The following is a 57671-nucleotide window of genomic DNA, read 5'->3' as shown; positions in this document are numbered from 1 at the left end:
CGGGGCTGGATATCCAGCAGGTGAAAGGCGGCTGGCGTGATTTGACCCTGAGCGGCGTGAAGTATGAGATGCCGGGCGTAACGGTCAATGCCGGTGAGTTTCATCTGGCTCTGCGCCTGGGCTGCCTGAAACAGAGCGCGCTCTGCGTTAACGATCTCTCTCTGAAGGACGTTAGCGTGGTGGTGGACAGCAAAAAGATGCCCCCTCCGGCGAATCCGCCAGTAGAAGAAGAGAGCAGCGCGGGGGATATCAGCACGCCGTACCCGCTCACACTCAGCAGGCTGGCCCTGCATAACATCAACCTTAAAATCGACGACACCGCCATTTCGCTGGCAGATTTCACCAGCGGGCTGCACTGGCAGGGCCGTGCAATGACGCTGACTCCGACCCATATTCAGGGACTGTTGATTGCGCTGCCGAAAGCTGTGAACGTCGCCAATGAACAGGTTGTACAACCGAAAGTTCAGCAACCTGCCGTCAATGAAGCGCCGCTGGGTGAAACGCTGAAAGCGATGTTTGATAAACCTTTGCTGCCTGACCTGCCCGCGTTTACGTTGCCGCTGGATGTGGACGTGCAGGAAGTGCTCGGTGAGCAGCTGCGCATCACGGGCGATACCGATATTGCGGTAGAGCGACTGCTACTGAAAGCGAAAACCGAAAATAACCAGCTACAGCTGCTGGCGCTGGATGTCGACTCGCCGCAGGGCCAGCTGAATGCCCAGGGCCAGGCGACATTGAGCGGTAACTGGCCGGTCAACTTCACCCTCTACAGCCAGCTTAACGTCGATCCGATCAAAGGTGAGAAGATCAAAATGACGCTGGGTGGGGGCCTGCGCGATACGCTGACTCTGGGGCTGAATCTCTCCGGGCCGGTTCGCGCGCAACTGGATGCCGATACACAACTTGCCGAAGCGGGTTTACCGCTCAATATGACGCTGCACAGTCCGCAACTGCGCTGGCCGCTGGATGGACAGGCGCAGTATCAGGCCGATAATTTCAACTTCAGCTTTAAAGGCAAAGCCACCGACTACGTGATGTCCCTGAAAGCGGCACTCCAGGGGCAGGGCATTCCACCTGCCACACTGACGCTGAATGGCAAAGGGAACATCGAGCAGTTCTCGCTGGACAAGCTGCGACTGGCTGCCTTGCAGGGGAATACCGACCTGACAGCACTGGTGGACTGGAGTAAAGCCATCAGCTGGCGCAGTGAGCTGACGCTATCCGGGATTAATACGGCAAAACAGTATCCGGACTGGCCCGCGAAGCTGGACGGTAAAATCACCACGCGGGGCAGCCTGTACGGCGGTAGCTGGCAGATGCGTGTGCCGGAGCTGAAGCTCAAGGGTAACGTACGTAATAACGCGGTCAGTGCTGACGGAACACTGTACGGCAACAGTTACAGCCAGTGGGATATTCCCGGTATTAAGCTGGTGCTGGGACGTAACAACGTCAATCTGAAAGGGTCGCTGGGCGATAAACTGAACCTGGATGCCGACATTGATGCGCAGCATTTGGATAATGCCCTGCCGGGCCTTGGCGGGGTTGCCAAAGGGACAATCCGTGCCCGGGGAGACCTGACAACGCCACAGCTGCTGGCCGACCTGACCGCCACCGGGCTGCGCTGGCAGGCGATGCGCATTGGCCGTATCAAACTGGAAGGGGACGTCAGTTCAGGTGAACAGATTCAGGGCAAACTGAAACTGCGTGTTGAACAACTGAAGCAGGACGCGCTGGCGGTGAATCTGCTGACGCTGGATGCCAGCGGCACGGAAAAACAGCATCAGCTTAAGCTGAACGTGCAGGGCGAACCGGTTTCCGGCCAGTTAGCGCTCAGCGGTAGCTTCGACCGAGCTGAACAACGCTGGAAGGGGAACCTGAATAACACCCGCTTTGACACCCCGGTGGGGGAATGGCGCTTAACGCGCGCCATCGCGCTGGATTACCTCAATGCGAAACAGACCGTCAGTATCGGCGCACACTGCTGGCAGAATCCTAATGCCGAGTTGTGCGTACCCACGACGATTGAAGCCGGGCCATCAGGCCATGCGCGCGTAGTGCTCAATCGTTTTAATCTGGCGATGATCAAGCCCTTTATGCCTGAAGCTACGCAGCTTACCGGGCTGTTCAGCGGCGATGCCGATGTCGCCTGGACTGCAGATGGCGCGCTGCCAACGGGACGCGTATCCCTGAAAGGGAATGGCGTGAAAGTGGAGCAGGATGTACAGGGCAATACGCTACCCGTCGCCTTCAGTACGCTGAACCTGAATGCGGCACTGAAAAATGGTCGTGCTCAGCTCGACTGGCTGATCCGCATTGCGAATAATGGTCAACTGGATGGCAATGTACAAATTGCCGATCCCGAGGGGCGGCGCACGTTGTCTGGTAACGTCAATATCACCAGCCTGTCGCTGGCGATGCTGAACCCGGCACTGATGAAAGGGGAGAAAATCACCGGGGTGCTGAACAGTAACCTGCGCCTGGGCGGTAATCTGCAAAAACCGCAGGTCTTTGGCCAGCTGGGACTGCGAGGCGTTGACGTGGAAGGCAGCTTTATGCCGGTTGACCTCACCACCGCTAACCTGACAATGGCCTTCAATGGCATGAGTTCGACGCTCCAGGGCGTGATTCAGACTTCCCAGGGGCAAATCGCTCTTAACGGTGATGCCGACTGGAATCAACTTGATGCCTGGCGTGCACGCATTGCGGCGAAGGGCGATAAAGTGCGGGTGACGGTGCCGCCGATGGTGCGGATGGACGTGTCACCGGACCTGGTGTTTGAAGCCACGCCGGACCTGTTCAATCTGGATGGTCGCGTGGATATTCCCTGGGCACGCATCACCGTGCAGGAAGTGCCAGAAAGTGCCGTGGGCGTCTCCTCCGATGAAGTGCTGCTGGATAAAGATCTGAAACCTGTTGCGCCGAAAACCAGCGGCATTCCGATCAACAGTAATCTTATCATCCACGTTGGCAACGATGTGCGCCTGAGCGCCTTTGGTTTGAAAGCGAAACTGAACGGCGATCTGAAACTGGCGCAGGATAAACGGGGTCTGGGACTGAATGGTCAGATCAATATCCCATCGGGCCGCTTCCATGCATACGGTCAGGATCTGATCGTCCGTAAAGGTGAGCTGCAATTCTCCGGCCCACCGGACCAGCCGTATGTGAATATTGAAGCGATTCGTAACCCGGAAGCCACCGAAGATGATGTGACGGCCGGGGTGCGTGTGACCGGGCTGGCGGACGAGCCTAAGGTGGAAATCTTCTCTGACCCGGCGAAATCACAGCAGGAAGCACTCTCTTATCTGCTGCGTGGCCAGGGATTAGGGGCGACCGGCAGCGACAGTGATGCATTAACTTCAGCCCTGGTAGGATTGGGGGTTGCACAAAGTGGTCAGGTTGTGGGTAAAATTGGCGAGACTTTTGGTGTCAGTAACCTGGCGCTGGATACTGCAGGGGTTGGCGACAGCCAGCAAGTGCAGGTCAGCGGCTATGTGCTGCCGGGTCTACAGGTAAAATACGGTGTTGGCATATTTGATTCACTGGCGACGTTAACGCTGCGTTACCGCCTGATGCCCAAACTCTATTTGGAAGCCGTGTCTGGTATTGATCAGGCACTGGATGTGCTCTATCAGTTTGAGTTCTAGCAATGCGAATAATTGTCTATGGTAGCCTGCGGCGTAAGCAAGGTAACAGTCACTGGATGACGAACGGGCAGTGGCTGGGCGATCATCAGATCGACGGCTATGCACTTTACAATCTTGGTCATTACCCGGGAGTCGTGGCGGGTGAAGGGCAGGTCTATTGTGAGGTTTACCGGATTGATGCATCAACACTGGGCGAACTGGATGCGCTCAGAACCAAAGGCGGTGAATACAAGCGCGAGCTGTTAAAAACCCCTTACGGTAGTGCCTGGCTGTACGTTTATCAGCGTGCCGTCACGGGCAAAAAGCGTATCACCAGCGGTGACTGGCTGCTGCGAGATGCAGAGTAGTTGCCGATTTTTCGATGGTTCACACTATACAAGCCGCCTTCTTTGAAGGCGGCTTTGTTTTTTTGAACCATAATGTTGTTAAATCCTCACTGTTAACCTTTATCTTATGTCATGCTTACATTATTCTATTACGCGTTCACTTATTATAAATAATAAGTGTGTATTTTCTAAGTAATATCTTATTAAATTCTCATTGAAATTATTCTCTTTTGCAGGGGTTAGGCGTCTTTGTGGTTTTAATTCCTGAATTTAGGTGCTCATATGGAGTAATATTTTGTTTGGCCTTTTTTCGTAGTTATATTATTGTCATTTCTGATTTTTTGTTTATTATCCACCCCCTGGTTGTTGTTTTATTTATTCCTTTAATCGTTATCATATTGCGTTATTATGAGAACTAATTGACGTATTTAAGTGATGGTAATGATTTAATGTGCCATTTTTAATGTCTTTCCATTGTCATTTATCGGAAAAGGAACATCCAACGAATGAGCGTGGCGAAAAGAGAGTTTTTGCCATTGTTTGTAAAGAAGGTCATGTCTGCCCATATCGGGCTGAGTAATGACCGAAACCCATAGTATATAAAGGATTATCTAATATGAAAAAGATGACCACTCTTGCTGTATTGATTGTTGGTGCCATTGCTTCAGGGCAGGCGCTGGCGGGTGGAAGTGCAACGCTTGACGTTAAAGCGACCATCGTGCCTGGTGCTTGTAATGTCGTACTTCCTTCCGCTTCACTGGACTGGGATAATATTGACCCGGCCTCGCTGCACCATGAGCTGTTCACTGAGTTACCGGCGAAGCAGCTGACGCTAAATGTAAATTGCCCGGCAAAAATGATGTTCGCCGTCAAAGCCATTGATAATGCAACGAAGGGTGTTAGACCTATAGGTCCCGATCCATCACTGAGCGACAGCTATTTTGACTTCACGTCGGTCTCTGAGAAAAATGCGCCTGTCGGTGGCTATAGCATTAAAGCACTGACCGCGGGCAGTACCTCTGATCAAACCAAAGCAACGGCATTAGTCACCTTCAAAAATGGCAAGTGGAATGAAAAGCCTGCCAATGCAGATTACGCATACTTCCCTTCTTCCGCTCTCGGTAATGATGCTGCGCTGGATATTAGCACCAGTGATAGCAAGACTAAATATCTTCGTGATAGCGCCATGAATAAATCATTTGCATTAGAAATTCGTCCATGGATTGCCCCGGTCTCTGAACCTGCGTGGGGAAATGACGTTGACCTGAAAGGCAGCGCCACGTTTGAAGTTGTTTATATTTAACTGAAGTTGCCACCGGCAGTACTGTTCACTGTTACAAGCCAGAGTCAGTCATGCCGGTGGCTTTTTATAGAATTCATGGATGAATGCTATGTTGATCAAACTTTTTCGGCTATGCCTGTCAATATTTTCATTAGTGGTTATCTTTCCTTCCTGCGCGGTGATGCAGCCTAAAACGTCATTGGTGTTAATTCAGGAGGGGGCGGGTGGCGGCAGTATTAACGTCACCAATACCGATGATAAGGACGCATTGTTGTACGTTAAGGTCATTGATCTGCCTGATGATAAATTTCCCCAGTTGATTGTGACGCAACCTGTAATGCGCGTGGCGGCAGGCCAGACTCAGCGAGTCCGTTTTGTCTTAACCAGCGATCGTCCGCTCACCACCGAACATATAAAGCGTGTGACATTTGAAGGTATTCCTCTCACCACCGGGGAGAGTAATAGTGTCAACATCAGCGTACGGCAGAATCTGCCCGTGATTATTCATCCTGACGGGTTGGCGAAAAATAACGCGCCCTGGAAAAATTTACAGTGGCGGGTCAAACAGGAAAAGCTAACGATACATAATCCAGGTGCCTGGGTGGTCAGATTAGCGCCCAGCTTCCTCCTGATGCCTGTCAATACAAAAGTGGCGCTGGACAAGAGCTACATCCTACCGGGGGAAACCCTCTCCGTGGCGTTTTCTGATAAACAAGCGCTGGCAAAAGCCACCAACGTCCGCATTGATACCGTTTCACAGTATGGGTATGAGGTTGGCAATGTCGAGCTTCCCATCAGCCACGGGGATTAACCTGTGTCGTGTTCTTACCGCTTTACCTCAAACAAATTATGCCACTGCGCGCTGCTCACGGCGGGTGCCCTGACACCGACTTACCTTTGCGCGCAGGAAAAAAATGAACATCCTCAGCAGCAGCAAAAAGTTCAGCGCTCCTCCGACTCTCCCGCCGTTCCGGTTCTCCATGAATCTGTTACTGAAAGGATCCTCAAAGCCAGGGGCATTGACCCGGCTTTACTGACCCTTCTCGACAACTCATCACGATTTCCCGCCGGGCCCGCGCTGGTGGATATCAGCGTTAACGGTGAGTTTCGTGGCGCCTTCGATGTCGTGTTTAACCCGAAGGGGGGATTGTGCTTTACCCCTGAGTTGCTTAATCAGCTGGGGTTAAAGCTGCCCAACAGTGACCCTTTGCCTGATACGGACTGTTTTGACTGGGTACAGCAGGATCCTGCTATCAACATTCGTTTTGATACCCAAAATCTTTCCGCCAGCATTGTGGTGCCGGAAGCTGTGTTGCAGCCGCAGTACAAAGAGATTACGGGTGAGTCCGGGGGAATGGGAGCACTGCTGAACTATAACTATTTCAGCTCGGTGAACCGGAATGCCGGCACACTGAATCGCTATAGCTTTCTGACGCTGGAAGATGGTTTCAATATCTCTAACTGGATGGTACGCAGCTGGCAGCAGTTTAGTCAGCAGGATGGAAAGCTCAGTTCTGATATGAACTCACTGTATGCAGAACGGACCTTTGAACGCTGGCAGAAGCGCTTCCAGATCGGGCAAATTGGTGTCAGTAATACGCTGTTCGAGCTGGGTGATATTAATGGCATCCAGATCATCCCGGATGAGGGATTCCAGCAGGAGGGTGAAACTCAGGGAGTTGTTGAAGGTATTGCTAACACACCTCAGGCGCGGGTAGAAGTGCGCCAGTACGGTATGCTGATCTACAACACACTGGTGCCTGCCGGGCCATTTCGCTTAGATCGCATTCCGCTAAAAAACCTTAATAGCGACCTGGACATTACCGTGCTGGAAACCAACGGTCAGCGACAGCAGTTTACCGTCCCTGCTAACCGAATGAGGGGGGTAAACCCTCGTGGTATGCAGGGCTTTTCTCTCGCCACGGGCACGCTTCGCTCTATTGGCGGGGGCGGGTCGGGGGCGCCACGCTTACTCACTATGAATCAGAACTGGCGACCGCTGGGGCGCTTACTGGCACAGACTGGCCTGCTGATGTCGGACAAATATCAATCCGTCGCGTTGTCGGTGGGGCAACAGGTGGCACAGGGGTTGCAGCTTGCTGCGCAAATGACGGCGGCCAATGACCGCTATCACGGAGCACGGAGTGCGCGGCTGTCGCTGTCGGCAGATTACCTGATTACTGAAGCCTTTTCGATCGGTGGTAGCGTCAGTAAAAGCACGCCCTCGTACGCCTCACTCAATCAGGCCAGTATGCCGACCCAGGATTATTACGATAAAGATAATACGCAGTACACGCTTTCAGCCAGCTGGGCGACGCCGAGGTTCGGCACTTTTTCCGTTAGTCACGCGGAAAGCACCAGCTTTGGCAAAGCCATGTCGACGACGCGTTACAATATGATGAGCTGGGGCACCAACATTAAAAAGATGCTACTGACGGTGAGTTTTTCCCACAGCACGGGCATATATCAAAGCAATAAACAGTTGTCGGTTAACGCCAGCCTTCCTTTAGGCAAGCAATACGTCAACAGCTATTACCGTAGCTCAAGAAAGCGTAGCCAGTTAGGCAGCGAGATCAGCGGTCCTGTTAACCGTGACGTGGGTTACAACCTGTCAACAGAGCGGGATTTGAAACAGCATAACCAGTCAGTGCAAGGGGGGCTCAGTGCCAACCTGCATTACACCAATCTTTCTGCATCGGCAGGGCACAGCGGCAATCATTCCAGCAACTACTCCGTAAGCGGTAGCGGTGGCATCGCCATGGTGGGTAAAAATATCCTGTTCTCCCCCCTCCCTGTCGGACAGACCTTTGGCATGATCGCTATGAATGAAAGGCTGGCAAACGTGGCGATCAGCACGCCCGGGGGCACCACCTGGACGGACTGGCGGGGTCTGGCGCTGGTGCCTCAGCTTCCGGCGTGGCGGCCCGGAAACCTTGATCTGAATACGGAAACATTGCCGAAAAAATCGGATGTTAATAACGGGCACCACACCGTCACACTTGCGCGGGGAAGCGTGAAGCGCATTAACTACACAGTGTTGACCAGTCGGCGTGTACTGCTGGATCTTACCCTGAGCGATGGTACCCCGTTGCCGCGTGGCAGTAAGGTGATGGACCACCAGGGTGAGATGTTGACTATAGCCATCGACAATGGGCTGGTCTACCTGAATAACTCACCCGAGAAAGCCACACTGCTGATTGATGTGGCAGGGCGCGATAAGCGCTGCAGCTTCACCTATCAGCTGGACGATCAGCCAGAGGATGGCGGTCCCTATCAGAAAATGAGCGGTGTCTGCATTTAGCTTGTGACCTGTGTCTTAAAAAGGAATTGTGCAATGGAACTGAAAAGAATGCTTTCCGGTATCACCCTGCTAACGGGGATGGTGCTCAGTACTGCGGTTCCCGCCAGCACCCAGGCCACGTTGCAGATACGAGGTACTATTCAGCCCGCCTCCTGTGATATTCATTTTGATGGCGGGGGCATACTCGACTGGCAGCAGATTAGCGCTGCCAGCCTCTCATCCTCCAAATCCACCCCACTGGCGACGAAGAATATTAAGCTGAATATCAGCTGCGAAACGCCCACGCTGTTTGCCGTGAGGGCCAGAGATATCGCTGAAAAAGCCGGGGAAGCGAAGATTGACGGAAAAGCGGCGGAGACCAGTTTCAGCCTCGGAGCTACCGAAGCGGGAAAAAATATCGGTGCATACCGCATCCATACCCCGGCGGACAGGTCCATGGTGGACGGGCATCCTATGCAGAAACTCACCCTCTCGGCCGATGAAGGGAAAAGCTGGGCAGAGGCGAAGGGAAGCGTGCTGTGGAAGTATCAGGGAGAGGAGCTTGTGTCTTTCACCTCCGATATGTTGCGGGTGCCGATCCCGGCAAAAAATGTGGTCTTTGATATCAATGTCACCCCCTGGGTCGTCGCCCTTGATACCCTTGGAACATCGGATGAAGTGACGATTGCCGGCAGTGCAACCTTCGATATTGTATATCTCTGATGGCTTTCATCATCCGTAGTTGCAAATCCTGGTCTGTGGGTCAATACATACTGTGTAGCCTGCTGGCGCTGTCCATCGCACATCCGGCGGGGGCGGTGATGAAGCCTGAAACCTCTATGATCATGATTAATGAAGAGGCAGAAGGCGGAAGCCTGAACGTTACCAATACCGCAGACTACGAGGCACTGCTGTATGTGAAGGTCTACAGCCTGCCGGACGATCCCCAGCCTCAGCTGCTGGTGACCCAGCCGGTGACCAGGCTGGCAGCGGGGCAGACCCAGCGGCTACGCTTCTTACTGCACAGCCGGGGGCCGCTCAAGACCGAGCATATGAAGCGGGTGATTCTGGAAGGGATCCCACTACAAGCACTGAGCGGCAAGAATACGGTGGGCTTGAGCCTCAGGCAGGACCTCCCGATCATTATTCATCCTGCCGGTCTGCCAATGAAGTCAGATCCCTGGGAAGCATTGAAATTTTCGGAAACGAGTGGTGTGTTAACCATCGCTAACCCCAGTCGTTATGTGGTGCGGCTGTCGCAGACCGTCGTGCTGTTGCCCTCGATGAACAATATCATGCTGAGTAAAAGCTATATTCTTCCCGGCGAAACGCTGACCGTTAAGGGCCAGGATGCTGCTGCTCTGAAAAACAGCAAGCAGATCCAAATCCAGAGCCTGTCAAAATATGGCTATGTCGCGGGTTTGTTTATACAACCGCTGGAGCATCAAGGTTAATTTCTCTGCTGCATCGCCAGCTTTCAACGGGAAACACATGAAGGAACGGAAAATGGACTGTAGGAAACGTTCGCGCCCGCACCGCCGTCAAGGGATGCGTCTGATGGCGGTCAGTCTACTGCTATGTTCAGGGTGGGTTCAGGCTGAATGTCGCATCAGCACGGGCACGGGGATGCTGGATTATGGCCGGATAAATACCCAGGTCACACGAGGCCCTGATGGGAAATATCACCTGACATCGCGTGCAGCCGTATTCAGGGTGGAGTGCGATGAACCCCGGAAAATTCGACTGGCTTTCACTGACATTAGCGGCAGTCAGCGGCAGTTCGCCTTTGGTCGCGACGGTGAACTTGAGGCAGATATTTCTGCGCTGATGCTGGACGATCGTGCGACGGCTTACCGCGATCTCTCTTCACTCGCAGGGCAAAAGAGTGACGTTAGCCGACAAACAGGCACGCTGCTGCCAGGAAGTGAGATCGAGATTGTCGACGCGGGGCGCCATTTAAACTTTATTGTGACGTTGCATCCTGTGTTCACGGACCAGCTCTTTGCTCTCCAGGATGATTATCGGCCGGGGAACGACATTACGGTATCGATTATCGAATAGCGGAGAAGCGGGATAAAAAAACACCGCCGTGGCGGTGTTTTTTCGGCGTCAGTGGAAGAGAATCTTCACTGGCGCGAGCTGTGCCGGAAGATTATTTCTTCGCAGCGCGCTCGAAGGAGGAAACGATTTCCGCTTTAGCGGCTTCTACGCCTTCCCAGCCGTCAACCTTAACCCATTTGCCTTTTTCCAGCGCTTTATACTGCTCGAAGAAGTGGGTGATCTGGCCGCGCAGCAGTTCTGGCAGGTCGTTCACATCCTGGATGTGCTCGTACTCTTTGCTCAGTTTGCTGTGTGGAACCGCAACAACTTTGGCATCTTCGCCAGATTCGTCGGTCATTTTCAGCACGCCAACCGGACGGCAGCGGATCACAGAGCCAGGCTGTAACGGGTAGGGTGTTGGCACCAGGACGTCAACCGGGTCACCATCCAGAGACAGGGTGTGGTTGATGTAACCGTAGTTGCACGGATAGAACATCGCTGTCGCCATGAAACGGTCAACGAACAGTGCGCCAGTCTCTTTGTCGACTTCGTATTTGATTGGAGAGGCATTTGCCGGGATCTCGATTACGACATAGATATCATCTGGCAGGTCTTTACCCGCTGGTACCAGGTTCAAGCTCATTATGAATTCCTTCAATCATCTTAGGTTGAGTGCCGGGTATTATAGCCAGGTCATCTTCAAAGTACCTTCCTTTTTCCGCCTTTCAGATTGCTCCGTGCCGGGGCATCAATGACAGTGAAATGCTGCGCTATGCGATGCCCGGCTCACGATGATGGCTAATCCTCCACGTCGGGCTGGGGTATGGAATATTCACTCGGTGCAAAGGGGTGTGGCTCACCGTTGACCATGTTGAATTCAGAGACAATATAACGGCGTCTCATCTTCTTAGTGGGTGAGCGTAAAGCGATATCAACCCGCCTGGCGCCTGAGTTCGGGAACTTGTAATACGTTTCAGGAATGCAGAGCTGATCATTAGCAATTTTTAAAGCGGGGAATTCTCTGTTGAAGCCAGACATCTCCGGTGCACGACTCTCTCTGATAACCAGATAATGAGCATAATAGTCGCTGGCATTTTTAATCTGGAAACACACTCCGGCATTTGTCAGGGACACCTGTCCGAGCTCATTGGGGGGGCTGTAATGGCCCATCCACCCGCAGCCGGTAAGAAGCGAGGCAATCAGGGCGGGAAACAGCACTTTTTTTATTGTCATCACAGGCTCCACGGAAAGGCTCGCAGCGTATATTTATACTGTTTTAGTAACTCATCATCGGATAAATCATCACTGTTAGTACAACCCCTGTTTGTTTTCCAGTAAGCACGGCCATTGAACTGCGTAAGTAGATAATAATCTCCAATAATCTGTGCCTGCTGCTCCATACCGTAAGTGCTAAGTGGCCAGCTGTCTAAAGCATATTCATACTTTGCCATCCAACTGACCAGGCCCCGTAATTTGACCTTCATGCCGTGCTGGTACTGCCATACGTGTGACAGTTCATGGATAAAAGTATGCTGCCTTCTTATATCGGCTTTAGAAAAATCAGGGCTGTATTCATCTCGAAAGTACATTTCTCCATTGGGTGACATAGAGACCCGCTTGAGTTGCAGACCAAAAGGCAAGTAACTGCCTTTATGGATCCACACTTTCGGGTAGATGATCGTGTCGCGAAAAATTTCCTTCGCCATATTAATCTCGCCCAATGTCATCAGGCGCAGACTGCCGCCCTTAGTATCATTATCAAACATACAAATCCCTTGGTGTGTTTGTGGTTATTTCCCGTGCAGCATAGCAAATGTCTGTTTTGCTAAAAATTCTACAATCTGTGATTTTCTTAGTGCGATGACATGACACTTGCCTGGAGTCTCTTTTCGCCACTGAACAAGATGAGGGCTGTCAGGGGATTAATTTGGTTTATTCATCATTGTTAAATCATTTCTCTGGTTTTACATGGATCTAATCCATCATCGTCTGTATTTTCCTTCAGGGTCATTTCCCTTCTGACGTTTGTCCACAATAAAAGCGTTGAAGCGCCCTTAATTCACGCTTACGGGTTCCCTGTGCTGGATCAATTTAATCTTTATTATGGTTAAAGCTGGGTAATGTTATTGCCGATAACATGGTCGATTTAGGGACCAGGAATGACCAGGCTTAACACTATCGGGAAATGATCATGCTTAAGAGAATCTCAATACGTACGGGTTTATTGGCGCTGCTTGCCATGATGACGCTGCTGCTTTTAGTGGTGAGTGTCATGGGCATTATCGCGATTCAAAAGGGCAATCGCTCACTGGATGTGATCAACCGCATTCAGGGCATTGAGTTGAACGCACTGTATATGAGTAACGGCAACCTATTGCGCACCCGCGCCACCGCGGCGCTGGCCATACGTAAAATGGAAATCGGCCTGCCGGACGAAGCGGAAAAAATAGCCACACGTTCCGCCAGTTACGTGGTTTTATCGCAGCAGGAGCTGAAACGATTCATTGATGCCGGAACCGTCACTGAACACGGCAGAATTCTGGCGGAAGCCGTAGTGGCAACCCATGAAGATTACCTGGTTAATGGCATCACGCCAATGATGGCGGCGCTGCAAAAACAGAGCGTGGATGATTACTACAGCGTTCTGGAAGGAAACCTCTCCGACCTTGCAGGCAAATTCTCTGGCGCAGTATCGGCTTTTGGTGCTTATGCCGACGACGTCAGCGCAACACAGATGGCGCAGGCCGCGCGTAACCAAACCATGATGACCGTTCTGATTCTGGTGAGCGGCGCGCTGACACTGCTGCTGGTGGCGCTGGCATGGATGATTTTGCGCATACTGCTCCTGAAGCCGCTGGATCAGGCTATCAGGCATCTTGAGCATGTGGCGGGTGGCGATCTGACGCAGCCCGTGCCGGAAAGCGGTGACAACGAGTTGGGCCGATTAAATGCCGCACTGGGAACGATGCAGCAGTCGCTACAGCATTCGGTTGGTCTGGTGCGCGATGCCAGTCTGCAAATCGATATCGGCAGCCGCGAACTCGCCTCGGGCAACCTCAATCTCTCCCAGCGAACTGAAGAGTCTGCGGCATCGCTGGAACAGACGGCGGCGAGCATGGAGCAGTTAACCGCCACGGTGAAGCAGAATGCAGATAACGCCCAACAGGCACATCTGCTGGCGCGTGCTGTTTCTGATACCGCCGATCGCGGGGCAGAAGTAGTGTGTTACGTGATGGAGAAAATGGGGGAAATCTCTAACAGCTCGCAGCGTATTGGCGACATTCTCGGTGTGATTGATGGCATCGCCTTCCAGACGAATATCCTGGCGCTGAACGCTTCTGTTGAAGCGGCACGCGCGGGTGAGCAGGGACGCGGTTTTGCCGTTGTCGCCACCGAGGTACGTAACCTGGCCCAGCGCAGTGCAACGGCGGCGAAGGAAATCCGTACGCTGATTAGTGAGTCGCAGATTCGCGTCAACGAAGGTTCTGATATGGCGACCAAAGCGGGTGAAACCATGGATGAAATCTCGACGGAAGTGATGCGAGTCACCACGTTGATGAAAGAGATCTCCAGCGCTTCGCAGGAACAGAGTCGCGGTATTGAACAGGTGAACCAGGCGGTGACGCAGATGGATGAAGTCGCGCAGCAGAATGCCGCGCTGGTGGAAGAAGCGGCCGCCGCAACGCAGTCGCTGGAAGAGCAGTCCCAGCAGCTGGTGCAAACCATGGCGGTATTTAAGGTCACTCAGGCGGCATAAATCGTTGGGGGCGGCCGCTTTTCTGGTCGTTTCCCCAAAAGAAAGGGCGGACCCGAAAAAAAAGGTCCGCCCCTACGCTTTGGTCAGTCGAAATCGTTAAATTTTACCGATTAGTTATCCGGGAACTCGCGCAGGAAACGTTCGGTATCATCGACCATATGGTCATTGCCGACGAAGAACGGCGAACGTTCATGCAGGCTTTCTGGCACCAGGTCCAGAATACGGTTTTTGCCGTCAGAGGCTTTACCGCCAGCCTGTTCCGCCAGAAACGCCATTGGATTGCACTCATACAGCAGGCGCAGCTTGCCTTTCGGGTGGCTGGCGGTGCTTGGGTAGAGGTAGATACCGCCTTTCAGCAGGTTACGGTGGAAATCTGCCACCAGCGAGCCGATGTAGCGTGAGGTATAAGGACGTTGGGTCGCGACATCCTCTTCCTGACAGAATTTCAGGTATTTCTTCACACCCTGCGGGAAGCGGATGTAGTTACCTTCGTTGATGGAATAGGTGTAGCCCTTTTCCGGGAAGGTCATACGTTCCGCGCTCAGGCAGAACACGCCCAGTGACGGGTCGTAAGTAAAGGCATGTACGCCACAGCCGGTGGTATAAACCAGCATGGTGGAGGAGCCATAAACGACGTAACCCGCGGCAACCTGCTGGCTGCCAGGCTGCAGGAAGTCTTCTTCGGTCACCGGCGTACCCGGAGGGGTGAGACGGCGGTAAATTGAGAAAATGGTGCCGACAGAAACGTTGACATCAATATTTGAGGAGCCGTCGAGAGGATCCATCAGTACCACGTACTTGCCGTTTTCCGCGCCTTCGAAGATCACGAACTCATCTTCTTCTTCTGACGCGATACCTGCAACAATGCCACGGGCCTTCAGTGCGGCTTTGAGTTTTTCATTGGCAAACAGATCGAGCTTCATCTGTTCTTCGCCCTGAATATTTTCAGCGCCGCTGGCACCCAGAATATCGACCAGGCCTGCTTTGTTAATATCGCGGTGGATAATCTTAGCGCCCAGTTTGATCGCGGAGATCAAAGCGGTCAGTTCACCTGTTGCGTGCGGAAAGTCGTGTTGCTTCTCGACGATAAATTCGCCTAACGTTTTCATAACACAATCCCTGAATCTGCGGTTGAGTAGCAGCTTGATTCACAAACTGCCAACGTATGCGTACGCAGTTTAGCCGATTGAACGCTAAAGAACATAGGGCAAATCCGTTTCTTCCGCACGATGGGGGCGTTACACTAAGGCCGAACATTTTACGAAACGGACCTTTTATGCGTATTCATATCCTCGGTATCTGCGGCACCTTTATGGGTGGACTGGCGATGCTGGCCCGCGCGCTCGGCCATGAAGTGACCGGCTCTGATGCTAACGTTTACCCGCCAATGAGCACGTTGTTGGAGAAGCAGGGTATTGATTTAATTCAGGGTTATGATGCTTCTCAGCTCGATCCTGCACCGGACCTGGTGATCATCGGTAACGCGATGACCCGCGGTAATCCCTGTGTGGAAGCGGTGCTGGAGCGCAATATTCCTTATCTCTCTGGCCCACAGTGGCTGCATGACTTCGTCCTGCGCGACCGCTGGGTGATTGCGGTCGCCGGAACCCACGGAAAAACCACCACAGCGGGCATGGCAGCGTGGATTTTACAGGCCTGCGGCTATGAACCCGGTTTTGTCATCGGTGGGGTGCCTGGAAATTTTGATGTTTCCGCGAATTTAGGAAAAAGCCCATTCTTTGTGATTGAGGCGGATGAGTACGACTGCGCGTTCTTCGATAAGCGCTCGAAGTTTGTTCATTACTGCCCGCGTACCCTGATTCTGAACAACCTCGAGTTCGATCATGCCGATATTTTTGACGATCTGCGTGCTATTCAGAAACAGTTTCATCATCTGGTCCGCATCGTGCCAGGCCAGGGAAAAATTATCCTGCCAGAGCATGATGCTAACCTGAAACAGGTGATCGCGATGGGCTGCTGGAGTGAACAGGAAACCGTGGGCGACACCGGCCACTGGCAGGCGAAGAAACTCTCTACGGATGCCTCACACTGGGAAGTGCTGCTGGACGGCGAGCGCGTGGCAGAAGTGAACTGGTCGCTGGTGGGGGAGCACAACATGCATAACGGCATGATGGCCATTGCCGCTGCACGTCATGTTGGCGTGAAGCCCGAAGATGCGGGGCGTGCGCTGAATGACTTTATCAATGCCCGCCGTCGTCTGGAGCTGCGTGGAGAGAGTAACGGCATTAAGGTCTACGATGACTTTGCCCATCACCCAACGGCTATCCTCGCTACGCTGGCGGCGCTGCGCGGCAAAGTCGGCGGCACTGCGCGCATTCTGGCGGTGCTGGAACCCCGTTCGAATACCATGAAAATGGGCATCAGCAAGGACGATTTAGCCCCGGCGCTGGGGCGTGCTGATGAAGTGTTCCTTTATCAGCCGCACCACATTCCGTGGCAGGTTGCCGAAGTGGCCGAGGCCTGCATTCAGCCGGCGCAGTGGAGTGCGGATCTCGATACACTGATAGAAATGATTGCCAAAAAGGCCCAGCCGGGCGATACCATCCTGGTCATGAGTAATGGCGGTTTTGGTGGGATTCATCAGAAATTGTTAGATCGATTGGCGTAATATGCATTGGGCGAGGCATGCCTCGCCCTACGCGCCTGTGGTGGGCATGCCTATGCCTTTGCGTAGGGGTCGGGCACGCCCGACCTGATACTCACAGCAATACGTTACGACGCTTCGGCCAGCTCACGCAGATACTGGAAGATCTGGCGATAAGCTTTCGGCGGTTTGTTGGTCGCTTTCTCTTTCTGCGCGTTACGGATCATCGCACGCAGCTGCTGGCGGTCGGCATGAGGATAGAGGTTCAGCACCTCTGGCACCGCATCATCACCTTGCTCCACCAGACGGTCACGCAGCACTTCCAGTTTATGGAACAGTGCGACCTGCTGGTTGTGGCGGTTCTTCAGCTTATCCAGTGCCGTACGGATCGGCTCTTCATCACGTGAACGCAGCATTTTACCGATCAGCTGCATCTGGCGGCGGCGGCCTTCTTTCTTAATCTTCTGTGCCAGTTCAATGGCGGCACGCAGATCTTCATCCAGTGGGATTTTGTCCAGGGAGTTTTTCCCCAGTTCCACCAGTTCAGCGCCAAGGCGTTTTAGCTCCTCGGCATCACGTTTAATCTCACTTTTACTGACCCAGATAATCTCATCATCTTCTTCTTCTTCGTTATCTGGTACATCATCGAGCCAGTCGTCGGGCTGCTTGGTCATTGGTACGGCTCCTGAAAAAGAGGCTAATGCTATCAGGTTACGAGGCTACTGCGAAATTGTTCTCTGAGTCTGTTAGACTCAAATGAAGCCTTATCACCCTGGTGTGGTTATGCCAGCGCGGTAAGCCACCGAAAAATCGCACTATTAATTATATGGCAGGTCGATGAAATTACTCTCCCAAGTTGCAGAACAGCGTAAAACCCTGGAACAGGCGATAGCGACAGCACTCGAACTGGCAAAGGCCAGCAGCGACGGAGCAGAAGTCGCGGTAACCAAAACCACCGGCATCAGCGTGAGTACGCGCTATGGCGAAGTGGAAAATGTTGAATTCAACAGCGATGGTGCCCTGGGCATCACTGTTTATCATCAGAATCGTAAAGGCAGCGCCTCTTCAACTGACCTCAGCCCGGACGCGATAAAGCGCACCGTGCAGGCCGCGCTGGACATTGCCCGCTACACCTCTCCCGATCCTTACGCGGGTGTGGCCGACCGTGAGCTACTGGCGTTTGATGCGCCGGATCTCGATCTGTTTCACCCTGCTGAGATCGATGCCGATCGCGCTATCGAACTGGCGGCTCGCGCCGAGCAGGCCTCACTGAAAGCGGATAAGCGTATTACCAACACCGAAGGCGGCAGCTTTAACAGCCACGTCGGGATTAAAGTGTTCGGTAACAGCCACGGGATGCTGCAAGGCTATTGCTCCAGCCGCCATTCGCTTTCCAGCTGTGTGATCGCGGAAGAAAACGGGGATATGGAGCGCGATTACGCTTACACCATTGGTCGTGCCATTGAAGACCTGAAGTCACCGGAAGCCGTGGGCGAAGAGTGTGCCCGTCGCACCCTGTCACGTCTTTCTCCACGCAAGCTGTCGACAATGAAAGCGCCGGTGATGTTTGCTGCCGAAGTCGCAACAGGCTTATTCGGTCATCTGGTAGGCGCGATCAGCGGTGGCAGTGTTTATCGTAAATCGACGTTCCTGCTTGATTCCCTGGGTGAGCAAATCCTGCCGGAGTGGCTGACCATTGAAGAACATCCGCATCTGCTGAAAGGCCTGGCCTCTACGCCGTTTGATAGCGAAGGTATCCGTACCCAGCGCCGCGACATTATCAAAGAGGGTGTGTTGCAGAACTGGCTGCTGACCAGCTACTCCGCCCGCAAACTGGGGCTGCAAAGCACCGGACATGCTGGTGGTATTCATAACTGGCGCATCGCCGGACAGGGCCACAGCTTCGACGCAATGCTAAAACAGCTCGGCACCGGGCTGTTGGTGACCGAGCTGATGGGGCAGGGCGTGAGTGGTATCACGGGGGATTACTCTCGCGGAGCATCGGGTTTCTGGGTGGAAAATGGCGTGATCCAGTATCCGGTCAGTGAAATTACCATTGCCGGTAACCTGAAAGACATGTGGCGCAATATGGTCAGCATCGGTAGCGACATTGAAACGCGTAGCAATATCCAGTGTGGATCCGTTCTGTTACCAGAAATGAAGATCGCAGGGCAGTAATTTACAGATTTACGCGTATGCTGAAAAGGCGGCTGTGAAAACAGCCGCCTTTTTTAATGCCTGAATGATACCCATTTATAAAAAATAGGATCTGAGATGCGTAAGTTATTGATTGCAATGTTGAGTACGACCCTGATGTTAAGTGCCTCGGTGATGGCACAGGACCTGGAAGGCGATATGGATATCCTGAAAGGCGCTTATCGCACGGTACAAAAAACCGATGATAAGGCGGAAATGATCAGAGCATTAACCGATATGCGTGCTGCCGCTGAGAATGCGAAAACTCAGACGCCGGATAAGTTAAAAGGCCAGGCGGCCGACAGTGCTGGAATGAAAGATTATCGTGCAGAACTGGACACACTGATTGGCCAGATTGATACCAGTCTGAAACTGGCAAACGGCGGTGATCTGGCAGGCGCAAAGGAAGAAGCGAAGACTTTCTCCGCTACCCGAGATGCCGGTCATAAGAAGTTTCGTTGATCACACAACCCTGATCAAAAACGTTTAGCTTGAACCTGAGAGGCGATGAATAAACCCATCGCCTTTTTTCGTAAAATAGCTGAGTGAAAACACTGTAGATAATGAGAATATCTCGCGATTTTTTCTTGTTCAGAATCTTTCTCTGACTTCCCTTGTCAGGCAGATAAACGCGAGAGTTTTCACCATGAAAAGTGATCTATAATATTTTCGATTATTAATACCCTGATAATTGAGTTGTGAAAAACTGGTAAACCCGCAAATCCCGGGAACATAAAAATTTATGTGGCAGGGAGGCGCGGGTGTTATCTTTTTTATTCTCCGCCTGGTATTTCTTCATAAATTTTACTTCTATTTCTGTGATTATTGATATGTTTTCCCCCGTATATATCCCTTTGCCTGCGTTTATTAAGCAGGTAACGCTGTTTTTTTGTGATTCACATCTCAATTTAACGGTGTTCGTGCACGTTTCAACGTTTTTGCGACATCAATCCGGCGTCATCTGTTTATTTCCGTTTCAATGTGGAAAAAGTCGTTCTACACAGAAAGGTAACGTAGAGGTAATTTATTCCCATCGTTAATTAAGAGGGGACGAACGTGAGTAATGGAATAGCGCCAGTGAACGCGGTAACAGAACAGGATAATGAAATTCAGTCGCTGGCTGCGCGGGTGATGACACAAATTACCGAACTTTTTGCCGCCCGAAATATTCAACCTAATCCTGTTCAGCAGCAGATGCTCACCTCCCATGTGCGTGCGATGGCACTGCGTTCTCTCACCGGAGAAGCGCTGCCAGAAGTGGAAGAAGAACTGTTTGAGGATATCTCGCCAGAGTCAATGACGCTGGCACAGCAGGTTGTTGATTTGTTCGGTAACCTGCCGAAAGAAGAGGCCTGGCTACTCTCCGTTCATTTCGAAGTAGCCAAAGAAAACGAATAAACCTGGGGTCGGACATGCCGACCCCTACGACAATCCGTAGGGGCGGGGCATGCCCCGCCCGTTGCAACCAATAAGGAATACAACATGTCTCAAATTATCGTCGTGATTGGCGACCGTTTAGGTAAAGGCCAGAAAGTCGCTGCCGGAATCGAAAAAGCCGGCGGCAAAGCGATTGTAGTACCGGGTGTGGCGGCAGACATGAAGTTGGGTGATGTCATGAAGGCGGAAAACGCCACTTTCGGCATCTCCTTCTGTGGCAGCGGCGGCGCGGGTGCCATCACTGCTCAGAATAAATATGGCTACAAAGCTAAGCATGGAATGCGCTCCATTGATGAAGGTGTGACCGCCATCAACGAAGGTGCCACGGTACTCGGCTTCGGCTTTATGGATAAAGAAGAGTTGGGTGAGCGTCTGGTGCTGGCGTGGCAGAAGAAGCACGGCTGATGAAAGAGCAATTCACCACCACGGTGAGCGTTAGCGGTAAGGGCGACAGCAAAGGAAAAGCCTTTGCCGATGCCCTTAGCCGGGTACAAAACACGGTACTGAAATCCACCAGCAAAATTCTTCTGCGTATTGAGCCGGTGGATGTGAAGGTGCTGCAGGCCAGTGTTCGCACCAAAACGGAAAAGTTTCTGTTCTTCTTTCTGGCGCGTGAACGGCGGCTCTACAGCGTCGATCTGGAGATCACCGTCAACGTGGTGGTGGTGGATACAGACAACGTGGATTTCATCGTTTCCCACTAAAAAAACATCAGGGCGCATACACCTCCACGCATTCAGATGCGGTAGTCCGTCTACCGCCTGAGGCGAAGGGGTTATAACAAAAGGAAAGACCGATGTTCCTCATTATCTTATTTAAGTCATTGATTATCGGCGGACTTGTCGGTGTTGGTGTGGGCGCAGGCGCAGCACGCATGTTTCATGCCCCGACCACACAGGGCATGGGCGCTTTTCGTACATTGGGCGAACTGAACTCCTGTGAGGGCGATCCTGCCTCCCACTTCTCTTTCGGCCTCGGCTTCTTCTTTAATGCCTGGGCATCGTCTGTGGCGGCGGGTTCTTTTACTCAGGACGTTGACCACCGCATTATCCCTAACTGGGGGGCCGCGGCACTGATGGTCAAGAACCGCAACGTGGCAGACACCCTGCACAACCCGAAGAAAATGGCGATCGCCTGCGGCATCATCGGCATGATCGTGGTGGCGTTCCTGAACTCAACGGCGTCAGCAGTACCGGCAGCCTTGCAGGTGACGGCAGTGAAGGTGCTGGTACCTGCGGCTAACCTGCTGGTCAATACAGTCATGCCCGTGATCTTCTGGCTGGCGGCCATTGATGCCGGTAAAAAGTCCGGTTTCTGGGCCACCATTTTTGGTGGACTGGCGCAGCTAATCATGGGGAATGCGGTACCGGGCCTGGTACTGGGCATCCTGATTGGCAAAGGGGTTGAAGAAGCGGGCTGGAACCGTGTGACCAAGGTGATGATGATGGCCATCGTCCTGCTGTTCGTGCTAAGCGGGTTCTTCCGCGGCTTTGATATGAAGCTGCTGGAGTCCTTCCATCTGGGTGTGCCTGGCTGGCTGGATATGATCCACAACTCCCTGAGCGGTAAATAAGAGGACGATGGTAATGGAAAATACAAAAAGTGGTTTCTGGTATGCCGACTGGTCGTTTCCGATCTTTGTCGGGCTGCTCTCTTCTGGTGTGTTCGCCGGTACGCATATGTATTACGTCTACGGGCTGGGTGCTTTCAACGAAGTGGCCTTCGTCTCCATGCTGCGTGCGGGAATGGAAACTGGCGTTTACGGTGCGGTAGCGGCCTTCGGTGCCAGCTTCCTGTTTGCACGCATTATTGAAGGATCGCTGGTGGGGATCCTCGATATTGGTGGCGCGATCCAGACCGGGATCGGCCTGGGCGTGCCTGCGCTGCTGCTGGGGGCCGGGTTTATCTTCCCGGTAGCAAACTTTGCCGCCTCGCTGGTAACCGGCCTGGCGCTGGGCCTGGCAGTGGGATACCTGATTATTCTCGCGCGTAAATTTACCATCAACAACAGCGACTCGACCTACGGCGCTGACGTGATGATGGGCGCGGGCAACACCTCTGGCCGCTTCCTCGGTCCGTTAATTATCTTGTCTGCGATGGCGGCATCGATTCCCATTGGGCTGGGTGCGCTGGTGGGATCGTTGCTGTTCTACCTGTGGAACAAGCCGATTACCGGTGGCGCAATCCTGGGGGCGATGGCGCTGGGAGCGATCTTCCCGGTCGCGCTGTAACTAACCCGCGTGGCGGCGGGATGTCGCCACGCTGAGGAGTCTGCATGTTTGATCTGATTATTCGGCGGGGCCGTCTCAGCGATGGCACCCTCAGTGATGTCGCCATTCACGACGGCAAAATTGCAGCCGTTGGCCTGGTCGCAGGTCCGGCGAAACATGAGTGGGATCTTGCCGGGCGTTACTGGCTGAGTGCGGGCTGGATTGACTCGCACGTTCACTGCTACCCAAAATCGCCGATTTACCATGATGAAGCCGATCGCATTGGTGTGGACACGGGCGTCACGACGGTGGTGGATGCGGGCAGTACCGGCGCAGATGATATCGATGATTTCTATCAACTCACCCGTAGCGCCAGCACCCGTGTTTATGCGCTGCTCAACATCGCCCGTAGTGGCATTCTGACGCAGAATGAACTGGCGGATATGGCGCGTATTGACGGGCCTGCGGTACGCGCAGCGGTACAGCGTCTGCCGGGTTTTATCCTGGGTTTGAAAGCCCGTATCAGCAGCAGTGTGGTGGAACAAAATGGTATCAAGCCGCTGGAACGTGCCAAAGCGATGCAGCAGGAGAACGGCCAACTGCCGCTCATGGTCCATATCGGTAACAACCCGCCGAACCTCGATGATATCGCCGATTTGTTGACCTCCGGCGACATGATTACCCACTGCTATAACGGCAAACCGAATCGTATTCTTACGGCGGAAGGGCAGCTTCGCGCGTCGATTACCCGTGCGTTGCAGCGCGGTGTGCGGCTGGATGTTGGGCATGGCTCTGCCAGCTTCAGTTTTGAGGTGGCACAGGTCGCCATCGGCCAGGGCATTTTACCGCACACCATCAGCTCGGATATCTACTGCCGCAACCGCCTTAACGGTCCGGTGTATTCCCTCGCGCATGTGATGTCCAAATTCTTAAACATCGGTATGACGCTGACACAGGTGATTGATTGTGTCACCTGCCATGCCGCCGATGGGCTGCGGCTCAATGGAAAAGGACGGCTGGTGCCGGGACTGGATGCCGATCTGACCATTTTTGACGTGAAACAGGAAACCTGCCTGTTCAGTGATTCTGACGGACAAACCCTGTCTGGCGAAACACACCTGGTGCCGCTGGCTGCTGTGGTGAGCGGGCAGGCATTCGTGACTAACGAAGGGAAAAAACGTGATGATTTCAGTGTATGAAAAATATGGCTTAAAGCAGGTGATTAACGCCTCTGGCCGCATGACCATTCTCGGTGTGTCGACCCCGAGCGCGGATGTGGTGGAGACGGTAAATTATGGTCTGAAGCACTACTTCGAAATGAAAGATCTGGTCAACAAAACCGGTGCTTACATTGCCGGCCTGTTGGGTTGTGAAGCGGCAGTTGTGGTCTCCTGCGCGTCAGCGGGTATTGCGCAATCTGTGGCGGCGGTGATCGTGAAAGATAACGACTGGCTGTTGGAAAACCTCCATGCCGCGCCGCTGACCGTGCCGCATGACATCGTGCTGCCAAAGGGCCATAACGTGAACTTCGGCGCGCCCGTGGGCACGATGGTCACACTGGGAGGTGGCCGCCTTGTGGAAGCAGGCTACGCCAACGAATGTTCGCCTGAACAGCTCTCGGCGGCCATCACGCCGCAAACAGCCGCCATTCTCTACATCAAATCGCACCACAGCGTGCAGAAAAGCCATCTCAGCGTCGAACAGGCGGCGGTAGTGGCCCGGAAACACGGCGTTCCACTGATCGTGGATGCTGCTGCCGAAGAAGACTTGCAGGCATATTACGCACTGGGGGCAGACCTGGTGATCTACAGCGGCGCCAAAGCGATTGAAGGGCCTACCAGCGGGCTGGTAACAGGAAAAACGCAGTACGTCGAATGGGTAAAACGTCAGTCGCAGGGCATTGGTCGCGCGATGAAAGTCGGCAAAGAGGGCATCCTTGGACTGACTCAGGCGATTGAAAATTTCCAGCGTCTGGAGAAAGTAACAGGGGCGCAGATGGTAGAAAAAATGACGCCATTTATCGACAACCTGAATCAGCTGTCCGGAATTCAGGCTCGCGTGGTGTGGGATGCGGCCGGGCGTGATATTGCCCGTGCTGAGATTCATTTTGACGAAGCGACTATCGGGCGTACTACGGGCGAAGTGGTCCAGGCACTTAAAACCGGCGATATCGCCATCTATTTCCGTGGCTACAAAGCTAACGAAGGGATTGTCGAAGTAGACGTGCGCAGCGTGTCTGCGGATCAGCTGCACACCATTTTTGTCTGTATTCAGACGCTGTTAATCAGGGAGAAACGCGCATGACGCTGACACCAAAATTTTACCGTGATCGGGTATGCCTGAATGTACTGGCCGGATCAAAACAGAACGCCCGTGATATCTGGGTGGCGGCCGAAGGCCACGTGCTGGTAGGCGTGCTGTCGAAAAACTATCTTGATGTCGCGACTGCCGTGGCGGACATGCGTGAGTATGCCGCGCTGATCGATAACGCGCTGTCCGTCGGTCTGGGGGCGGGCGACCCGAATCAGTCGCTGATGGTGAGTGCCATCTCCGCTGAAGTGCAGCCGCAGCATGTTAATCAAGTCTTTACCGGCGTCGGTACCAGCCGCGCGCTGCTGGGACAGGCACAGACCGTGGTGAATGGCCTGGTGTCGCCAACCGGCCAACCGGGAAAGGTGAAGATCTCTACCGGACCACTAAGTTCACAGAGGGCAGACGGGATTGTTCCGGTCGCCTCCGCGATTGCTATGCTGAAGGATATGGGCGGAAGCTCAGTGAAGTATTTCCCGATGGGCGGGCTGAAAGCTATCGACGAGTTTAAAGCGGTGGCAGAAGCCTGTGCAGAGCAGGATTTCTGGCTGGAACCCACGGGCGGTATTGATCTGGACAACTATGAGACGATTTTGCGCGTCGCGCTGGATGCCGGTGTCAGCAAAATTATTCCGCATATCTACAGCTCCATTATTGATAGCCCCACCGGGCTGACCCGTCCGGAAGATGTGGCAACACTGCTGGCATTAACCAAAAAGTTAGTGGATTAATCTCGTCCTTACACCCTGACCTGTGCCGGGGTGTACTATTTTTTCTTCGAAAAATAAGTTAGTTTTCCTTTTGTTGAACAGCTTAAAAGTGGTGCCCCCGTGAGATTCCCTAACCAACGACTGGCTCAGTTGTTTGATTTGCTGCAAAACGAAACGCTGCCGCAGGATGAGCTGGCGCGACGTTTCGCTGTCTCGACACGCACGGTGCGTACCGATATCAATGTTCTCAATGAACTGCTGGCCGATCATGGCGCCAGCCTGGTGCTGAATCGCGGTGCGGGTTATCAGCTAAAAATTGAGGATCTGCCGCGTTATACCGCATTGCTGCAGCAGTCACCTTCCCATCTGCGCGTTCCACGCACCTCACCGGAACGTGTGCACTACCTGCTCACGCGCTTTCTGACGTCGGCGTTTTCCCTGAAACTGGAAGATCTGGCCGATGAGTGGTTTGTCAGCCGTACCACGCTGCAAAGTGATATGGCCGAAGTCAGAGAATGGCTGGCGCGCTATCAACTGGCGATTGAAACCAAACCACGTTACGGCATGAAGCTATTCGGGAAGGAGGTAGCGATGCGCACCTGCCTGACGGACCTGCTGTACCAGATTGCGCAGGAGGACATCGACAGCCCGCTGTTAAGGCTGGAGGCGTTGAACAGCGGTATGCTCGATACACTGCAACCGCTGCTGCAACAGTGTCTCTCCCGGTTTACGATTCGTCTGACCGATGAGGGTGAGTTTTATCTGCGCCTTTACTGTGCCGTGGCGGTGCGTCGAATTGGCGAAGGCTACCCGCTGACTGAATTCTCTGCAGAAGATGTTGATGGCGACGTGCGTGACGCGGCGCGCCATATCGTGAATCTGATGAGACCGATGACGGGTAAAGCGATCTCTCCGGCAGAAGAGGCCTTTTTGCGAGTGAATATCGCTGCCCGTCGGGTTGAGGACAGTGTGGCCAGCGTGATCAGCCCGGATGACGGTGACTCGCTGGTGGACTACATCCTGAGTTACATCAACACTCATTACAACTTCAACCTGCAAAACGATCCGCAACTCCATGCCGATCTTCTGACGCATATAAAAACGATGATCACCCGTGTGCGTTACCAGATCCAGATCCCTAACCCATTGTTGTCGAATATTAAACAGCACTATCCAATGGCCTGGGATGTAACGCTGGCGGCAGTCTCCAGCTGGGGGAAATATTCACCGTATATCATCAGTGAAAATGAGATCGGCTTCCTGGTGCTGCATATTGGCGTTGGGCTGGAACGCCACTACAACGTGGGCTATCAGCGCCATCCGCAGATCCTGCTGGTGTGCGATACCGGCAACTCCACCGTGCGTATGATCGAAGCCATGCTGCTGCGGAAATATCCACAAATCGTTGTGAGTAACATCCTCTCGCTGCGTGAATATGAATTGAAAGAGAACGTGGAGGAAGACTTTGTGATCTCCACAGTACGTCTCAGTGATAAAGATAAGCCGGTTGTGGTGATGTCACCGTTTCCTACTGACTACCAGCTTGAACAGATCGGCAAGCTGGTGCTGCTCGATCGCACCCGGCCTTATATGCTGGAGCGCTTCTTTGATGCCAGCCACTTCCTTATTCTTGACCGCCCGATGGATCGTTCCGCGCTGTTCCGCCAGTTATGCGATCGGCTGGAAGAAGAAGGGAGGGTGGATGAAGCGTTTTACCCTTCGGTGGAAGAACGTGAGGCGATTGTCAGTACCATGCTGGGTGAGGGGATTGCGTTGCCGCACTCGCTTGGATTGCTGGCGAAGAAAACCTGCGTTTACACGGTGCTTGCTCCCGAGGGCATTGCCTGGGGCGATGAAACCGCCTACGTGATTTTCCTGCTGGCGATCAGCAAAACAGAGTATGAAGAGGCGATGGCCATTTACGACCTGTTTGTGACTTTTATGCGCGAGCGGGCGATGACACGACTTCGGGATAGCAAAGACTTTGCCAGTTTTAAAGCGGTAGCGATGGACTGCTTAAGCAGGTTGTAATGCGGTGGGAGCGGGTCGGGCATGCCCGCCCCCTACGAATATCAACGTGGATGGCGCAGGCCTTGTGGCGACCTCTACGAATACCAACGCGGATGGTACTGGTTTTGTGGCGACCTCTACGAATACTAACGCGGATGGTGCTGGTTTTGTGGCGCCCCCTACGAATATCAACGCGGATGGTACTGGTTTTGTGGCGACCTCTACGAATACCAACGCGGATGGTGCTGGTTTTGTGGCGCCCCCTACGAATATCAACGCGGATGGTGCTGGTTTTGTGGCGACCATTACGAATACCAACGCGGATTACTGTTTAGTAGGGGTCAGGCATGCCTGACCCTTTCCAGCATGCTTATTTCAGAATTGTAAACGCGGTGGTGACGTGGGTCACGCCGCTCACCCGGCTGGCGATATCTGCCGCCGCTTTTGCTTCCGAATCGGTCACCAGACCCAGCAGGAACACTTCGCCGTTCTCGGTAGTCACTTTCACGTTTGAGGATTTCACCTGATCGCTACCCAGCAACTGGGAGCGCACTTTGGTGGTGATCCAGGTATCTGAAGATGCCGTGCCAAAGCTCACCTTGCTACCGGTGCGGATCTCGTTATACACCTCGGTTGCACCATCAACACCGACGGCGATCTGTTTCGCGCGTGATGCCAGGTCGCTGCTCGGTGCCTGACCCGTCAGCAGCACTTTGCCCTGATAGGCGGTGGCAACAATGTGAGTGTTTTGTTTAATCTGTTCGTCTTTGGATAACGCGTTGGTCACACGAAGTTCTAAGGTGCCATCATCCACCTGAGTTCCTACGGAACGGGGATCGGTTGCACCTTTCGTGGCGACCGCCGCAGTGCCGACAACCGCAGCCACACAGCCCTGTAACATCAACGCGGTAAGGATAACTGCACATGCAGATAATGCCTTCATTTAAGCTCCTTTAAACATCCTGGTGGGGAAACAAAGTGTTATCTATTAAATCGCACAGACAATTCACGGTTAACATATGCATTTCCTGAATTCTCGCGCTGCGATGCGAGGGGATACGAATCTCCACATCCTGTGGTCCCAGCAGACCGGCGAGTTCACCGCCGTCGTAGCCGGTCAGCGCAATAATCGTCATATCACGCGTGACCGCTGCCTCTACGGCTTTGACAATATCACGGCTGTTGCCGCGGGTTGATATGGCCAACAAAATATCACCAGCGTGGCCCAGCGCGCGCACCTGCTTCGCATAAATCTCTTCGTGCAGGCGATCATTACCAATCGCTGTCAGCAGCACATTATCAGCGCTAAGGGCGATGGCAGGCAGGCTCGGACGCTCAGTTTCAAAACGGTTGATCATGCTGGCAGCAAAATGCTGGGCATTGGCGCTGGAGGTTCCGTTGCCACAGCTCAGGATTTTGTTGCCATTCAGCAGCGACTGCACCATGGTCATCGCCGCACGTGCTATGGCATCCGGCAGCGCTTCTGCCGCTGCGATTTGCGTTTGAATACTTTCGGTAAAACAGACTTTAATTCTTTCCAGCACGTCATTCACCTGGTTAGTTTAGCCTTTTAAAACAGGCTCTTATTCTGCTGTAAATGCATCAGGTAACCATTCTACCTGTTCGCCGGTGATCGCGACCACATCAAAACGACAGTCCGTCGTGTCGAAGCTCTGTCCACGACTGTTGAGCCACAGCGCGGCGGCGCGCAACAGCTTTTGCTGTTTACTGCGCGTAATACTGGCTGCTGCGCCGCCAAAACGGTCGTTGCGACGATAGCGCACTTCAACAAAAACCCACACCTGCTTATCGCGCATAATCAGGTCGATTTCGCCTGCACGGTAACGCACATTCGCAGCGACAAAACGCAAACCTGATGTTTGCAGCAGGTGGCGGGCCTGACGTTCACTGGCCGCCCCCTGCTGTTGTCGACTCAGTTGGCCGGGACGATTTGACCCTGACGATACTGGCTCCACACTAACTTCCTGTTAATGACGCAGTCCTGATTTGCACTCAGATTGCCAGTATCACCTTTGATCTGGAAACCTGGCAGTGAGCGCATCTCGTTGAAATGATTCGCCAACGTCCAGGCATCAATGCCCATCGCATACAGACGAACCAGTGAATAATCATTGTTAAACGACTTCGCCGCCTGCTGCATCAGTGCTGGATTCGCACCAGACAGAAGCGGGATATCGCTAAACTGTAAGCCGTCCAGCTCCAGACGATAGTCCGGGCCTGCACCTGCCTGATAGCTGCGCGAACTGGCATACAGACCCACATTATCACGGCTGCTCACACGCATGGAGATCATCGGCTTAATCAGCGTCAGCTCATCCTGAGTGGCGACAATATACACTGAATCCACACTGCCGTTGCTGCTGCTGACCTGGGCATCGGTCATCGGTGCCGGGATGTTCAGGCCACCAATGGTTATACCCGTTGCTGCCGCAGGCTGTACGGTGATCGGCGTGCCGCTCAAGCGGATACCTGCGCCACTGTTAATACCCTGTTTCAGTTCTGTTTTTGAACCAAACTGCTGCTGCAATACCGTGCCACCGCCCAGTTTCTGCCACTCGGCAGCAAAGGATTTGTTCACGCGGTCCCCTAACGAGCTGCGTGGTACCAGCAGCAGCGGGGTACGTTTGCCCTGGTCCCACATATGATGCGCGGCATCACGGGCTTCGTCTTCAGGAGAAAGCGCAAAATAGCAAAGATTCGGACGGTTCTGGACGGACTCTGGCTCATTCAGGGCCAAAACGTTCAGTGATGTCTGGCTGTTAGCCAACTGTTCAACGTGATTTTTCAGCAGCGGACCCACTACCAGCGTTGCGCCATCATTCTTCGCCTGGGTGAGGATCTGTTCGATGGGCTGGGTGCTGGTGTCATACACCTGAATCTGAGTGCTGCTTGACGGTGCGGCTGTTTCTACGCTGTTGGCCGGGGCCGATTGCGGTTGAACGTCAGCAGGCTGGGCCGCGGTTGCGTCGGCAGACGGGCTGACCACCGTATCCGGTGTGGCCTGTACTGCTTCAGGAGCCTGCACCGGCGTGGCAGCTGCCGGGGCACTGCCCTGAGCCAGCACGCCATTTTTCGCGTCGTTAAACCCTTTCTGAATGGCGTTAGCAAACACTTGTGCCTGGCCACTTAGCGGCAGAAGCAGGGCGATTTTACCGGTGGACGCTGGCTGGAAGTTCTGTACCTGCAGCAGCGCCGTTGGCAGCATTTTGGCCGCAGGATTATAAGGATAACGCGTTTGCCAGTCACTGATACCTGCTTTCAGCATATCCGGGTCGCTGGCGTTCGCACGGTACACGCCGAGCAGATCTAACCAGCCTTGCAACACATTTTCATTGGCGTTGATGGCAAGATTGTTCATCTGATCTGGCGTCATTTGCGTCAGTGTTTGCCAGGTGGCATCGATATTCTTCTGTTTGTCGGCCGGATTTGTCAGTAGCGGTTCCTGAGCAATCCAGGCGCGCAGCACATCCAGCGAAGGGCGACCCTGGCTGGCGGCAATCTGCAACTGGAAGTAACGCACCTGCTGATCCTGCGACAGGGCGCTGGTATCAATCTGCTTCAGTTTCTCAGTCGCATCAGGCAGGTTTTGCTGTGCCACACTCAGCTGTGCCTGAAGCAGCAACAGCTCCTGACGCCGGGTCGCGTTAAGATCCTGAGGGATTTGCGTCAGCTGATCGTTGGCCTGAGGAACCTTCCCTTCGTTCAACAACGCTCTGATTGCAAGTAATTGCCAGTCAACCTTGTTATCATCTGAGCTTTGCTGCACCTGCTGCAGATAATAGTCAGAGGTGCCCGTGGCGGCCCCCTGTACATTCGCCTGAGGCGTTTGCGGAGCCTGGCCGGTACAACCGGCAAAAATCAGGGCGGCCAGCAGCAGCGGCATGGTGCGTACTGCTTTGCAGTGAACTACTTTCGAAGGAAGCATACTGTATCCAGTGATGTTTTTTTCAAGATGCTCAATATTAAATCGGCAATTCGGATCAAACAATGAAACAACACGATCGGGCAGATATTTCTGCCAGCACGCTCTATATCGTTCCAACCCCCATCGGTAACCTGGGCGATATCACCCAGCGGGCACTGAAGGTGCTTGCGAGCGTCGATCTGATCGCTGCGGAAGATACACGTCATACCGGGCTGTTGCTACAACATTTCGCCATCAATGCGCGGCTCTTCGCACTGCATGATCATAATGAACAGCAGAAAGCCGAGGTGTTGCTGGAGAAGCTGCGCGAAGGTCAAAGCATAGCGTTAGTTTCCGATGCTGGCACGCCGTTAATTAATGATCCCGGCTATCACCTGGTGCGCTTGTGCCGCGAGTCGGGCATCCGTGTGGTGCCATTACCCGGTGCCTGCGCGGCGATCGCCGCATTAAGCGCTGCCGGATTACCGTCCGATCGTTTCTGCTACGAAGGGTTTCTGCCCGCGAAAAGTAAAGGGCGCTGCGACACGTTACGTGCGCTCGAGCAGGAACCGCGGACCATTATTTTCTACGAGTCCACGCATCGCCTGTTGGACAGCCTGCAAGATATGGTCACCGTGCTGGGCCCGGATCGCTATGTCGTGCTGGCCCGTGAAATTACCAAAACCTGGGAGTCGATCTTTGGCGCGCCAGTGGGTGAACTGCTGGCGTGGGTGCTGGAAGACGAAAACCGCCGTAAAGGGGAGATGGTGCTGATTGTTGAAGGTTATCATGCGGTTGAAGAGGCATTGCCAGTGGAAGCTCTGCGTACCCTGGCGCTGCTCCAGGCCGAATTACCGCTGAAGAAAGCCGCTGCACTTACCGCCGAAATCCACGGTGTGAAGAAAAATGCACTTTATAAGCATGCGCTGGAGCAGCAGGGTGAGTGACAAGCCGTAGAAAACCCTATACACTGCGCGCCGAAGCTGACCAGACAGTCGCCGCTTTGTTGCCGTCCTCCTTCGGGGGAGACAGACAGAGGGGAGGAAAGTCCGGGCTCCATAGGGCAGGGTGCCAGGTAACGCCTGGGGGGCGCAAGCCCACGACCAGTGCAACAGAGAGCAAACCGCCGATGGCCCACGTAAGTGGGATCAGGTAAGGGTGAAAGGGTGCGGTAAGAGCGCACCGCGCGGCTGGCAACAGTTCGTGGCACGGTAAACTCCACCCGGAGCAAGGCCAAATAGGGGTTCACCAGGTACGGCCCGTACTGAACCCGGGTAGGCTGCTTGAGCCAGTGAGCGATTGCTGGCCTAGATGAATGACTGTCCACGACAGAACCCGGCTTACCGGTCAGCTTCGAACTCATTCAGGAAAAACCCCGCTTCGGCGGGGTTTTTGCTTTTAGAGCGCTCAACGGCGAGATGAATGACTGTCCACGACACTCTCTATGAAAGGAAGGCGGCTTACCGGTCAGCTTCGAACTCATTCAGGAAAAACCCCGCTTCGGCGGGGTTTTTGCTTTTACGCCCCCCTACGATGTCTTGCCCGGTGCCCATTACTCTGCCCGCCCTTGACGCATGACAAGGCAGCCTCGCTGCCTGCCTCTTTATAATCAGTGCCGTTTTGTCTCTCACTGGTGCGACCTATGGCTTATCAGCTCAATCTAAACTGGCCCGAATTTTTAGAGAAATACTGGCAAAAACAGCCTGTTGTTTTAAAAAATGCGTTCCCACACTTTGTCGATCCGATTACGCCAGATGAACTGGCCGGCCTGGCGATGGAGCCGGAAGTCGACAGCCGCCTTGTCAGTTATACCGATGGTCAGTGGCAGGCCAGCAATGGGCCTTTTGAACACTTTGATGGCCTGGGTGAAAGCGGCTGGTCGCTGCTGGCGCAGGCGGTAAACCACTGGCACGCGCCCGCAGCCGAGCTGGTGCGTCCGTTCCGCGTATTGCCGGACTGGCGTTTAGACGATCTGATGATCTCTTATTCCGTACCGGGGGGCGGTGTCGGGCCACATATCGATCAATACGATGTCTTTATCATCCAGGGAATGGGCCGCCGTCGCTGGCGTGTTGGGGATAAACTGCCGCTGAAGCAGTTCTGCCCACACCCTGCGCTGTTACATGTGGAGCCTTTCACACCCATCATCGATCACGAGCTGGCACCAGGTGACATTCTGTATATCCCACCGGGCTTCCCACATGACGGTTTCACCTTCGAAACCGCACTGAACTATTCTGTCGGTTTCCGCGGGCCTAATGGCCGCGATCTCATCAGTAGCTTTGCGGACTATGCGCTGGAAAACGATCTCGGTGGTGAGCATTACAGCGATGCTGATTTAACCTGCCGCGAACATCCTGGGCGGGTCGAAGAGTATGAGCTGGATCGTTTGCGCGCGATGATGATCGAGGTGATCAATCAGCCCGCAGACTTTAAGCAGTGGTTTGGCCGTTTCGCCACCACGCCGCGTCACGAGCTGGATATCGCGCCCGCCGAGCCCGCTTATGAACCGGATGAAATTGCTGAGGCTCTGCTAAGTGGTGACATGCTGACCCGCCTGAGTGGGTTAAGGGTGCTGCAAGTGGGTGAGCATTTCTTTATTAACAGCGAACGGCTGGAGACGGTCGATACACAAGCCGCTGATGTGCTGTGCCGCTACACCGTGCTCGGTAAAAACGAGCTGGGTGACGCGCTGCACAATCCGGTTTTTGTGGCTGAGCTCACCGCGCTGGTGAATCAGGGCTACTGGTACTTTGACTGCTGACACACTGTCAGAGCACCAGGAGGGCGCTGAACCGGCAGAGTGCAGCAATCGGGGCGAGATTATACCGGGAGATCGATAACCAGCGCCCGCAATGGCGTTTTTGCCGTCAGCGTCACGCTCTGTTCTTCGTGCAGGAACGCACCGTCACCACAGGTCAGAGCCTCCTGCTGCTGCGAATGCGCCATGGCCTTCAGCGATCCGTGAATCGATTGCAGATAGGCGCGCGTGCCGTTCAGCGGCAGGCTGTAGCTCTCGCCCGGTTCCAGCACCACCTGATGGATCCACACCTGCTGGCGCAGTTGCAGGCTGCCTGCGCTGCCGTCCGGTGAGGCCAGCAGCGTATAACGCTGATGTTCAGACACCGGCATCCGTTGCACTGATGCATTTTCCCGCTGCGGGCAGGCATCCAGCCACAGCTGCATACGCGTCAGGCTATGTTCTTTACTGATATTATGTTCTGAATAGCTCACTCCCGGCTGCGTGGCCAGCAACAAGGCTTCCCCGGCCTGCGCCTGCACGTGATTTCCCTCGCTGTCGCGATATTCTGCTGCACCCTGCAAAATCAGGTTCAGCACATCGACTTTCGGATATGTTCTGGGCTGGAAGGAAGCCCCTGGTGCCAGCACTTCCTGATTGAGTACGCGTAATGATGCGTAGCCAAGCAGTTTGGGATCAAAATAGTGACCAAAGGAGAAGGTATAGCGCGCCTGCAGCCAGCCGTAATCGGCTTTGCCACACTGTTGAGCGGTTCGACTGGTTATCATAGCGTTCTCCTTATCGGCCAGAGAAATCCCGACCGTTTATTATCCTGTTATGGTAAGTTTCTGGACGCCGGATTGTTAGCCAGTTAATCTGCTGGCAATATTCAAATTTCCTGACAGAGAATCACTATGGCCAAAGATCGCGCTCTGACGCTGGAAGCGCTGCGGGTAATGGATGCTATCGATCGTCGTGGTAGCTTTGCTGCCGCAGCGGATGAGCTGGGCCGTGTGCCTTCCGCTCTGAGCTATACCATGCAGAAGCTGGAGGAAGAGCTGGATGTCGTGCTGTTTGACCGCTCAGGCCATCGCACCAAATTTACCAATGTCGGACGTATGCTGCTGGAGCGCGGTCGTGTGCTGCTGGAAGCGGCCGACAAGCTGACCACGGATGCGGAAGCGCTGGCACGCGGTTGGGAAACCCACCTGACGATTGCCACCGAAGCGCTGGTCTCCACTGAACTGTTGTTTCCACTGGTCGGGAAGCTGGCCGATAAAGCCAACACCCAGGTGTCGCTGATGACCGAAGTCCTGGCCGGTGCATGGGAGCGTCTGGAGCAGGGGCGAGCCGATATTGTGATTGCCCCGGATATGCATTTCCGCGCCTCGTCAGAGATCAACACTCGCAAACTCTACACGCTGATGAGCGTCTATGTGGCCAGCCCGGAACACCCGATCCATCTGGAACCCGAACCGCTTTCGGAAACCACACGCGTAAAATATCGCGGCATTGCGGTGGCGGATACCGCGCGTGAGCGCCCGGTATTGACGGTGACCCTGCTCGACAAACAGCAGCGTCTGACGGTCAGCACCATTGAAGATAAGCACCGTGCGTTATTGGCGGGCTTAGGTGTCGGCACAATGCCTTATCCGATGGTGGAAAAAGACATCGCGGAAGGAAGGCTACGCGTGGTCAGCCCGGAATATACTCGTGAAGTGGATATTATTATGGCCTGGCGGCGCGACAGCATGGGCGAAGCAAAGTCCTGGTGCCTGCGGGAGATCCCGAAACTTCTGGCGAAACGCCAGGGGTAGCCACCCGCAGTATCAACGGCAGACTATTGAGCGGTATTTGTTTCCTGTGAATGCTCAATGCTGTTGAAGGTTGAAAAGGTCTGATAATAATAATGGCCCACAAAAGCCACATAACAGAGCATTACCACGGCCAGGCAGATTGCGATAGGTTTGATCATAGCTCCATCCCCATATTGATTTCGTTTTAGGTGTTTACGTCAGTAAAGATACGTAAGCCCTCAACGCGGGAATTTGTGCCAGATCAATAAAGGGTGCGGAACTTCCAGGGCGAGTGAAAATCCGCCCTGGATGCTAAAGATCAGCCGAAATGTCGGTCACGGCCATGAGGCTGATCCCAGTCGAATGCAGGACCCAGCGAGATCACGCCGCTGGGATTGATGGTCTTGTGGCTGCAGTAGTAATGATGGCGAATATGCTCGAGGTTAACTGTCTCCGCCAGACCGGGTGTCTGCCAGAGGTCGCGCAGAAAACCGTTCAGGTTCAGGTAGTCACTAATACGATGGCGATCGCACTTGAAGTGAGTGACATACACCGGGTCAAAACGCACCAGCGTGGTCCACAGGCGGATATCAGCTTCGGTGAGTCGTTCACCGCTCAGGTAGCGATGCTTGCCCAGCAGTGACTCAAGACGGTCAAGTGAGGAGAACAGCGCGGTGACCGCTTCATCATAGGCTGCCTGACTGGTGGCAAACCCTGACTTATAGACGCCGTTGTTCACCGTGTCATAGATCCAGCCGTTCAACGCATTAATCTCTTCATGCAGATCCTGCGGATAATAATCCCCGGCGCGCGCGCCCACACCGTCAAACGCACTGTTCAGCATACGGATAATATCGGCAGATTCGTTACTGACAATCGTGTGCTGATGCTTATCCCACAGCACCGGAACGGTCACACGGCCGCTGTACTGCGGATCGGCATGCAGGTAGAGTTGATAAAGATATTCGTTCTGATACAGGCTGTCGCCGGTAGCAGCAGGGAAATCTTCATCAAAGGTCCAGCCGTTTTCCAGCATCAGGGGATGCACAACAGAGACGGTAATCATCTCCTCAAGCCCTTTCAGCTGGCGCATAATGAGCGTGCGGTGTGCCCAGGGACAGGCAAGAGAAACATACAGATGATAGCGGCCCGCCTCAGCACGAAAACCCGCTTTGCCACTCGGACCGGCTTCACCGTCGGCGGTGACCCAGTTGCGAAAAGCCGATTCGGAGCGTTTAAAACGGCCTCCTGTGGCTTTAGTGTCATACCACTGATCGTGCCAGACTCCCTCAATCAGTTGTCCCATGTTCTGTTCTCCTGTCCTTAAAATGAAAAGGGGCGAGGATATGATCCTCACCCCCCGATAAATCAGTATAGCTAACTTACCACTTCTTACCCAGCAGACGGTCAATGCTCAGAGCACCCGGGCCGGTGATAGCCAGCAGCAGGAAACCACCTGCAATGCTGATATTTTTCAAGAACATGGTTGAACCATCTACAGCAAAGTTACTGTGCGCCAGGATAGCGGTCAGCACGGTAAAGATGGCGGTAATCAGCGCGGTGGTACGGGTGAAGAAACCGAACATAATTGCCAGACCGCCGCCGAATTCGAGCAGTACGGTCAGTGGCACGAAGAGGGCCGGAATACCCATTGACGCCATAAACTGCTGCGTACCTTCGTAGTTGGTCAGTTTACCCCAGCCTGCGACAACGAACAGCGCGGCCATCAGGATGCGAGCAATAACAACACCGGTATCTTCTAATTTTTTCATGATTAACCCCAAACAAGAATTTGTGGCCGTGCAAGCTGGCCCGACCGTATTTTACTCAGGCCTGACGCGTCTTAAGCGCTCAGTGCCGTTCGTTGCTGGAGATAATAGTCGGGTAAGGAAAACATTGTAAGCGAGATAATCTGTCGAAGATGTTCAAGAAATCTGGGGGTTGTTTAAGCCGCAAGTCAATGCGGCTTTATCATGCAGAAGATTAACGGCGAGGCAGATAATTACGCACCATGCGCCAGGTGCTCCAGGCGCCCAATCCGCGTCTGGCCCAGCGGCCCATAAAGCGCGGATTACGCACGGACCAGATAGCCATCACACCGCTGCCAACGGTCAGCCAGCGTTTGGCGCTGAGAAGCGCCAGAAAACCGTGATCGTAGCGTGCAGTTGTGTCCAGCCAGGCTTTACGCCCGGCACTGAGATCCAGCCGTTGTTGCTGGATTTCGCGTAACAGTTCCGCTTTGCGTAAATCGAGCTTACGGCTCATTTACTCATCCTCCAGCAGCTTGCGGTCTTCCGACAGCTCCTTGCGGGTGGCGCTCAGTAGCGTAGAACGGCGCGATTTCGCCAGTGTCCACAGGCCAAAAATCAGCGCCAGCGCGAACAATACACCGGTGGTAATCGCAATCGCCATCAAACGATACTGAGCATCGACTGCCCAGATAATCAGCACCATCAGGCTCATCAGTCCGAAGGCAGTGAACAGCATCGTCAGGCCAACCATCAACAGCATTTGAATCAGGTTGGCTTTTTCAGCTTCCAGCTCCACCACTGCCAGCCGGACACGCGTTTCCACCATCCCGACCAGGGTAGTGACAATGCGTTGCCCGATATTAATGACCCCTTTGCCGGGGCCGTGGCTTTGCTGATGCTCTGCCATATTAACGACGGGTCAGCAGAACGCCCAGTACCACGCCAACGGCGGCGCCAATACCGACGCTGGTCCACGGATTGTCGCGTACATAGACGTCGGCACGATCGGCCGCTTCACGGGTGGTCTGGGCAATGCGGTCACCGGAGTCACCCAGGCGCGCGCGGGTATCTTTCAGCGCGCTTTGCGCTTTGCTGCGCAGTTTATCCAGCTCGGTTTTCGATTTCTCACCGGAAGTGGTTAACACTTCTTCCAGGGTATCAGCCAGGTTTTTCAGCTCGGCGCGCAGATGTTCTGATGTGGTGTCTTTAGACATTGAAAACTCCTTAAATTTAGTTTTAATGACGTTGGCAGCTTTTAGCCTTAATACGGCGCAGCCTGCACTTCCTTCAGCTCTTGTTGGGCTTCAGCCAGTTTCTTTTCGCGTTTGGCAATTTTGTCGCGGTCGTTACCTTCCGCTTTTTCCTGCTTGAGTTCTTGTTCCCGCTCGGTCACTTTTTTCTCGTGCTCTTTAATCTTTTCCTGATGCGCTTCTTTCAGTCCTGCATCGCTGCAGTTAGCACGTGTTTCGGTTAACGCCCGCTCCAGGCCGTTCACCCGACGTTGATTGTCGTGCTTCTGTGCAATATCGATTTCGTGCTGAATAGCGCGTTCTTTCTGCTGACAGAGCGTGTCTGCCTGAGCGAAAGTAGCCAGGGTAAGCAGACTGATGCCGAAAATAATCTGATGTTTCATGGTGATCGTGACCTTCCTTTGCGTGGATATCAGGTTAGAGATATCGTAATCCTGGAACGGGTGTGAAGCTTTTTACTGCTTATGAAGCATAGACAGAAAACAGAGAAAGCTCAAAAAGAGAGAATATTCTTAGAGATAGCCCCGCCTTAAGGAAGGGCTGGCAAATCACTGTTAGCCAACAGACTGAGGGCTAAGGCTGATGCGGTTTATCCAGTTTGATGCGCCGTGGTTTTCCTGGCGCGCAATATCAAAGCCATGAGGCAGCAGCTTGCGCAGCACTTTTTCGGCCGCATCACTTTGCTCTAATGAGTCAAATTTTATCACCAGAGAATTTTGCTCCGGCGTAATACTTTTAATATGTATTCCCTGAGCGCTCAGCGTCTGGTAGACGTAAAACCCATCGGGCAGGCTGATCCCCTGGCGAGAAGCGCGGATTTGTAAGGCACTTTCACTGCGGAACAAAGCGGGCATAAATGCCAGCGCCAGCAGCGCAAGGGTGGCCAGTGCGACCAGAGGAATAAGCCGCAACGTGCGCGTGGATAACTTCATAAATCCAGGCATCATGAGTTTCCTTTCTCATTCGTCGACTGTTTTTTTCGCCACAGAACATACAGCGAGCCAAACAGGCCGAATACCAGTAATACCAGGGGCAGTAGCATCAGACAAAACATCATCTGATCTTCGTATTTGAGGAAAATAGGGGTTTTACCCAGTGCGTAACCGATGACGGTCAGAATCAGCACCCAAAGCAGTGCGCTCATCCAGTTAAAAAACTGGAAACGGGCATTGCTCAGGCCGGAAAGCCCCGCAATAGTGGGCAGTAGCGTGCGGACAAAGGCAATAAAGCGACCAACCAACAGCGCGGAAAGTCCGTGGCGGTGAAACATCTGGTGGGCGCGCTGGTGATACTGCGCGGGCAAATGCGACAGCCATTTCTGCACGGTGACCGTATTACCCAGCCATCGTCCCTGGATGTAGCTGACCCAGCAGCCAAGGCTGGCGGCGGTGGTCAGTACACAAACGGTCAGCGCGAAATTCATTGTCCCTTTAGCAATCAGCACGCCGACCAGAATCAGCAGGCTGTCGCCGGGCAGAAAGGCGGCGGGAAGCAGGCCGTTTTCCAGGAACAAAATCATAAACAAGATAAAATAGATGGCCCATACCAGCGTGGGATCCGCCAGGGTGGCGTAATCTTGCTGCCAGAGGGCGTGCACCAGGGATTTGAAAATATCCATTAGTCGTCCTGAACGTCATAGTTGGCTCGTTTCACGGTTTTTTGCACACTTAATTGATTGTTTTATCGGTGCGTTTTAGCCAGTTAACGAGCGGCTGAACAGCTTCGCGGGTGAATATCACAGCTTGTTCTTACCCACGCAGGAAGGATAAAAATAAGCAAACAATTGTAACAAAATTACGTTAGCCTGGACAGGAAGAAACACAAGTCCAACGATGTTTTACCGTTGGAACAGGCTGTCTGAAAGGAGTTTTACACAGGCTGACACTATTGACCGTATTTTGACTCAATGAGTTCCTTCAGCCTGAATGAAGAGTGCTATTTTTCGTCGTTCGAGACGGTATCTGGCATCACGACAGGATTTTCCGCAAACATATAGCGGTCAACGTTGAATTCAAAGTCATCGGTTGTGGCGTGGAACAACATCTGTTTGGTGTTTTCAAGATGCTGCCACATGGCCAGTTTGCTGGCGGCCGGATCTTTACGCATCAGGGCTTTAAGAATGGTGTCATGGTCTTCACACCAGCTCTCAATCGATTTATCGTCGATATGTTCATGCAGTTTGAGCCAGTAAGGGTTATGCAGTCGGTGCAACCACATTTTTTCCACTATCGCCGCCAGTGCGCTGTTCTGCGTCGACAGTGCGATCTGTACGTGGAATTTCATGTCCCACTCGGAATCGCGGAAGCGGTCTTCTTTGCGCGCCTGCGTCTGGATTTCCATTAATTGCAGGATATCCTGGCGTGTCACCTGGGTGGCGGCGAACTCGGCAACATTGCTTTCAATTAACTGGCGGGCCTGCAACAGTTCAAACGGACCAAAATTGGCGAATTCTAACTGGCTGCTGGTGGTAACGCGGTTCTGCTGGCGCTGAGAGATAACGTGAATGCCGGAACCTTTACGCACTTCGACGTAACCTTCCACCTCCAGCATGATGATGGCTTCACGCACCACGGTGCGGCTGACGCCCATCTCTTCGGCGATAAAGCGTTCCGCGGGCAGCTTATCACCCACCTGATAAATATCCTGCTCAAGGCGGCGCTTCAGCTCGGCAGCAAGTTGTTGATAAAGGCGGCGCGATTCTGTTAATTCCATGCTCCAGACTCCCGTTGAGCACACTCTGAGAATGGAATTTGTTATACCACTTTTACCTGTAACGGGTCGACTGAAAAGAAAGTCGAGTCCGTGCGCTATTCGGTGCCTGGCCGGGCGGCCCCTCTTTTACGGTCCGCCCGTCCTGTCACAGGTAGCATTACCCCTAATGCTGCGTCACTACCCCCATCATTTTTTCCTTTTTCTCCTGCTCAAGCTCAGAAATCGGTTTGTTTTTCAGCAGGGTCCAGATAGCCACCGCGCCTAACAAATCAAACACCGCCAGTGCGGCAAACAGTGGGCTGAAGCCCATGGTATCGGCCAGCGCCCCAACCACCAGTGCAAACATAGTACTGGCTGTCCAGGCCGCCATCCCGGTCAGGCCGTTGGCGGTTGCCACTTCATTACGGCCGAAAACGTCAGAAGAGAGGGTGATCAGAGAGCCGGACAGTGCCTGATGGGCAAACCCGCCCACGCACAGCAGAGCGATCGCTGCATACGGGCTGGTAAACAGGCCAATGGTGCCGGGGCCAATCATCAGTACGGCACCCATGGTCACCACCATCTTGCGGGAGACAATCAGGTTTACGCCAAACACGCGCTGGAAGAACGGGGGCAGATAGCCGCCGACAATACAGCCGAGATCGGCAAACAGCATCGGCATCCAGGCGAACATCGCAATCTCTTTCAGATTGAAGCCATAGGCCTTAAACATAAACAGCGGGATCCAGGCGTTAAACGTGCCCCAGGCGGGCTCCGCCAGAAAGCGCGGTAGGGCGATCCCCCAGAACTGGCGGTTGCGGACGATCTGCCAGGCCGACATTTTCTTGCCGTTATTCGTCTGGTGTTGAGCTTCCTGCCCGGAAAGAATGTATTCGCGTTCTTCAGGATCGAGTTTTTTCTGATCCTTAGGATGTTTGTAGAACACCAGCCAGCACAGCGCCCAGATCATGCTCAGGATGCCGGTGATAATAAAAGCCATCTGCCAGCTGTGTGCGACAATCGCCCACACCACCAACGGTGGCGCCAGCATGGCCCCGATCGACGACCCCACATTGAAATACCCTACGGCTATCGAGCGTTCTTTGGCCGGGAACCACTCGCTACTGGCCTTGAGTCCTGCCGGGATCATTGCTGCTTCAGCGGCACCCACTGCACCACGAGCAATCGCCAGCCCGCCCCAGCTTCCCGCCAGCGCGGTCGCGGCACAGAATATCGCCCAGAGAATGGCAAACATGGCATAGCCGATTTTGGTGCCCAGCACATCCAGAATGTAGCCTGCTACGGGCTGCATAATGGTGTAACAGGCCGAATAGGCCGCCACGATGTAGGAATACTGCTGCGTGGTGATATGCAGCTCTGTTTCCAGCGTGGGGGCGGCAACTGCAATAGCATTACGCGTCAGGTAACCCAGTATGGTACCAACGGTCACCAGACCGATCATGTACCAGCGTAACCCTTTAATTTTACGCATTTAAAACCTCTTCCCGTCATTATTATTGATGCCTCGTCACGGACGGGCACCTTGTCTCGGCGGAACGGCTTGATAGTGACTCACCCGCCCTGTCTTCAAACGATAACCTTGCCTGCTTAATCTCAACCGCCGCCACGATAACTTGTCATACAGATTTAAAAGTTGAGAGCCATCACAAAAACCATTTTTGCAATGGGGGATAATAAAAGGGCTTTAAAGACAGATGGATAGCGCTTAATGACGTGAGTGAGAGGATAATTCACCCATAAATAGTGGTGTTTTTGTGATCGGGTTATCACTATTATTCCAGCGCTAATCACAATTGGTATGATAACTTTGTTGGCATTGAGACGATGCAGGAGAGACCGTATGTCACGCTTTATGAGTGAAGACTTTTTACTGGACAGTGAGTTTGCCCGCAGGCTTTACCATGATTACGCTGCCGACCAGCCCATCTTCGATTATCACTGCCATCTGCCTCCGCAGCAGATAGCCGAAAACTACCGTTTTAACAATCTGTATGACATCTGGCTGAAAGGCGATCACTACAAGTGGCGGGCGATGCGTGCCAACGGCGTGCCGGAAGCGCTTTGTACCGGCGATGCCAGCGATCGTGCAAAATTTGATGCCTGGGCGCGGACGGTGCCGGATACCATCGGTAACCCTCTGTACCACTGGACGCACCTTGAACTGCGCCGTCCGTTTGGCATCACCGATACGCTGCTGTCACCCGCCACGGCCGACACGATATGGCACCAGTGTAACGAGATGCTGGCGCAGGATGCGTTTAGCGCCCGTGGCATCATGCAGCAGATGAACGTCAAAATGGTTGGCACCACGGACGATCCGGTGGACGACCTGCGTCATCATCGTGCACTGGCGGTGGAGGGCAGCTTCACTACGAAAGTGCTGCCAAGCTGGCGGCCGGATAAAGCCTTCAATATTGAAGCGGAAGGATTCGTCGACTATCTGCAAACGCTTTCTGCGGTGGCGAATGTCGATATCACCCGTTTTGATGACCTGCGGCGTGCGCTGAACGTGCGGCTTGACCACTTTGCGGCCCACGGCTGCAAGGTGTCGGACCATGCGCTGGACGTGGTGCTGTACGGCGAAGCGGATGACGCCACGCTGGATACTATCCTGGCGCGTCGCCTGACGGGAATCCTGCCTCAGGAGAGCGAGGTGGCGCAGTTTAAAACCGCGGTGCTGGTGTGGCTGGGCGCGGAATATGCCAAACGTGGCTGGGTGCAGCAGTATCACATAGGCGCGCTGCGCAATAACAACCGCCGTCAGTTACTCCTGCTGGGGCCGGACGTAGGGTTTGATTCGATCAACGACCGTCCGCTGGCTGAACCGCTGTCGCGCTTGCTGGATGCGCAGAACCGGGACAACGCGCTACCAAAAACCATCCTCTACTGCCTGAATCCACGCGACAACGAAGTGCTGGCGACGATGGCCGGGAATTTCCAGGGGGAAGGACAACCCGGCAAGATGCAGTTTGGTTCAGCGTGGTGGTTTAACGATCAAAAAGATGGCATGGAGCGCCAGATGACCCAGCTGGCACAGATGGGGTTGTTAAGCCGCTTCGTCGGCATGCTGACCGACAGCCGCAGCTTCCTCTCCTATACCCGCCATGAATACTTCCGCCGTCTGCTGTGCCAGATGATCGGGCGCTGGGTGGAAAAAGGCGAAGCGCCGGGCGATATCGCGCTGCTGGGCGACATGGTGCAGAACATTTGCTTTAACAATGCCCGCGACTACTTCGCGATTGAGCTGTAAGAGGATCTACGATGCGCAAGCTGAACCGAAACGACTTTCCGGGGCCACAGTATCCTGAGCGGATTATCCAGTTTGGTGAAGGTAACTTTCTGCGTGCCTTTATCGACTGGCAGATCGATCAGTTGAACCAGCACACCGGCCTGGACGCTGGCGTCGTGGTGGTGCGGCCGCTCAGTAGCGGCAGCCCACGCAGCCTTAACAGCCAGGATGGGCTGTATACCACGGTGATCCGCGGGCTCAATACGCAGGGTGATGTGGTGAGCGAGCCGCGGCTGATCCGCTCCGTCAATCGCGAAATCCAGCCCGTGCAGGATTTTGCCGCGTTTATGGCGCTGGCGACGGACCCGCAGCTGCGGTTTGTGTTCTCCAACACCACGGAAGCGGGGATCTATTTTGATCCGGCAGATACGCTGGAATCCGCGCCTCCGGCCAGCTTCCCGGCCAAACTGACCCGCCTGTTACTGGCCCGCTGGCAGCATTTTGACGGCGCGCCTGATAAAGGCTGGCTGATGCTGCCCTGTGAGTTGATCGATAATAACGGTGACGCCCTGCGCGCCCTTGTACTGCAAACGGCGCAGGCCTGGCAGTTGCCTGCCGCGTTTGTGAGGTGGGTGGAGCAGCACAATACCTTTTGTTCGACGCTGGTGGACCGCATTGTTACGGGCTACCCCGACGATGCCAGCGAGCTGGAAGAGCAGCTCGGTTATCGTGACGAGTATTTGGTGGCGGGGGAGGTTTACTATCAGCTGGTGATCCAGGGGCCGTCCTCTGTGGCGCAAGCGCTGTGTCTTGACCAGCTGGCGCTGAATATCCTGCTGGTTGATGACATCAAACCTTATAAAGAGCGCAAGGTGGCGATCCTCAATGGCGCACACACCGCAATGGTGCCGGTGGCGTTTCTGGCCGGGCTGGAGTCGGTGGGTGACGCGATGGTTGATGCAGAGGTGGCTGCGTTTGTTGATGATACGCTGCGTAAGGAAATTATCCCGACGCTGACGCAGCCGCAGGCAGCGCTGAATGCGTTTGCAGACGAGGTCCTTAATCGTTTTCGTAACCCGTTTATCCGCCATCAACTGAGCGCGATTGCCCTCAATGGCATGACGAAGTTCCGCACCCGTCTGCTGCCCGCGCTGCTGTGGCAGCATGCAGAGAACGGGGCACCATCGCCGCGCCTGAGCTTTGCACTGGCAGCGCTGCTGGCGTACTACCGGGGTGAACGCAACGGCCAGCGTTATCCGTTGCAGGACGATGCGCACTGGTTAGCGCGTTTTGCCACGCTGTGGCCGCAGGTTGACTGCCATGATATTCCCCTGCGCCAGCTGGTGGATGACGTGCTGAGTGATGCCGCGCACTGGGGGCAGGACCTCACACAGCTGGCCGGGCTGAGTGCGAGCGTCACGGCACAGCTGCAACAGATCCTCCAGCTTGGCATGCGTGCGGCACTGGCGCAGGTAAACGAAGGGGCGAATCATGCAAAGCATCATTAAAATTCACAGCCTGGATAACGTGGCGGTGGCATTGCGTGATCTGGAGGAGGGGGAGCGCGTCAGCGTTGCCGGACACGCTCTGGTGCTGAAACAACCGGTGGGGCGTGGGCATAAATTTGCTCTGCACCCGCTGGCAACGAATGCGTTGGTGATGAAATACGGCCTGCCGATCGGCCATGCCACGCAACCGGTGAGTGCCGGTGAAATCATTCATTCGAACAATGCACGCACTAATCTCAGCGATCTGGATGAGTACCAGTATCAGCCGGAGTTTGCCACGCTCCCTGAGCAGGCTGCTGACCGTGAAGTACAGATTTATCGCCGCCGCAGTGGTGAAGTCGGCATCCGCAATGAACTGTGGATCCTGCCGACCGTGGGCTGCGTCAATGGCATTGCCCGTCAGATCCTGCAACGTTTTCTGAAAGAGACGGCAGAGGCGGCTGATATCGACGGCGTGCACCTGTTCAGCCACCCGTTCGGCTGTTCGCAGCTTGGGCAGGATCACGTAAACACCCGCACCATGCTGCAAAATATGGTGCGTCATCCCAATGCCGGGGCGGTGCTGGTGATCGGTCTTGGTTGTGAAAACAATCAGGTCGATGTTTTCCGTGAGACGCTGGGGGAAACAGACGAGCAGCGGGTGAAGTTTATGATTTGCCAGCAGCAGGATGATGAGGTGGAAGCCGGGCTGGCGCTGCTGCATGAACTGTACGAGGCGATGCGCTATGATCAGCGTCAGCCAGGGCGCCTTAGCGAGCTGAAGTTCGGGCTGGAGTGCGGCGGATCGGACGGTTTGTCTGGCATTACCGCCAATCCGTTGCTCGGGCGTTTCTCCGACCAGATGATCGCCAACGGTGGTACCACGGTGCTGACGGAGGTGCCGGAGATGTTCGGGGCAGAACGTATTCTGATGAGCCGCTGCCGCGATGAAGCCACCTTCAGCAAAACCGTGAAGATGGTGAACGATTTCAAAGCCTATTTTATTGCCCACAACCAGCCGATTTATGAAAATCCGTCACCGGGCAACAAAGCGGGGGGGATCACCACACTGGAAGAGAAGTCGCTGGGCTGCACGCAGAAGGCCGGGCAAAGCCAGGTGGTCGATGTTCTCAACTACGGGCAGCGGCTGACACAGCCAGGGCTTAATCTGCTCAGCGCCCCGGGAAACGATGCGGTGGCGACCAGCGCACTGGCCGGAGCGGGTTGCCATATGGTGTTGTTCAGCACCGGACGCGGCACGCCTTACGGGGGTTTTGTCCCCACGGTGAAGTTAGCCACCAACAGCGAACTGGCGGCGAAGAAGCCACACTGGATTGATTTCGATGCCGGGCAGCTGATCCACGGCGTGGAGATGCCCGCACTGCTGGCGCAGTTTGTCGATACCATCGTGGCGATTGCCAACGGGCGACAGACGCGTAACGAAGTGAATGATTTCCGGGAACTGGCGATTTTTAAAAGCGGGGTAACGTTGTAATCCCGGGAGGAGGGTACGGCGAATGGCGTAGGGGCGGATATGCCTTGCGCAGGGTCGGGCATGCCCGACCCCTACATCTGAACGGCGCAGGGGCGAGGCACGCCTTGCGCTGGGTCGGGCATGCCGACCCCTACATCTGAACGGCGCAGGGGCGAGGCACGCCTTGCGCTGGGTCTGGCATGCCAGCCCCTACACCTGAACAGCGTAGGGGCGAGGCACGCCTTGCGATGGGGCGGGCATGTCCGACCCCTACACCTGAACAGCGTAGGGGCGAGGCACGCCTCGCCCTGGGTTAATTTACGCGTTCTGCTCAACCCGGCGATCTTCCGCCATACAGGCCGCAGCCGTAAACAGAATATCCGCCGATGAGTTCAGCGCGGTTTCAGCTGAATCCTGCAAAACACCGATAATAAAGCCCACAGCAACCACCTGCATTGCCACTTCATTCGGTATCCCGAACATGTTACAGGCGACCGGGATCAGCAGCAGTGAACCGCCGGCCACACCTGAAGCCCCGCAGGCACAAATCGACGCCACCAGGCTTAACAGAATAGCGGTACCGACATCGACATGGATCCCGAGCGTATTCACCGCTGCCAGCGTCAGCACGGTAATGGTGATCGATGCGCCCGCCATACTGATATTGGCGCCAATCGGAATGGACACCGAGTAAGTGTCTTCATCCAGACCCAGCTTTTTCGCCAGCGCCATATTCACCGGAATATTGGCGGCCGAGCTGCGGGTAAAGAAGGCGGTTACGCCGCTTTCACGCAGGCAGGTAAACACCAGCGGATACGGATTACGGCGGATCTGCCACCACACCAGCAGCGGGTTAAACACCAGCGCCATCAGCAGCATACAACCCAGCAGCAGGATCAGCAGGCTGGCATATTCCCACAGCGCATCAAAGCCGGTCGAGGCGAGAATCGATCCCACCAGGCCGAAAATCCCGATGGGCGCAAAGCGGATCACAATACGCACCAGACGCGTCACGGCATCGGAGGCATCATTGAGAAATGCACGGGTGGTATCGCTGCTGTGGCGGAATGCAAAGCCCAGACCGATAGCCCACACCAGGATGCCGATATAGTTGGCTTTCATCAGCGCTTCAATCGGGTTGGTGACCATGCTCATCAGCAGGCCACGCAGCACTTCAAGAATCCCGGACGGCGGCACAATCTCGGTGCTGGCGGCTTGTAATGTCAGCGTCTGCGGCAGCAGATGGCTGGCGACCACCGCCACAATGGCGGCACAGAAGGTACTGAGCAGATAGAGCATCACAATCGGGCGAATATTGGTTTTTTGCCCCTGCTGATGGTTAGCAATTGAGGCGATCACCAGTACCAGGACCAGCAAGGGGGCCACGGCTTTCAGTGCGCTGACAAACAGCTCACCCAGCAGGCCGACGGCCAGCGCATTGCTTTTTGAGAACCAGGCCAGGGCAATGCCGGCCACCAGCCCAATCATAATTTGTGTTACCAGGCTGCCCTGGAGCAGGCGCTGAACCAGCCCACGGTCACTGTTTTCTGTACGCATATTTTAAAATCGCTATCGTTATCGATGTTTCTGGGGTGTTTGCGCAGGGGAGTATAAGGAAATCATCTGACAGGGAAAGGGAAAAGTGCGTGTTTTTATGCCATCCACAACAAAAAGGGCCGATCGTCTTTTTCGATCGGCCCCTGGATGTTTGCCGCTATCGATCAGGATGTCTTCTGATCGTTCCGATAGTTAACCACGGCATTAATGATCAGCGTCAGCGCCAGAATACCGCCCACAATGCCGAGTGAAATGGCGATGGGGATATGGAAGAAGTCGACAATCAACATCTTCACCCCGATAAACACCAGGATCACCGACAGGCCGTATTTCAGCATTGTGAAACGCTCTGCCACGTTTGCCAGCAGGAAGTACATGGCACGCAGGCCAAGGATCGCAAACAGGTTAGACGTCAGCACGATAAACGGATCGGTGGTCACCGCGAAAATAGCCGGAATACTGTCGACGGCGAAGATGACGTCGCTCAGCTCAACCATAATCAGCACCAGCAGCAGCGGTGTGGTAAACAGCACGCCATTCTTACGCACAAAGAAGCGTTCACCTTCGATTTTGTCCGTCATGCGCATACGACTACGCAGCCAGCGCACCAGCGGCTTATCGCCAATCGCGCTGTCATCTTCCTTCGCCAGCGCCATTTTGATCCCGGTAAACAGCAGGAATGCGCCGAAGATATAGAGCAGCCAGCTAAACTGGGTCACCAGCCAGCTTCCGGCAAAGATCATAATGGTACGCAGCACAATCGCGCCCAGCACGCCGTAGATCAGCACCCGGCGCTGCAATGCGGCCGGAACGGCAAAATAGCTAAACAGCATCAGCCAGACAAACACGTTGTCGACGGCCAGCGCTTTTTCAATCAGATAACCGGTGAGGAAGGCCAGCGCTTGCGCATCCGCGACTTCGCGCCCGGCGGTGCCGGTGAGATACCACCAGAAGGCAGCGTTAAATAACAGTGAGAGGGTGACCCAGACCAGCGACCAGGCGGCCGCTTGTTTCATGGTCATGGTGTGTGCGCCACGACGGCCCTGCAACAGCAGGTCAATCGCCAGCATAATCACGACAACGACAGCGAAGCTGCCCCAGAGTAACGGCGTACCGACAGTATTCATTTTTTTGCCCCAATAACAAAAATGGCCAACTACCCGTCATCTTTCATGCCGCAGATGCGTTGGCTGCCTTCACGAACTCCAGTCACTTACTGATGTAAGCTCATGGAGATTCACTCAGTTGCCGCCTTTCTGCGACCTGAAATCTATAGGGTATATCGGAAGGGATTAGCCACAATATTATTGATGCTGTAAGCAAACCTCGCCTTCCGGCAAGGTCTCACTTACAACCAGCATTTGGTTGCTCAGTAACCGGACATCATGTGGATGTCGTATTGACGATTAACTGACGAAGAAGTTACTCCCCTTTGCTGTTGCAAAAGATAGGCGGGCAGCCGCCGAAGGTCAATCTTCTTCAGTAATATTTAGAAATATTTACACAGTGGCATCGGCCGGGAAGATCACCCCGGTCTGGCGGCGGATCTCCGTCAACAGCTTCGCGGTGATGCGTGACGTTTCCAGTCCGGGGTGATCCCACTGATTATTCTCCACCAGGCGGGCAAAAACCTCCGCTTCATACAGCATGGTATTGATATGCTGCGGCTGCGTCAGATCCTGCGCTTTACCACCGCGCGGGATAAAGCTGACGCGCTGGCACTCAGACACCTGCTCAATCACCAGCGATCCCTCTTCACCCTGAATTTCACTCGGCAGCGTGGACTGGCTGATTTTTGAGTGCTGTAAGGTCACGTCGAAATCGCCGTAGTTGAGGATCACCGTACCGTGACCATCAACGCCGCTCTCCAGCAGGCTGGCGCTGGCCATCACGTTGGCGGGTTCCCCCCACAGATTCACCGCCGTAGCGAGGCAGTAATAGCCGATATCCATGATTGAGCCGTTAGACCATGCCGGATTAAAGGTGTTGGGATTCTCGCCATCCAGATAACGCTGATAGCGGGAGGAGTACTGGCAGTAATTGATCAAGGCTTTGCGCAGCGTGCCCACTTTCGGCAGCGCCTGTTGCAGCGTGAGGAAGTTCGGCACGCTGGCGGTTTTAAAGGCTTCAAACAGCACCACCTGATGTTCAGCGGCGCAGGCGATCATGGCTTCAACCTCGCGCAGATTCGAGGCCAGCGGCTTTTCGCAGATTACGTGCTTACGGTGGCGTAGGAACAGCAGTGACTGTGGACAGTGCAGAGCGTTGGGGCTGGCGATGTAGACGGCATCAATGGCATCGGATGCTGCCATCTCCTCCAGGGAATCAAACAGCTTTTCCACCGGATAATCACTGGCAAAGGTCTTTGCCTGCTCCAGCGATCGTGAGTAAACGGCAGTCAGCTTCATTTTTCCGGTTTCATGAGCAGCATCGACAAACTGACGGGTGATCCAGTTGGTTCCAACGACGGCAAAGCGAATCATAGTGTTCCTGTTCGGCTGATTAGCGGAAAAAGCAGATTATCATGTCAGGCTGGCAGGGCAATGCCTGATGCGGGATATTTGATTTTTCAGCCCGCCTCTCGCACGATAGGGAAAATCATCACGAGGGAACCCGATGAGCGTTCGCAGCCCGCAAAGTAAACATGCACTTAACTGGACCAGCATTCTGGTCGCGATCCCGGTTGGGCTGGTGGCATCGCTGGTGACGCTGGGTTTTCGTGAGGCCATTAACCTGATTGATGGGCTGGTGTTTAACGGACAAACCGATATTACCCAGGCGATGCGTGTTTACCCCTGGTACTGTTGGCCGCTGATCGTCGGGGCGGGTGGCCTGATTGCCGGTTTCCTGCTGCGTTATGCCACCGCCATTGAGCAAAAGCAGACGGTGCGTACCGATTATCTGGAAGTGATTAACGCCCAGCTGGATGCGGTCCCCACGCGCACCTCGCTGTTTCGCGGGCTGTCATCGCTGGCGAGTATCAGCAGCGGCGCGTCTATCGGGCGTGAAGGGCCGATGGTGCAGCTGTCTGCGCTGGCAGGCAGCCTGATGGGGCGCTGGTGGTTCAAATCGCTGCCGCTGAAAAACAGTGACGTGGTGGCGATGGCAGCTGCCGCCGGGCTGGCCTCGGTGTACCATGCGCCGCTGGCATCGGCGATTTTTGTCGCGGAAATCGCTTTCGGTATCTCTGCCATGCAGCGTCTGATCCCCCTGATTATCGCGTCCGGCGTGGCGGTGCTGACCATGTGGTCCCTCGGGCACCGTTCGGCAATGTACCCGTTTTCCCACAGCCAGTTTGATCTGACGCCCGGCAGTATTGCGCTGACCGTGGCCATCGGGTTGCTGGCGGGTTTGCTGGGCTGGGGCATGCTGTGGTTGATTGGTCAGAGTAAGCGCTGCTTCGCGCCCATTCGCAGCCTGCCGCTGCGCCTCGGCCTTGGCGGACTGCTGGTGGGCGCGCTGGCGATTGGCAGCACCCAGATCCTCGGTAACGGCTATGAAGTGATTGTGCGCATTATGGCGGGGGATTTCCTGCTGCCGATGCTGCTGGCGCTGCTGCTGCTAAAGATGCTGGCCACGGCGATCTCCGTCGGTTCCAATGCTGTGGGCGGCCTGTTTACTCCGGCGCTGTTGATTGGTGCACTGATGGGGGAAATGGTGGCGTTGCTGGCCGCCGCCGCCGGATTACCGGTTGGCAATGCCGAAGTGTTTGCCGCCGTGGGGATGGGCGCGGTGCTGGCGTCCGTCAGTCAGGCGCCGCTCATGGCGATGCTGATGGTGCTGGAGATGACGCTCAACAGCAGCCTGCTGTTCCCGGCAATGATCGCCAGCGTACTGGCTTCCATGACCGTCTACCGTCTGCACTCCAGCAGCACCTACTCGGTGATGACCCGCCACTTCAGCCGCTCTGACGCCAAGTTTGATTTTGATAACGGCATTATTTCGCAGTTTATCGTCTCCGGCGCGGCGCTGACGCCACAGGATTCTGTCGGTAAAGCGCTGGCGGTCAGCTCACTCAAGCGCGAACGTTTTGTGTATGTGATTGGCGAGCAAGGGGAGTTTATCGGCGCGGTATCGATCCACGATATCTCGCATAAGGTACTGGATAAAGAGATCACCCTGACCTCCCCAGTCAGCTGTGTGGTCGACACCCAATTCCCCACGGTTTACGAGAACCAGACCATCAAAGAAGGCTGGGAAGCGTTCGCGCGCGTCACGCTGGAACGCCTGCCAGTGCTGAATAATCCGCTGGAACGGAAATATCTGGGTGCGCTGACCAAAACCAGTTTGATCCAGCAGGCGAAAGATTTTATATAAGTAAAACAGCACTATCGGGCGGTGCCTGTATAATGCTCACCTTGCCCCTTTCTTTATTTTAAGGACGAAATCATGTCATTCCCTGCACGTTTTCGCTGGCTGCTGTTGCTGCCTGTGATGTTCTGGCTTTCCGGCTGCGACTATAACCAAATCCAGCAGCGCGACGAAGCCGTCTCCACTGAATGGTCAGAAGTGTTGAACCAGTATCAACGCCGTGCCGACCTGATCCCGAATCTGGTGGCAACGGCAAAAGCCAGCGCCAGCCATGAAGCCGAGGTGTTTAAAAGCATCGCCGACGCCCGCGCGAAAATCGGCAGCCTGACCCAGGTACAAAATGCCCCGGAAGATGCGCAGACCATGCAGGCTTTCCAGCAGTCGCAGTCAGAGCTGAGTAGCGCAATGTCGCGCCTGCTGGTGATCAGCGAACGCTATCCTGATTTGAAAGCGGATCAGATGTTTAACAACCTGATGGTGCAGCTGGAAGGTACGGAAAACCGTATTGCCGTGGCGCGCCAGCGCTATGTCCGTGCGGTGCAGGACTACAACCTGATGATCCGCCAGTTCCCGGGGTCGCTGACCGCCAAAGCGATGGGCTACCAGCGTAAAGAAAATTTCCAGCCGGAAAACGTGGCGCAGATTTCCACCGCCCCTCAAGTGGATTTCTCACAGCCTGCCAGCGCGAAATAAGGGATCACCATGCGATTTTTCACCCTGATCCTGCTAGCGGTGCTGCCCTTGACCAGTCTGGCCGCGACAGTGGCCGTACCGACATTACAGCAGCGCGTGACGGATGACGCGGGCGTACTGAGCGCCACGGATGTCCAGCAGATTACGACTCAGATAGTGGCGCTGGAGAAAAAAACCGGCCACCAGCTTGCGGTGCTGACCGTCGATACTACCGGGGATGACAGCATTGAGCAGTTTGCCACGCGGGTATTCGATGCCTGGAAACTCGGTGACAAACAGCGCGATGACGGCCTGCTGCTGGTGATGGCGAAAACCGACCGCACGGTGCGCATTGAGGTCGGCTACGGGCTGGAAGGGGATTTCACCGATGTGCAGGCCGCACAGGTGATCAATGGCAGCATCATTCCTCACTTTAAACAGGGGGAAATGGGCCCCGGATTAGTTGCCGGTGTGCAGAGTATTTCACGCCAGTTGGGCGTCCCGGTAGAGGGCGATGCCCCGGCAACGCCACCGCGTCCGCTGGCTGAACCTGCTCCGACAGTATCTAATGACGCCATTACCCTGTCCGGCGGCAGCGTCGGTCTCTGGCTACTGGGCATGATAGTACTGCCGTTCTTCTTCCTGCGCCGCAACCCGCTGCTGAGGGCGCTTTTTGTCAGCGGGATTGTCACCGGTATTTCGTTGATCAGCACGCTGCTGTCCTCAGGTATCGAGGCTGTAAACGGTGATAATGTCGGCCTGCTGTTTGGCGGCAGCCTGATGGTACAGATGCTGATCTCATCGCTGATTGGCACCCTGCTGGGCGGTGGCGGCAGCCGCGACCGTTCTGACGACAGTTCTGACTCCCGCTCCAGTCACAGTCGGGATTCCGACAGCAGTGATGGCGGCTTCAGCGGTGGCGGCGGTCGCAGCGGCGGCGGCGGCGCATCGGGGAAATGGTAACGCTCTAGCGCGTGAGGGTTTACCCCTCACGTCCTTCCAGCGCCTGTGCGGTCAGCCACAGGCGCGTATCGAACTCCAACTGGTGATACTGCGGCTCCATATGGCAGCAGAGCTGGTAAAACGCCTTGTTGTGGTCTTTCTCTTTGATATGCGCCAGCTCATGGACCACGATCATGCGCAGAAATGCTTCCGGGGCCTGTTTAAAAATCGTCGCCACGCGGATCTCCGCTTTGGCTTTCAGCTTGCCGCCCTGCACGCGCGATATCGCCGTATGTAACCCCAGCGCATGTTTCATGACCTTAATTTTACTGTCATAAATCACCTTGTTGAGCGGCGGCGCATTGCGCAGCGACTGGTTCTTTAAATCCAGTGCGTAGTCATAGAGCGCTTTGTCGCTGGTGATGCTGTGCGTAGAGGGATAACGCTGGTTCAGCACCTCTGACAGGCGCTGTTGCTCAATCAGCGTGCGGACCTGTGACAGCAGCGATTCAGGGTAACCTTGAAGATAAATAAGCGACGACATGCGGACTCCGGTGAAGAAAAACGTTTACTGTGCGCCCGTTTTAGGGGATAAAACGCGGGAATTTTACCACTAAGGTGATCCCATGAGCCAACTCGAACTAAGCAACCGCATGCTGACGCTGCATCGTTTTCCCCAAATGCGCGAAGAAAGCCCGTTGCAGGCCTGGGATGCGGCCGACGAATATGTGTTGCAGCATCTGGGCGATGCCCCGGTCAGCGGCCCAACGCTGATCTTCAATGACACCTTTGGCGCGCTGGCCTGTGCGCTGGCGGGTGAGGGGGTTTACAGCATCAGCGACTCCTGGCTGAACCAGCAGGCGACACGCCAGAATCTGGCGCTGAATCACCTCGATGAAGCCGATGTACAGCTGCTCGACAGTTTGAGCCCGCTTCCTGCGGCCCCGGCGCGTGTTCTGATTAAAGTCCCGAAAACCCTCGCCCTGCTGGAATACCAGCTGCGTGCGTTGCGTGAGGTCGTGACCCCGGAAACCCAGATTATTGCCGCCGGTAAAGCGAAAGATATCCATACCTCGACGTTGCAGCTGTTTGAAAAGGTGCTGGGCCCCACCACCACCTCGCTGGCACGTAAAAAAGCACGCCTGATCTTCGGTACTTTTAGCGCGCCGGAGCTGAAAGAAAGCGATGTGATTACCACCTGGTCGCTGGACGGTACGCCCTACGAGATCCACAACCATGCCAACGTCTTTTCCCGTGGCGGGCTGGATGTGGGGGCGCGCTTCTTCTTACAGCATCTGCCCTCCGATCTGGAAGGTGAGATTGCCGACCTGGGCTGTGGCAATGGTGTCATTGGCCTGATGGCGTTACAACAGAACCCGCTGGCGCAGGTCCATTTCATTGATGAATCCTATATGGCGGTCGCTTCCAGCCGGATGAACATTGAAGTGAACTCTCCGCAGGATCGGGATCGCACGACGTTCCACGTTAACAATTCGCTGGCGGGCTATCCGTCAGACCGCCTGCATGCGGTGCTGTGTAACCCGCCGTTCCACCAGCAGAGTGCGGTCACCGACCATATTGCCTGGCAGATGCTGCGTGATGCACGCCGTTGCCTGCAAGATGGCGGCGAACTGCGTATTGTCGGTAACCGTCATCTCGACAATTACCACAAAATGAAAAAGCTATTTGGTAACTGCACCACCGTGGCAAGCAACCAGAAATTTGTGGTGTTACGTTCGGTGAAGATGCCTTAACCCGTTAGCCTGCGGGTCTGGCATGCCCGACCCCTACGCACACCGCATTCCGTAAACTGTACTCAGTGGGGGTGAGGCACGCCTCGCCCGCGCCCTCAATCCGCGTCGGCCTGCGGGTCGGGCATGCCCGACCCCTACGCACACCGCATTCCGTAAACTGTACTCCTTAGGGGTGAGGCACGCCTCGCCCGCGCCCTCAATCCGCGTCGGCCTGCGGGTCGGGCATGCCCGACCCCTACGCACACCGCATTCCGTAAACTGTAC

55 protein-coding genes and 1 other RNA gene (1 of these 56 running past the window's edge) are annotated in these 57671 nt (G+C 54.6%); 32 read left to right on the top strand and 24 right to left on the bottom strand.

Annotated features, from left to right (window positions below; translation table 11 throughout):
• The 8 genes from tamB to FY046_RS21660 form a co-directional block, all read left to right on the top strand.
• On the top strand, window positions 1-3644 hold the 3' portion of the coding sequence (gene tamB, locus FY046_RS21695) for an autotransporter assembly complex protein TamB (protein WP_446186472.1). 130 nt of this gene lie to the left of the window's left edge; 3644 of the gene's 3774 nt are visible here — the last part of the coding sequence; its start codon lies beyond the left edge, outside the window; the stop codon is at window positions 3642-3644.
• Between the two features lie 2 nt (window positions 3645-3646).
• Complete coding sequence (locus tag FY046_RS21690) at window positions 3647-3991, top strand: gamma-glutamylcyclotransferase family protein (protein ID WP_133842536.1); 345 nt, start codon at window positions 3647-3649, stop codon at window positions 3989-3991.
• A gap of 595 nt (window positions 3992-4586) precedes the next feature.
• Entirely contained in the window at window positions 4587-5273 is a 687-nt protein-coding gene (locus tag FY046_RS21685) for a hypothetical protein (RefSeq protein ID WP_167864330.1), read from the top strand.
• 88 nt (window positions 5274-5361) lie between these two features.
• Window positions 5362-6063, top strand: coding sequence for a fimbria/pilus chaperone family protein (locus tag FY046_RS21680; protein WP_159336807.1), 702 nt, complete (start codon window positions 5362-5364; stop codon window positions 6061-6063).
• A 3-nt stretch (window positions 6064-6066) separates the two neighbouring features.
• On the top strand, window positions 6067-8553 hold the full coding sequence (locus FY046_RS21675; protein WP_446186471.1) for a fimbria/pilus outer membrane usher protein: 2487 nt from the start codon (window positions 6067-6069) through the stop codon (window positions 8551-8553).
• A gap of 33 nt (window positions 8554-8586) precedes the next feature.
• Window positions 8587-9255 carry a DUF1120 domain-containing protein gene (locus tag FY046_RS21670; RefSeq protein WP_133842532.1) on the top strand — a complete coding sequence of 223 codons (669 nt, stop codon included), beginning with the start codon at window positions 8587-8589 and terminating at the stop codon, window positions 9253-9255.
• Window positions 9255-9986, top strand: coding sequence for a fimbria/pilus chaperone family protein (locus tag FY046_RS21665; RefSeq protein WP_133842531.1), 732 nt, complete (start codon window positions 9255-9257; stop codon window positions 9984-9986). The genes FY046_RS21670 and FY046_RS21665 overlap by 1 nt, the downstream gene beginning before the upstream one ends.
• Window positions 9987-10038: 52 nt before the next feature.
• On the top strand, window positions 10039-10593 hold the full coding sequence (locus FY046_RS21660; protein WP_446186470.1) for a hypothetical protein: 555 nt from the start codon (window positions 10039-10041) through the stop codon (window positions 10591-10593).
• Window positions 10594-10684: 91 nt separating this feature from the next.
• On the opposite strand, the gene ppa is transcribed toward FY046_RS21660, so the two are convergent.
• The 3 genes from ppa to FY046_RS21645 form a co-directional block, all read right to left on the bottom strand.
• Window positions 10685-11215: an inorganic diphosphatase gene (gene ppa, locus FY046_RS21655; protein WP_133842529.1), complete on the bottom strand. Its 531-nt coding sequence runs from the start codon at window positions 11213-11215 to the stop codon at window positions 10685-10687.
• 155 nt (window positions 11216-11370) lie between these two features.
• Entirely contained in the window at window positions 11371-11805 is a 435-nt protein-coding gene (locus tag FY046_RS21650; protein WP_133842528.1) for a putative T6SS immunity periplasmic lipoprotein, read from the bottom strand.
• Window positions 11805-12338 carry a type IV secretion protein Rhs gene (locus tag FY046_RS21645; RefSeq protein ID WP_133842527.1) on the bottom strand — a complete coding sequence of 178 codons (534 nt, stop codon included), beginning with the start codon at window positions 12336-12338 and terminating at the stop codon, window positions 11805-11807. The genes FY046_RS21650 and FY046_RS21645 overlap by 1 nt, the downstream gene beginning before the upstream one ends.
• 425 nt (window positions 12339-12763) lie before the next feature.
• Here FY046_RS21645 and FY046_RS21640 point away from each other — a divergent pair, with 425 nt between their 5' ends.
• Entirely contained in the window at window positions 12764-14329 is a 1566-nt protein-coding gene (locus tag FY046_RS21640; RefSeq protein WP_133842526.1) for a methyl-accepting chemotaxis protein, read from the top strand.
• Window positions 14330-14439: 110 nt separating this feature from the next.
• Here FY046_RS21640 and fbp read toward each other — a convergent pair whose 3' ends face one another.
• Window positions 14440-15438 (bottom strand): class 1 fructose-bisphosphatase, encoded by a 999-nt coding sequence (fbp, locus tag FY046_RS21635; RefSeq protein ID WP_133842525.1) that lies wholly within the window; start codon window positions 15436-15438, stop codon window positions 14440-14442.
• Between the two features lie 167 nt (window positions 15439-15605).
• On the opposite strand from fbp, the gene mpl reads away from it, so the two are divergent.
• Entirely contained in the window at window positions 15606-16958 is a 1353-nt protein-coding gene (gene mpl, locus FY046_RS21630; RefSeq protein ID WP_159336810.1) for a UDP-N-acetylmuramate:L-alanyl-gamma-D-glutamyl-meso-diaminopimelate ligase, read from the top strand.
• A gap of 104 nt (window positions 16959-17062) precedes the next feature.
• Here mpl and yjgA read toward each other — a convergent pair whose 3' ends face one another.
• Window positions 17063-17608, bottom strand: coding sequence for a ribosome biogenesis factor YjgA (gene yjgA / locus FY046_RS21625; RefSeq protein ID WP_133842523.1), 546 nt, complete (start codon window positions 17606-17608; stop codon window positions 17063-17065).
• A 163-nt stretch (window positions 17609-17771) separates the two neighbouring features.
• On the opposite strand from yjgA, the gene pmbA reads away from it, so the two are divergent.
• From pmbA to FY046_RS21570, 11 genes are all read left to right on the top strand, one after another.
• Window positions 17772-19112, top strand: coding sequence for a metalloprotease PmbA (pmbA, locus tag FY046_RS21620; RefSeq protein WP_159336811.1), 1341 nt, complete (start codon window positions 17772-17774; stop codon window positions 19110-19112).
• Between the two features lie 96 nt (window positions 19113-19208).
• Window positions 19209-19592, top strand: a complete 384-nt coding sequence (cybC, locus tag FY046_RS21615; protein WP_431022154.1) for a cytochrome b562 — start codon at window positions 19209-19211, stop codon at window positions 19590-19592.
• Window positions 19593-20186: 594 nt separating this feature from the next.
• Window positions 20187-20528: a glycine dehydrogenase gene (locus tag FY046_RS21610; protein WP_133842520.1), complete on the top strand. Its 342-nt coding sequence runs from the start codon at window positions 20187-20189 to the stop codon at window positions 20526-20528.
• Between the two features lie 84 nt (window positions 20529-20612).
• On the top strand, window positions 20613-20972 hold the full coding sequence (locus FY046_RS21605) for an SFCGS family glycine-rich protein (protein ID WP_133842519.1): 360 nt from the start codon (window positions 20613-20615) through the stop codon (window positions 20970-20972).
• A complete protein-coding gene (locus FY046_RS21600) occupies window positions 20972-21271 on the top strand; it encodes a DUF4312 family protein (protein ID WP_133842518.1) in 300 nt (99 codons plus the stop codon). Before FY046_RS21605 ends, FY046_RS21600 begins: the two co-directional genes overlap by 1 nt.
• A gap of 92 nt (window positions 21272-21363) precedes the next feature.
• A complete protein-coding gene (locus FY046_RS21595; RefSeq protein ID WP_133842517.1) occupies window positions 21364-22140 on the top strand; it encodes a DUF4311 domain-containing protein in 777 nt (258 codons plus the stop codon).
• Window positions 22141-22147: 7 nt separating this feature from the next.
• Window positions 22148-22798: a DUF4310 family protein gene (locus FY046_RS21590; RefSeq protein ID WP_133842516.1), complete on the top strand. Its 651-nt coding sequence runs from the start codon at window positions 22148-22150 to the stop codon at window positions 22796-22798.
• A 44-nt stretch (window positions 22799-22842) separates the two neighbouring features.
• On the top strand, window positions 22843-23976 hold the full coding sequence (locus FY046_RS21585; RefSeq protein WP_133842515.1) for an amidohydrolase/deacetylase family metallohydrolase: 1134 nt from the start codon (window positions 22843-22845) through the stop codon (window positions 23974-23976).
• A complete protein-coding gene (locus FY046_RS21580; RefSeq protein WP_133842742.1) occupies window positions 23960-25081 on the top strand; it encodes a DgaE family pyridoxal phosphate-dependent ammonia lyase in 1122 nt (373 codons plus the stop codon). The genes FY046_RS21585 and FY046_RS21580 overlap by 17 nt, the downstream gene beginning before the upstream one ends.
• A complete protein-coding gene (dagF, locus tag FY046_RS21575; protein ID WP_133842514.1) occupies window positions 25078-25818 on the top strand; it encodes a 2-dehydro-3-deoxy-phosphogluconate aldolase in 741 nt (246 codons plus the stop codon). Before FY046_RS21580 ends, dagF begins: the two co-directional genes overlap by 4 nt.
• Window positions 25819-25917: 99 nt before the next feature.
• Window positions 25918-27828, top strand: a complete 1911-nt coding sequence (locus FY046_RS21570; protein ID WP_167864332.1) for a BglG family transcription antiterminator — start codon at window positions 25918-25920, stop codon at window positions 27826-27828.
• Between the two features lie 349 nt (window positions 27829-28177).
• Here FY046_RS21570 and dolP read toward each other — a convergent pair whose 3' ends face one another.
• The 4 genes from dolP to FY046_RS21550 are packed head-to-tail and all read right to left on the bottom strand — an operon-like array spanning window position 28178 to window position 31753.
• The gene (gene dolP, locus FY046_RS21565) at window positions 28178-28750 is read right to left on the bottom strand and encodes a division/outer membrane stress-associated lipid-binding lipoprotein (RefSeq protein ID WP_133842512.1); all 573 of its coding nucleotides are present in this window, start codon (window positions 28748-28750) and stop codon (window positions 28178-28180) included.
• Between the two features lie 10 nt (window positions 28751-28760).
• Window positions 28761-29351, bottom strand: coding sequence for a DnaA initiator-associating protein DiaA (gene diaA, locus FY046_RS21560; protein WP_133842511.1), 591 nt, complete (start codon window positions 29349-29351; stop codon window positions 28761-28763).
• A gap of 39 nt (window positions 29352-29390) precedes the next feature.
• Window positions 29391-29783, bottom strand: a complete 393-nt coding sequence (locus FY046_RS21555) for a YraN family protein (RefSeq protein WP_133842510.1) — start codon at window positions 29781-29783, stop codon at window positions 29391-29393.
• Entirely contained in the window at window positions 29741-31753 is a 2013-nt protein-coding gene (locus FY046_RS21550; RefSeq protein WP_446186469.1) for a penicillin-binding protein activator, read from the bottom strand. The genes FY046_RS21555 and FY046_RS21550 overlap by 43 nt, the downstream gene beginning before the upstream one ends.
• Before the next feature lie 62 nt (window positions 31754-31815).
• Here FY046_RS21550 and rsmI point away from each other — a divergent pair, with 62 nt between their 5' ends.
• The 3 genes from rsmI (at window position 31816) to FY046_RS21535 (ending at window position 34496) form a co-directional block, all read left to right on the top strand.
• Window positions 31816-32679: a 16S rRNA (cytidine(1402)-2'-O)-methyltransferase gene (gene rsmI, locus FY046_RS21545; RefSeq protein ID WP_133842508.1), complete on the top strand. Its 864-nt coding sequence runs from the start codon at window positions 31816-31818 to the stop codon at window positions 32677-32679.
• Between the two features lie 32 nt (window positions 32680-32711).
• Window positions 32712-33091: RNase P RNA component class A (gene rnpB, locus FY046_RS21540), an RNA gene on the top strand.
• A 283-nt stretch (window positions 33092-33374) separates the two neighbouring features.
• Window positions 33375-34496 (top strand): ribosomal protein uL16 3-hydroxylase, encoded by a 1122-nt coding sequence (locus FY046_RS21535; protein WP_133842507.1) that lies wholly within the window; start codon window positions 33375-33377, stop codon window positions 34494-34496.
• Window positions 34497-34555: 59 nt separating this feature from the next.
• Here FY046_RS21535 and FY046_RS21530 read toward each other — a convergent pair whose 3' ends face one another.
• On the bottom strand, window positions 34556-35260 hold the full coding sequence (locus FY046_RS21530; RefSeq protein WP_159336814.1) for a pirin family protein: 705 nt from the start codon (window positions 35258-35260) through the stop codon (window positions 34556-34558).
• A 126-nt stretch (window positions 35261-35386) separates the two neighbouring features.
• Between FY046_RS21530 and FY046_RS21525 the strand changes: the two genes are divergently transcribed.
• On the top strand, window positions 35387-36289 hold the full coding sequence (locus FY046_RS21525; protein ID WP_133842505.1) for a LysR family transcriptional regulator: 903 nt from the start codon (window positions 35387-35389) through the stop codon (window positions 36287-36289).
• 298 nt (window positions 36290-36587) lie between these two features.
• On the opposite strand, the gene FY046_RS21520 is transcribed toward FY046_RS21525, so the two are convergent.
• The 10 genes from FY046_RS21520 to FY046_RS21475 all read right to left on the bottom strand — a co-directional run bounded on the left by FY046_RS21520 (window position 36588) and on the right by FY046_RS21475 (window position 43452).
• Window positions 36588-37574 (bottom strand): glutathione S-transferase family protein, encoded by a 987-nt coding sequence (locus tag FY046_RS21520; RefSeq protein WP_133842504.1) that lies wholly within the window; start codon window positions 37572-37574, stop codon window positions 36588-36590.
• Between the two features lie 76 nt (window positions 37575-37650).
• On the bottom strand, window positions 37651-38040 hold the full coding sequence (locus FY046_RS21515) for a DoxX family protein (protein ID WP_133842503.1): 390 nt from the start codon (window positions 38038-38040) through the stop codon (window positions 37651-37653).
• Between the two features lie 211 nt (window positions 38041-38251).
• Window positions 38252-38533, bottom strand: a complete 282-nt coding sequence (locus tag FY046_RS21510) for a YqjK-like family protein (RefSeq protein ID WP_133842502.1) — start codon at window positions 38531-38533, stop codon at window positions 38252-38254.
• Entirely contained in the window at window positions 38534-38926 is a 393-nt protein-coding gene (locus FY046_RS21505; protein WP_133842501.1) for a phage holin family protein, read from the bottom strand. It lies immediately after the preceding gene.
• Between the two features lies 1 nt (window position 38927).
• Entirely contained in the window at window positions 38928-39233 is a 306-nt protein-coding gene (locus tag FY046_RS21500) for a DUF883 family protein (RefSeq protein ID WP_133842500.1), read from the bottom strand.
• Between the two features lie 47 nt (window positions 39234-39280).
• The gene (locus FY046_RS21495; protein WP_133842499.1) at window positions 39281-39652 is read right to left on the bottom strand and encodes a DUF1090 domain-containing protein; all 372 of its coding nucleotides are present in this window, start codon (window positions 39650-39652) and stop codon (window positions 39281-39283) included.
• A 171-nt stretch (window positions 39653-39823) separates the two neighbouring features.
• Complete coding sequence (mzrA, locus tag FY046_RS21490; RefSeq protein WP_133842740.1) at window positions 39824-40213, bottom strand: EnvZ/OmpR regulon moderator MzrA; 390 nt, start codon at window positions 40211-40213, stop codon at window positions 39824-39826.
• Window positions 40213-40887 carry a DedA family protein gene (locus tag FY046_RS21485; RefSeq protein ID WP_133842498.1) on the bottom strand — a complete coding sequence of 225 codons (675 nt, stop codon included), beginning with the start codon at window positions 40885-40887 and terminating at the stop codon, window positions 40213-40215. Before FY046_RS21485 ends, mzrA begins: the two co-directional genes overlap by 1 nt.
• Before the next feature lie 317 nt (window positions 40888-41204).
• Window positions 41205-41981 (bottom strand): transcriptional regulator ExuR, encoded by a 777-nt coding sequence (exuR, locus tag FY046_RS21480; RefSeq protein WP_133842497.1) that lies wholly within the window; start codon window positions 41979-41981, stop codon window positions 41205-41207.
• A 163-nt stretch (window positions 41982-42144) separates the two neighbouring features.
• Entirely contained in the window at window positions 42145-43452 is a 1308-nt protein-coding gene (locus FY046_RS21475; protein ID WP_167864334.1) for an MFS transporter, read from the bottom strand.
• A gap of 369 nt (window positions 43453-43821) precedes the next feature.
• On the opposite strand from FY046_RS21475, the gene uxaC reads away from it, so the two are divergent.
• Genes uxaC through FY046_RS21460 form a run of 3 tightly spaced genes read left to right on the top strand, consistent with a single transcriptional unit; the run spans window position 43822 to window position 48192 of the window.
• A complete protein-coding gene (uxaC, locus tag FY046_RS21470) occupies window positions 43822-45231 on the top strand; it encodes a glucuronate isomerase (protein ID WP_159336815.1) in 1410 nt (469 codons plus the stop codon).
• A gap of 11 nt (window positions 45232-45242) precedes the next feature.
• Window positions 45243-46718 (top strand): tagaturonate reductase, encoded by a 1476-nt coding sequence (locus FY046_RS21465; RefSeq protein WP_446186468.1) that lies wholly within the window; start codon window positions 45243-45245, stop codon window positions 46716-46718.
• Window positions 46702-48192: a UxaA family hydrolase gene (locus FY046_RS21460; protein ID WP_133842493.1), complete on the top strand. Its 1491-nt coding sequence runs from the start codon at window positions 46702-46704 to the stop codon at window positions 48190-48192. The genes FY046_RS21465 and FY046_RS21460 overlap by 17 nt, the downstream gene beginning before the upstream one ends.
• Before the next feature lie 297 nt (window positions 48193-48489).
• On the opposite strand, the gene sstT is transcribed toward FY046_RS21460, so the two are convergent.
• The 3 genes from sstT to FY046_RS21445 all read right to left on the bottom strand — a co-directional run bounded on the left by sstT (window position 48490) and on the right by FY046_RS21445 (window position 52211).
• Window positions 48490-49728 (bottom strand): serine/threonine transporter SstT, encoded by a 1239-nt coding sequence (gene sstT / locus FY046_RS21455; protein WP_133842492.1) that lies wholly within the window; start codon window positions 49726-49728, stop codon window positions 48490-48492.
• A gap of 164 nt (window positions 49729-49892) precedes the next feature.
• On the bottom strand, window positions 49893-50855 hold the full coding sequence (locus FY046_RS21450) for a TerC family protein (RefSeq protein ID WP_446186467.1): 963 nt from the start codon (window positions 50853-50855) through the stop codon (window positions 49893-49895).
• Window positions 50856-51227: 372 nt separating this feature from the next.
• Window positions 51228-52211: a Gfo/Idh/MocA family protein gene (locus tag FY046_RS21445; protein WP_133842490.1), complete on the bottom strand. Its 984-nt coding sequence runs from the start codon at window positions 52209-52211 to the stop codon at window positions 51228-51230.
• A 133-nt stretch (window positions 52212-52344) separates the two neighbouring features.
• Here FY046_RS21445 and FY046_RS21440 point away from each other — a divergent pair, with 133 nt between their 5' ends.
• The 3 genes from FY046_RS21440 (at window position 52345) to FY046_RS21430 (ending at window position 55674) form a co-directional block, all read left to right on the top strand.
• Complete coding sequence (locus FY046_RS21440) at window positions 52345-54045, top strand: chloride channel protein (protein ID WP_133842489.1); 1701 nt, start codon at window positions 52345-52347, stop codon at window positions 54043-54045.
• A gap of 72 nt (window positions 54046-54117) precedes the next feature.
• A complete protein-coding gene (locus tag FY046_RS21435; protein ID WP_133842488.1) occupies window positions 54118-54732 on the top strand; it encodes a LemA family protein in 615 nt (204 codons plus the stop codon).
• Window positions 54733-54741: 9 nt separating this feature from the next.
• Window positions 54742-55674 carry a TPM domain-containing protein gene (locus tag FY046_RS21430; RefSeq protein ID WP_159336819.1) on the top strand — a complete coding sequence of 311 codons (933 nt, stop codon included), beginning with the start codon at window positions 54742-54744 and terminating at the stop codon, window positions 55672-55674.
• Between the two features lie 19 nt (window positions 55675-55693).
• Here FY046_RS21430 and FY046_RS21425 read toward each other — a convergent pair whose 3' ends face one another.
• Window positions 55694-56197, bottom strand: a complete 504-nt coding sequence (locus FY046_RS21425) for a M48 metallopeptidase family protein (protein WP_200641806.1) — start codon at window positions 56195-56197, stop codon at window positions 55694-55696.
• A gap of 82 nt (window positions 56198-56279) precedes the next feature.
• Between FY046_RS21425 and rlmG the strand changes: the two genes are divergently transcribed.
• Window positions 56280-57407 carry a 23S rRNA (guanine(1835)-N(2))-methyltransferase RlmG gene (rlmG, locus tag FY046_RS21420; RefSeq protein WP_171149270.1) on the top strand — a complete coding sequence of 376 codons (1128 nt, stop codon included), beginning with the start codon at window positions 56280-56282 and terminating at the stop codon, window positions 57405-57407.
• Window positions 57408-57671: the final 264 nt, after the last annotated feature.

Source organism: Erwinia sp. 1181_3, from assembly GCF_052824965.1.
The sequence above is the reverse complement of the archived record's forward strand: the minus strand, read 5'-3'. Positions and strand labels throughout refer to the sequence as shown.

Bases quoted from the DNA above. Each gene is read 5' to 3' on its own strand.
- FY046_RS21535 (WP_133842507.1), top strand. From the start codon at position 33,375: ATGGCTTATCAGCTCAATCTAAACTGGCCCGAATTTTTAGAGAAATAC.
- FY046_RS21500 (WP_133842500.1), bottom strand. From the start codon at position 39,233: ATGTCTAAAGACACCACATCAGAACATCTGCGCGCCGAGCTGAAAAAC.
- FY046_RS21495 (WP_133842499.1), bottom strand. From the start codon at position 39,652: ATGAAACATCAGATTATTTTCGGCATCAGTCTGCTTACCCTGGCTACT.
- dagF (WP_133842514.1), top strand. From the start codon at position 25,078: ATGACGCTGACACCAAAATTTTACCGTGATCGGGTATGCCTGAATGTA.
- FY046_RS21445 (WP_133842490.1), bottom strand. From the start codon at position 52,211: ATGATTCGCTTTGCCGTCGTTGGAACCAACTGGATCACCCGTCAGTTT.
- FY046_RS21650 (WP_133842528.1), bottom strand. From the start codon at position 11,805: ATGACAATAAAAAAAGTGCTGTTTCCCGCCCTGATTGCCTCGCTTCTT.
- mzrA (WP_133842740.1), bottom strand. From the start codon at position 40,213: ATGCCTGGATTTATGAAGTTATCCACGCGCACGTTGCGGCTTATTCCT.
- FY046_RS21465 (WP_446186468.1), top strand. From the start codon at position 45,243: ATGCGCAAGCTGAACCGAAACGACTTTCCGGGGCCACAGTATCCTGAG.
- dolP (WP_133842512.1), bottom strand. From the start codon at position 28,750: ATGAAGGCATTATCTGCATGTGCAGTTATCCTTACCGCGTTGATGTTA.
- FY046_RS21590 (WP_133842516.1), top strand. From the start codon at position 22,148: ATGGTAATGGAAAATACAAAAAGTGGTTTCTGGTATGCCGACTGGTCG.
- FY046_RS21670 (WP_133842532.1), top strand. From the start codon at position 8,587: ATGGAACTGAAAAGAATGCTTTCCGGTATCACCCTGCTAACGGGGATG.
- FY046_RS21435 (WP_133842488.1), top strand. From the start codon at position 54,118: ATGTCATTCCCTGCACGTTTTCGCTGGCTGCTGTTGCTGCCTGTGATG.
- rlmG (WP_171149270.1), top strand. From the start codon at position 56,280: ATGAGCCAACTCGAACTAAGCAACCGCATGCTGACGCTGCATCGTTTT.
- rsmI (WP_133842508.1), top strand. From the start codon at position 31,816: ATGAAACAACACGATCGGGCAGATATTTCTGCCAGCACGCTCTATATC.
- sstT (WP_133842492.1), bottom strand. From the start codon at position 49,728: ATGCGTACAGAAAACAGTGACCGTGGGCTGGTTCAGCGCCTGCTCCAG.
- FY046_RS21430 (WP_159336819.1), top strand. From the start codon at position 54,742: ATGCGATTTTTCACCCTGATCCTGCTAGCGGTGCTGCCCTTGACCAGT.
- ppa (WP_133842529.1), bottom strand. From the start codon at position 11,215: ATGAGCTTGAACCTGGTACCAGCGGGTAAAGACCTGCCAGATGATATC.
- FY046_RS21580 (WP_133842742.1), top strand. From the start codon at position 23,960: ATGATTTCAGTGTATGAAAAATATGGCTTAAAGCAGGTGATTAACGCC.
- FY046_RS21595 (WP_133842517.1), top strand. From the start codon at position 21,364: ATGTTCCTCATTATCTTATTTAAGTCATTGATTATCGGCGGACTTGTC.
- FY046_RS21440 (WP_133842489.1), top strand. From the start codon at position 52,345: ATGAGCGTTCGCAGCCCGCAAAGTAAACATGCACTTAACTGGACCAGC.
- FY046_RS21425 (WP_200641806.1), bottom strand. From the start codon at position 56,197: ATGTCGTCGCTTATTTATCTTCAAGGTTACCCTGAATCGCTGCTGTCA.
- FY046_RS21450 (WP_446186467.1), bottom strand. From the start codon at position 50,855: ATGAATACTGTCGGTACGCCGTTACTCTGGGGCAGCTTCGCTGTCGTT.
- FY046_RS21550 (WP_446186469.1), bottom strand. From the start codon at position 31,753: ATGCTTCCTTCGAAAGTAGTTCACTGCAAAGCAGTACGCACCATGCCG.
- FY046_RS21475 (WP_167864334.1), bottom strand. From the start codon at position 43,452: ATGCGTAAAATTAAAGGGTTACGCTGGTACATGATCGGTCTGGTGACC.
- FY046_RS21585 (WP_133842515.1), top strand. From the start codon at position 22,843: ATGTTTGATCTGATTATTCGGCGGGGCCGTCTCAGCGATGGCACCCTC.
- FY046_RS21510 (WP_133842502.1), bottom strand. From the start codon at position 38,533: ATGAGCCGTAAGCTCGATTTACGCAAAGCGGAACTGTTACGCGAAATC.
- FY046_RS21530 (WP_159336814.1), bottom strand. From the start codon at position 35,260: ATGATAACCAGTCGAACCGCTCAACAGTGTGGCAAAGCCGATTACGGC.
- FY046_RS21690 (WP_133842536.1), top strand. From the start codon at position 3,647: ATGCGAATAATTGTCTATGGTAGCCTGCGGCGTAAGCAAGGTAACAGT.
- yjgA (WP_133842523.1), bottom strand. From the start codon at position 17,608: ATGACCAAGCAGCCCGACGACTGGCTCGATGATGTACCAGATAACGAA.
- FY046_RS21525 (WP_133842505.1), top strand. From the start codon at position 35,387: ATGGCCAAAGATCGCGCTCTGACGCTGGAAGCGCTGCGGGTAATGGAT.
- FY046_RS21680 (WP_159336807.1), top strand. From the start codon at position 5,362: ATGTTGATCAAACTTTTTCGGCTATGCCTGTCAATATTTTCATTAGTG.
- FY046_RS21485 (WP_133842498.1), bottom strand. From the start codon at position 40,887: ATGGATATTTTCAAATCCCTGGTGCACGCCCTCTGGCAGCAAGATTAC.
- exuR (WP_133842497.1), bottom strand. From the start codon at position 41,981: ATGGAATTAACAGAATCGCGCCGCCTTTATCAACAACTTGCTGCCGAG.
- FY046_RS21665 (WP_133842531.1), top strand. From the start codon at position 9,255: ATGGCTTTCATCATCCGTAGTTGCAAATCCTGGTCTGTGGGTCAATAC.
- FY046_RS21520 (WP_133842504.1), bottom strand. From the start codon at position 37,574: ATGGGACAACTGATTGAGGGAGTCTGGCACGATCAGTGGTATGACACT.
- mpl (WP_159336810.1), top strand. From the start codon at position 15,606: ATGCGTATTCATATCCTCGGTATCTGCGGCACCTTTATGGGTGGACTG.
- FY046_RS21505 (WP_133842501.1), bottom strand. From the start codon at position 38,926: ATGGCAGAGCATCAGCAAAGCCACGGCCCCGGCAAAGGGGTCATTAAT.
- FY046_RS21660 (WP_446186470.1), top strand. From the start codon at position 10,039: ATGGACTGTAGGAAACGTTCGCGCCCGCACCGCCGTCAAGGGATGCGT.
- FY046_RS21640 (WP_133842526.1), top strand. From the start codon at position 12,764: ATGCTTAAGAGAATCTCAATACGTACGGGTTTATTGGCGCTGCTTGCC.
- FY046_RS21645 (WP_133842527.1), bottom strand. From the start codon at position 12,338: ATGTTTGATAATGATACTAAGGGCGGCAGTCTGCGCCTGATGACATTG.
- FY046_RS21605 (WP_133842519.1), top strand. From the start codon at position 20,613: ATGTCTCAAATTATCGTCGTGATTGGCGACCGTTTAGGTAAAGGCCAG.
- fbp (WP_133842525.1), bottom strand. From the start codon at position 15,438: ATGAAAACGTTAGGCGAATTTATCGTCGAGAAGCAACACGACTTTCCG.
- FY046_RS21460 (WP_133842493.1), top strand. From the start codon at position 46,702: ATGCAAAGCATCATTAAAATTCACAGCCTGGATAACGTGGCGGTGGCA.
- FY046_RS21515 (WP_133842503.1), bottom strand. From the start codon at position 38,040: ATGAAAAAATTAGAAGATACCGGTGTTGTTATTGCTCGCATCCTGATG.
- uxaC (WP_159336815.1), top strand. From the start codon at position 43,822: ATGTCACGCTTTATGAGTGAAGACTTTTTACTGGACAGTGAGTTTGCC.
- FY046_RS21685 (WP_167864330.1), top strand. From the start codon at position 4,587: ATGAAAAAGATGACCACTCTTGCTGTATTGATTGTTGGTGCCATTGCT.
- cybC (WP_431022154.1), top strand. From the start codon at position 19,209: ATGCGTAAGTTATTGATTGCAATGTTGAGTACGACCCTGATGTTAAGT.
- FY046_RS21600 (WP_133842518.1), top strand. From the start codon at position 20,972: ATGAAAGAGCAATTCACCACCACGGTGAGCGTTAGCGGTAAGGGCGAC.
- pmbA (WP_159336811.1), top strand. From the start codon at position 17,772: ATGAAATTACTCTCCCAAGTTGCAGAACAGCGTAAAACCCTGGAACAG.